The organism is Salinisphaera sp. Q1T1-3 (genome assembly GCF_003602005.1).
Classification (GTDB): domain Bacteria; phylum Pseudomonadota; class Gammaproteobacteria; order Nevskiales; family Salinisphaeraceae; genus Salinisphaera.
This window is the reverse complement of the sequence record NZ_QZWD01000019.1, coordinates 1-57,551: the sequence shown is the minus strand read 5'-3', so window position 1 is coordinate 57,551 and position 57,551 is coordinate 1. Positions and strand designations below refer to the sequence as shown.

At 65.2% G+C, this 57,551-nt stretch carries 52 protein-coding genes (1 of these 52 running past the window's edge); 27 read left to right on the top strand and 25 right to left on the bottom strand.

Annotation, left to right across the window (positions count from 1 at the left end):
- The 4 genes from D3260_RS15040 to D3260_RS15025 all read left to right on the top strand — a co-directional run.
- On the top strand, positions 1-410 hold the 3' portion of the coding sequence (locus D3260_RS15040) for a hypothetical protein (RefSeq protein WP_120099425.1). 229 nt of this gene lie to the left of the window's left edge; the window shows 410 of its 639 coding nt (coding positions 230-639); its start codon lies off the left edge, out of view; the stop codon is at positions 408-410.
- Positions 411-413: 3 nt separating this feature from the next.
- Positions 414-797, top strand: a complete 384-nt coding sequence (locus D3260_RS15035) for a GFA family protein (RefSeq protein WP_120099424.1) — start codon at positions 414-416, stop codon at positions 795-797.
- Positions 798-1,096: 299 nt separating this feature from the next.
- Positions 1,097-1,738 carry a LysE family translocator gene (locus D3260_RS15030; RefSeq protein ID WP_120099423.1) on the top strand — a complete coding sequence of 214 codons (642 nt, stop codon included), beginning with the start codon at positions 1,097-1,099 and terminating at the stop codon, positions 1,736-1,738.
- A 41-nt stretch (positions 1,739-1,779) separates the two neighbouring features.
- Positions 1,780-2,154, top strand: coding sequence for a GFA family protein (locus D3260_RS15025; protein ID WP_158583565.1), 375 nt, complete (start codon positions 1,780-1,782; stop codon positions 2,152-2,154).
- 298 nt (positions 2,155-2,452) lie between these two features.
- Here the strand turns inward: D3260_RS15025 and D3260_RS15015 are convergent, their stop codons facing one another.
- Positions 2,453-4,165: a thiamine pyrophosphate-dependent enzyme gene (locus D3260_RS15015; RefSeq protein WP_120099442.1), complete on the bottom strand. Its 1,713-nt coding sequence runs from the start codon at positions 4,163-4,165 to the stop codon at positions 2,453-2,455.
- A 133-nt stretch (positions 4,166-4,298) separates the two neighbouring features.
- On the opposite strand from D3260_RS15015, the gene D3260_RS15010 reads away from it, so the two are divergent.
- Positions 4,299-4,523 carry a DUF3072 domain-containing protein gene (locus D3260_RS15010; protein ID WP_120099420.1) on the top strand — a complete coding sequence of 75 codons (225 nt, stop codon included), beginning with the start codon at positions 4,299-4,301 and terminating at the stop codon, positions 4,521-4,523.
- Between the two features lie 45 nt (positions 4,524-4,568).
- Here D3260_RS15010 and pepD read toward each other — a convergent pair whose 3' ends face one another.
- Together pepD and D3260_RS15000 are read right to left on the bottom strand one after the other, a co-directional pair.
- Positions 4,569-6,032 (bottom strand): beta-Ala-His dipeptidase, encoded by a 1,464-nt coding sequence (pepD, locus tag D3260_RS15005; RefSeq protein WP_120099419.1) that lies wholly within the window; start codon positions 6,030-6,032, stop codon positions 4,569-4,571.
- A gap of 353 nt (positions 6,033-6,385) precedes the next feature.
- Positions 6,386-7,306: a LysR family transcriptional regulator gene (locus D3260_RS15000; RefSeq protein WP_120099418.1), complete on the bottom strand. Its 921-nt coding sequence runs from the start codon at positions 7,304-7,306 to the stop codon at positions 6,386-6,388.
- Between the two features lie 121 nt (positions 7,307-7,427).
- Between D3260_RS15000 and D3260_RS14995 the strand changes: the two genes are divergently transcribed.
- Positions 7,428-8,405, top strand: a complete 978-nt coding sequence (locus D3260_RS14995) for a DMT family transporter (RefSeq protein WP_233544101.1) — start codon at positions 7,428-7,430, stop codon at positions 8,403-8,405.
- A 70-nt stretch (positions 8,406-8,475) separates the two neighbouring features.
- A complete protein-coding gene (locus D3260_RS14990) occupies positions 8,476-9,318 on the top strand; it encodes an inositol monophosphatase (protein WP_120099416.1) in 843 nt (280 codons plus the stop codon).
- A gap of 284 nt (positions 9,319-9,602) precedes the next feature.
- Here D3260_RS14990 and D3260_RS14985 read toward each other — a convergent pair whose 3' ends face one another.
- From D3260_RS14985 to D3260_RS14955, 7 genes are all read right to left on the bottom strand, one after another.
- A complete protein-coding gene (locus D3260_RS14985; protein WP_120099415.1) occupies positions 9,603-9,782 on the bottom strand; it encodes a CsbD family protein in 180 nt (59 codons plus the stop codon).
- Between the two features lie 178 nt (positions 9,783-9,960).
- On the bottom strand, positions 9,961-11,064 hold the full coding sequence (locus D3260_RS14980; protein ID WP_120099414.1) for an aromatic ring-hydroxylating dioxygenase subunit alpha: 1,104 nt from the start codon (positions 11,062-11,064) through the stop codon (positions 9,961-9,963).
- Between the two features lie 841 nt (positions 11,065-11,905).
- Complete coding sequence (gene lnt, locus D3260_RS14975) at positions 11,906-13,414, bottom strand: apolipoprotein N-acyltransferase (RefSeq protein WP_120099413.1); 1,509 nt, start codon at positions 13,412-13,414, stop codon at positions 11,906-11,908.
- A gap of 19 nt (positions 13,415-13,433) precedes the next feature.
- Complete coding sequence (gene dsbG, locus D3260_RS14970; RefSeq protein ID WP_120099412.1) at positions 13,434-14,261, bottom strand: thiol:disulfide interchange protein DsbG; 828 nt, start codon at positions 14,259-14,261, stop codon at positions 13,434-13,436.
- Between the two features lie 122 nt (positions 14,262-14,383).
- Positions 14,384-15,859 (bottom strand): efflux transporter outer membrane subunit, encoded by a 1,476-nt coding sequence (locus D3260_RS14965; protein ID WP_199671536.1) that lies wholly within the window; start codon positions 15,857-15,859, stop codon positions 14,384-14,386.
- The gene (locus tag D3260_RS14960) at positions 15,856-18,957 is read right to left on the bottom strand and encodes an efflux RND transporter permease subunit (RefSeq protein ID WP_120099411.1); all 3,102 of its coding nucleotides are present in this window, start codon (positions 18,955-18,957) and stop codon (positions 15,856-15,858) included. Before D3260_RS14960 ends, D3260_RS14965 begins: the two co-directional genes overlap by 4 nt.
- A 2-nt stretch (positions 18,958-18,959) precedes the next feature.
- Entirely contained in the window at positions 18,960-20,180 is a 1,221-nt protein-coding gene (locus D3260_RS14955; protein ID WP_120099410.1) for an efflux RND transporter periplasmic adaptor subunit, read from the bottom strand.
- 243 nt (positions 20,181-20,423) lie between these two features.
- Here D3260_RS14955 and ubiE point away from each other — a divergent pair, with 243 nt between their 5' ends.
- The 4 genes from ubiE (at position 20,424) to D3260_RS14935 (ending at position 23,933) form a co-directional block, all read left to right on the top strand.
- Positions 20,424-21,206: a bifunctional demethylmenaquinone methyltransferase/2-methoxy-6-polyprenyl-1,4-benzoquinol methylase UbiE gene (gene ubiE / locus D3260_RS14950; protein ID WP_120099440.1), complete on the top strand. Its 783-nt coding sequence runs from the start codon at positions 20,424-20,426 to the stop codon at positions 21,204-21,206.
- Positions 21,203-21,829, top strand: coding sequence for an SCP2 domain-containing protein (locus D3260_RS14945; RefSeq protein WP_120099409.1), 627 nt, complete (start codon positions 21,203-21,205; stop codon positions 21,827-21,829). The genes ubiE and D3260_RS14945 overlap by 4 nt, the downstream gene beginning before the upstream one ends.
- Positions 21,826-23,448: a ubiquinone biosynthesis regulatory protein kinase UbiB gene (gene ubiB, locus D3260_RS14940; protein ID WP_233544100.1), complete on the top strand. Its 1,623-nt coding sequence runs from the start codon at positions 21,826-21,828 to the stop codon at positions 23,446-23,448. Before D3260_RS14945 ends, ubiB begins: the two co-directional genes overlap by 4 nt.
- A 113-nt stretch (positions 23,449-23,561) precedes the next feature.
- Positions 23,562-23,933, top strand: coding sequence for a GNAT family N-acetyltransferase (locus D3260_RS14935; RefSeq protein ID WP_158583563.1), 372 nt, complete (start codon positions 23,562-23,564; stop codon positions 23,931-23,933).
- A 520-nt stretch (positions 23,934-24,453) separates the two neighbouring features.
- On the opposite strand, the gene D3260_RS14930 is transcribed toward D3260_RS14935, so the two are convergent.
- From D3260_RS14930 to D3260_RS14895, 8 genes are all read right to left on the bottom strand, one after another.
- On the bottom strand, positions 24,454-24,690 hold the full coding sequence (locus tag D3260_RS14930) for a hypothetical protein (protein WP_120099407.1): 237 nt from the start codon (positions 24,688-24,690) through the stop codon (positions 24,454-24,456).
- A complete protein-coding gene (locus D3260_RS14925) occupies positions 24,691-26,976 on the bottom strand; it encodes a chemotaxis protein CheA (RefSeq protein WP_120099406.1) in 2,286 nt (761 codons plus the stop codon).
- A 112-nt stretch (positions 26,977-27,088) separates the two neighbouring features.
- The gene (locus tag D3260_RS14920; RefSeq protein ID WP_199671535.1) at positions 27,089-27,988 is read right to left on the bottom strand and encodes a protein-glutamate O-methyltransferase CheR; all 900 of its coding nucleotides are present in this window, start codon (positions 27,986-27,988) and stop codon (positions 27,089-27,091) included.
- A gap of 79 nt (positions 27,989-28,067) precedes the next feature.
- Complete coding sequence (cheB, locus tag D3260_RS14915) at positions 28,068-29,156, bottom strand: chemotaxis-specific protein-glutamate methyltransferase CheB (protein ID WP_120099405.1); 1,089 nt, start codon at positions 29,154-29,156, stop codon at positions 28,068-28,070.
- 91 nt (positions 29,157-29,247) lie between these two features.
- Positions 29,248-30,807: a chemotaxis protein CheW gene (locus tag D3260_RS14910; protein ID WP_120099404.1), complete on the bottom strand. Its 1,560-nt coding sequence runs from the start codon at positions 30,805-30,807 to the stop codon at positions 29,248-29,250.
- Between the two features lie 179 nt (positions 30,808-30,986).
- Positions 30,987-32,915, bottom strand: coding sequence for a methyl-accepting chemotaxis protein (locus D3260_RS14905; protein WP_120099403.1), 1,929 nt, complete (start codon positions 32,913-32,915; stop codon positions 30,987-30,989).
- 550 nt (positions 32,916-33,465) lie between these two features.
- Positions 33,466-35,124, bottom strand: a complete 1,659-nt coding sequence (locus D3260_RS14900; RefSeq protein ID WP_120099402.1) for a S41 family peptidase — start codon at positions 35,122-35,124, stop codon at positions 33,466-33,468.
- Positions 35,125-35,213: 89 nt separating this feature from the next.
- Entirely contained in the window at positions 35,214-36,377 is a 1,164-nt protein-coding gene (locus D3260_RS14895) for a murein hydrolase activator EnvC (RefSeq protein ID WP_120099401.1), read from the bottom strand.
- A 154-nt stretch (positions 36,378-36,531) separates the two neighbouring features.
- Between D3260_RS14895 and D3260_RS14890 the strand changes: the two genes are divergently transcribed.
- The 5 genes from D3260_RS14890 (at position 36,532) to D3260_RS14870 (ending at position 39,888) form a co-directional block, all read left to right on the top strand.
- On the top strand, positions 36,532-36,957 hold the full coding sequence (locus D3260_RS14890; RefSeq protein WP_120099400.1) for a rhodanese-like domain-containing protein: 426 nt from the start codon (positions 36,532-36,534) through the stop codon (positions 36,955-36,957).
- A gap of 20 nt (positions 36,958-36,977) precedes the next feature.
- Positions 36,978-37,457 (top strand): protein-export chaperone SecB, encoded by a 480-nt coding sequence (gene secB, locus D3260_RS14885; RefSeq protein ID WP_120099399.1) that lies wholly within the window; start codon positions 36,978-36,980, stop codon positions 37,455-37,457.
- A gap of 15 nt (positions 37,458-37,472) precedes the next feature.
- Positions 37,473-38,486, top strand: coding sequence for an NAD(P)H-dependent glycerol-3-phosphate dehydrogenase (locus D3260_RS14880; protein ID WP_120099398.1), 1,014 nt, complete (start codon positions 37,473-37,475; stop codon positions 38,484-38,486).
- Between the two features lie 129 nt (positions 38,487-38,615).
- Positions 38,616-39,224, top strand: a complete 609-nt coding sequence (locus D3260_RS14875; RefSeq protein WP_120099397.1) for a CDP-alcohol phosphatidyltransferase family protein — start codon at positions 38,616-38,618, stop codon at positions 39,222-39,224.
- A complete protein-coding gene (locus D3260_RS14870; RefSeq protein WP_120099396.1) occupies positions 39,217-39,888 on the top strand; it encodes an HAD family phosphatase in 672 nt (223 codons plus the stop codon). Before D3260_RS14875 ends, D3260_RS14870 begins: the two co-directional genes overlap by 8 nt.
- A gap of 31 nt (positions 39,889-39,919) precedes the next feature.
- On the opposite strand, the gene D3260_RS14865 is transcribed toward D3260_RS14870, so the two are convergent.
- Entirely contained in the window at positions 39,920-40,366 is a 447-nt protein-coding gene (locus tag D3260_RS14865; protein ID WP_120099395.1) for a tRNA (cytidine(34)-2'-O)-methyltransferase, read from the bottom strand.
- Positions 40,367-40,455: 89 nt separating this feature from the next.
- On the bottom strand, positions 40,456-40,773 hold the full coding sequence (locus tag D3260_RS14860) for a DUF2007 domain-containing protein (RefSeq protein WP_120099394.1): 318 nt from the start codon (positions 40,771-40,773) through the stop codon (positions 40,456-40,458).
- 78 nt (positions 40,774-40,851) lie between these two features.
- On the opposite strand from D3260_RS14860, the gene D3260_RS14855 reads away from it, so the two are divergent.
- The 5 genes from D3260_RS14855 (at position 40,852) to D3260_RS14840 (ending at position 45,664) form a co-directional block, all read left to right on the top strand.
- On the top strand, positions 40,852-41,211 hold the full coding sequence (locus D3260_RS14855) for a multidrug transporter (RefSeq protein ID WP_147418223.1): 360 nt from the start codon (positions 40,852-40,854) through the stop codon (positions 41,209-41,211).
- 130 nt (positions 41,212-41,341) lie between these two features.
- Positions 41,342-43,267, top strand: a complete 1,926-nt coding sequence (locus D3260_RS14850; RefSeq protein ID WP_120099392.1) for a DUF4105 domain-containing protein — start codon at positions 41,342-41,344, stop codon at positions 43,265-43,267.
- 69 nt (positions 43,268-43,336) lie between these two features.
- Positions 43,337-43,906: a 1,6-anhydro-N-acetylmuramyl-L-alanine amidase AmpD gene (ampD, locus tag D3260_RS14845; protein ID WP_120099391.1), complete on the top strand. Its 570-nt coding sequence runs from the start codon at positions 43,337-43,339 to the stop codon at positions 43,904-43,906.
- Positions 43,897-44,787, top strand: coding sequence for a regulatory signaling modulator protein AmpE (gene ampE / locus D3260_RS17890; RefSeq protein WP_158583562.1), 891 nt, complete (start codon positions 43,897-43,899; stop codon positions 44,785-44,787). Before ampD ends, ampE begins: the two co-directional genes overlap by 10 nt.
- A 70-nt stretch (positions 44,788-44,857) precedes the next feature.
- On the top strand, positions 44,858-45,664 hold the full coding sequence (locus tag D3260_RS14840; protein WP_233544099.1) for an inositol monophosphatase family protein: 807 nt from the start codon (positions 44,858-44,860) through the stop codon (positions 45,662-45,664).
- Between the two features lie 53 nt (positions 45,665-45,717).
- On the opposite strand, the gene D3260_RS14835 is transcribed toward D3260_RS14840, so the two are convergent.
- On the bottom strand, positions 45,718-46,401 hold the full coding sequence (locus D3260_RS14835; RefSeq protein ID WP_370456323.1) for an HAD family hydrolase: 684 nt from the start codon (positions 46,399-46,401) through the stop codon (positions 45,718-45,720).
- A gap of 253 nt (positions 46,402-46,654) precedes the next feature.
- Between D3260_RS14835 and D3260_RS14830 the strand changes: the two genes are divergently transcribed.
- From D3260_RS14830 to bfr, 3 genes are all read left to right on the top strand, one after another.
- Entirely contained in the window at positions 46,655-47,137 is a 483-nt protein-coding gene (locus D3260_RS14830) for an RNA pyrophosphohydrolase (protein ID WP_120099389.1), read from the top strand.
- 538 nt (positions 47,138-47,675) lie between these two features.
- Entirely contained in the window at positions 47,676-47,936 is a 261-nt protein-coding gene (locus tag D3260_RS18190; protein WP_120099388.1) for a (2Fe-2S)-binding protein, read from the top strand.
- A gap of 84 nt (positions 47,937-48,020) precedes the next feature.
- Positions 48,021-48,524, top strand: coding sequence for a bacterioferritin (gene bfr, locus D3260_RS14820; RefSeq protein ID WP_120099387.1), 504 nt, complete (start codon positions 48,021-48,023; stop codon positions 48,522-48,524).
- Between the two features lie 215 nt (positions 48,525-48,739).
- Here the strand turns inward: bfr and D3260_RS14815 are convergent, their stop codons facing one another.
- The gene (locus D3260_RS14815; protein ID WP_120099386.1) at positions 48,740-49,165 is read right to left on the bottom strand and encodes a CopD family protein; all 426 of its coding nucleotides are present in this window, start codon (positions 49,163-49,165) and stop codon (positions 48,740-48,742) included.
- A gap of 78 nt (positions 49,166-49,243) precedes the next feature.
- The gene (locus D3260_RS14810) at positions 49,244-51,028 is read right to left on the bottom strand and encodes a chloride channel protein (RefSeq protein ID WP_120099385.1); all 1,785 of its coding nucleotides are present in this window, start codon (positions 51,026-51,028) and stop codon (positions 49,244-49,246) included.
- A 236-nt stretch (positions 51,029-51,264) separates the two neighbouring features.
- On the opposite strand from D3260_RS14810, the gene argC reads away from it, so the two are divergent.
- Together argC and erpA are read left to right on the top strand one after the other, a co-directional pair.
- A complete protein-coding gene (gene argC, locus D3260_RS14805; RefSeq protein WP_120099384.1) occupies positions 51,265-52,308 on the top strand; it encodes an N-acetyl-gamma-glutamyl-phosphate reductase in 1,044 nt (347 codons plus the stop codon).
- A 97-nt stretch (positions 52,309-52,405) separates the two neighbouring features.
- A complete protein-coding gene (gene erpA, locus D3260_RS14800; protein ID WP_120099383.1) occupies positions 52,406-52,783 on the top strand; it encodes an iron-sulfur cluster insertion protein ErpA in 378 nt (125 codons plus the stop codon).
- Between the two features lie 473 nt (positions 52,784-53,256).
- Here erpA and D3260_RS14790 read toward each other — a convergent pair whose 3' ends face one another.
- Together D3260_RS14790 and D3260_RS14785 are read right to left on the bottom strand one after the other, a co-directional pair.
- Positions 53,257-54,420, bottom strand: a complete 1,164-nt coding sequence (locus D3260_RS14790; protein ID WP_120099382.1) for an anhydro-N-acetylmuramic acid kinase — start codon at positions 54,418-54,420, stop codon at positions 53,257-53,259.
- 4 nt (positions 54,421-54,424) lie between these two features.
- On the bottom strand, positions 54,425-55,945 hold the full coding sequence (locus D3260_RS14785) for a peptidoglycan DD-metalloendopeptidase family protein (protein WP_120099381.1): 1,521 nt from the start codon (positions 55,943-55,945) through the stop codon (positions 54,425-54,427).
- A 222-nt stretch (positions 55,946-56,167) separates the two neighbouring features.
- On the opposite strand from D3260_RS14785, the gene tyrS reads away from it, so the two are divergent.
- A complete protein-coding gene (tyrS, locus tag D3260_RS14780) occupies positions 56,168-57,379 on the top strand; it encodes a tyrosine--tRNA ligase (protein ID WP_120099380.1) in 1,212 nt (403 codons plus the stop codon).
- Positions 57,380-57,551: the final 172 nt, after the last annotated feature.

Sequence of the window (57,551 nt, the reverse complement as noted above, 5' to 3'; positions counted from 1 at the left end):
AGGCGCGCGTCGATGTATTCGACGCCGCCGGCTACTCACGGGTCGATGAGAAGACCGCGACCGAGATGGTAGCCTTCAACGATTATCTGATGGATGCCTACGACGGCGATCTGCGCCGGCTCCGCGTCGAGGCCGACGGCGATACTGCTGTCGCGCTTCGGGCGCTGAAACGCTTCAAGGGTATCGGCGATACAGGGGCGGCAATTTTCTTGCGCGAGGTCCAGGCGGTCTGGCCCGAGTGCTATCCCTTTGCGGACCGGGCCAGCCTGTCGATGGCCGAGACATTGGGGCTGCCCACTGATGCCGCCAGGCTCGCCCGGCTGGTCGGCCGAGCCGATTTCCCGCGTCTGATCGCCGCGCTCGTCAGGGTTAAGCTGTCCGGTGCGACATCCCGGTACCGGGTGAATTGACGCATGGGGGATCGGCATCCCGAGACGGTTCATCGTGCCGGTCATGCCGGAGGCTGCTGCGCCTGCGGCGGCGTGCGTTTCATCGCGCACGGGCCGCTGGAGGCGGTCGGTGTCTGTCATTGCCTGACCTGTCGGCGCTGGTCCGGTTATGTCTGGGGCGCGGTGCGGCACGCCCGTGACGATATCGAGTGGCTAGCCGACGAGACGCTGTCGTGGTGGCGTTCTCCGGCGCGGGCGTGTCGAGGTTTCTGTCAGGTCTGCGGGGCGAGTCTGTTCTTCGATGCCGATCACGACGCCGGGCTGGAAATCAGGGCCGGCGCCTTCGACGGGCCGCTCGGCCGGGCCACGGCCCGACATATCTTCTGTGCCGAGGCCGGGGCTTATTAACCCGGCCTAAAAATAGATGATTTTTCGGGTTGATAACGCGCGTGTGCGACGGCACGCGCGCCACGGCCAACGGCCGTGAAGCCATTGAAAATAAAGAGACGGACAGGTGCCGGCATTTATTTTTCGATGGCGTTGAAAACAGCTGACGTCGTCAGCTGTTTTGGTGCCGGATTAATATTATCGGATGCCCGTGGACGTCGAGACCCTTGACGGCGACGCGCCGCACGGGCCGGCCGGCTGAAGCGCCGCGCCGCCCGTGCGATCATCTTGCGGATCGCCAGCGTTTCGGAGCGCCTTCGATGTTCGATTATTCGCTTGCCCACTGGCTGGGCTTCTTCGCGGCCGGTATCGCGCTCGAACTGGCACCGGGGCCGGACTATCTGTTCATCGCAACCCAGACCGCGCGTCACGGTCGGGGTCATGGGTTTGCCGCGATGTTCGGCATCTGGACCGGGGCGCTCGTGCATATCGCGGCGACTGCGTTGGGGCTGGCGGCAATCCTGGCGCGCTCGGCCACGGCCTTCGCGCTCATCAAGTGGGTCGGGGCAGCCTATCTGGTCTGGCTGGGCATCCAGGCGTTACGTCATGCCGGGCACGCCCCCGACCAGGCGACGCCGCTGGCGGCCGCGGCGCCGAGCCGGTGGATGGCCTATCGCCAGGGGATTCTCATCGACCTGCTCAACCCCAAGGTCGCGCTGTTCTTTCTGGCCTTCATTCCGCAGTTCGTGGTGCCCGGCGCGGGGCCGGTGGCTGCTCAACTCGCCTTGCACGGTGTGTTGCTGATCGGGATCGCGGCCCTGTTCGAGCCGTTGCTGATCGTGGTCGGTGCGCGGCTGGCCGGGGCATTTCGGCGACGACGGGGGCTTTCGGCCTGGGCCGAGCGTGGCGTGGGCGCGGTGTTCATCGGCCTCGGCGCGAAGCTGGCGCTGGCCCAGCGATGAGTGCTTCATGCAGGCGTGTCGGTAGCTGTGCCTGCGGCGCCGTGCGATTCACGCTGTCGGACGCGCCGGTTGACGTGATCGCCTGCCACTGCGAGACCTGCCGGCGCTGGTCCGGGTATCTCTGGGGCGCATTGCGCGTGCCGCGGCATGACATATCCATCACTGGCGATACATTGCGCTGGTGGCATGCGTCGGCGGCTGCAAGCCGCGGTTTCTGTACGGACTGCGGATCGAGCCTGTTCTTCGACAAACAGGAGGCGTCATATATCGGCGTTGCCCCCGGAGCACTCGACGATTCGACCGGGCTGATGACGACGGCCCATATCTGTATCGCCGAGGCCGGCGACTACGAGGCAATCGCCGCCGACGTCCCACAGGCGGCCGGGCCGGATACGCCCCGGGGGAACAAGCGATAGCCTCGTAGTGGCCCGCTATCGGGGGCGATACCGCACCATGTCCACGATGTCGTCGTTCGGTTTGTGCCCGCGCCGTATTTCGCATTCGAGTGGCTTGCATCCCGGGCGGCGATAAGCCCGGATGGCGGATGTATTGTCGCGATAGATGCCGAGTTCGACATCAAGCGGGTCGAAGCGGCATTCGTCGGCCGTGCACAGGACGGCCACGAGGTGATCGATGAGGCGTTGTCCGCGTTGCGCCGGCGAGACGATCAGCCGCGCGTCATCATCGAGCCTCGGCGTGCGCGACGATACGGTCCTATCGCGACCCGAAATTGTTCCGCACGAGATCCACGACTTCATTCATCCGGCCGGACAGGACCGCTTTCGTGGAATACAGCGCGGTCGAGGCAATCTGGTTGAGTTCCACGTTCGGCGGTATCACCAGCTCCATCCGATTGACCTTGACGTCCAGAATACCCGGGCCGTCGTGCGCCAGCAGTTCCCGAACGCCGGCTTCCAGGTCGTGCTTGGCCTCGACCTTGCGGCCCCACAGACCGATCGCCTGCGCCAGCACGCCGAAGTCCGGGTTCTTGAGCTCGGTATAGGCATCCAGCAGACCCTCGACCTTCTGCTCGAGTTCGACAAAACCGAGTGAGCTGTTGTTGAACACCACGATCTTGATATCGATGTCGTACTGGGCGAGCGTGAGCAGATCGCCGAGCAGCATCGACAGACCGCCGTCGCCGCACATCGCGATCACCTGACGGCCGGGAAAGGCATGGGCGATGCCGATCGCCTGAGGGTAGGCATTGGCCATGGTGCCGTGCAGCAGGCTCGTCAGGGTACGCCGCCGGCCGTTGGCCTTGATATGTCGCAGACACCACACCATTGGCGAGCCGCCGTCGGCGGTGAACACGGCATCCTCGTCGGCGAGCCGGTCGAGCGCGAGCGTGAGCTCCTGCGGATGGATCAGATCATCCGTTGCCGATGACACGGCCGCCTGGTCCCGGGCCTCGATATAACTCTGGCGACAGGATTGCACCCAATCGCGATCGGTATGGGCGCTGACGTGTTCGAGCAACGCCGCACAGGTATCGCGCACCGTGCCCACGACGCCGATATCCACCGGATGGCGCAGGCCGATCTGTCCGGCATCGATATCGACCTGGATGATCGTGGCGTCTTCGGGATAGAACTGGCGCCAGGCGAAGCTGCAGCCGAGCAGGAGCAGCGTGTCGCACTCGGCCACGGCCCGGTAGCCGCCGGCGAGACCGAAGACGCCGGTCATGCCAACTTCCAGATCGTTGCCGTATTCGATGAAGTCCTTGGCCCGGGAGGTCCAGGCGACCGGCGCGGCCAGCCGGTCGGCGAGCGCCAGGACCTCGTCGTGGGCCTCGGCGCAACCGTGGCCCGCATAGATCGATATCTTGCGCCCGGCGGCCAGCGCATCGGCGACGGCCGTGAGTTCCGTCTCGCTCGGGCGAATGACCGGTGCGAAACGACGGGCCTGCCAGATCGCGCTCTTCTGGGGCTTCATCGTAAATAGATCGCCAGGCACGATGAGAACCGCGACACCGCCTTCATTGCGTGCCTTCTGGGCCGCGAGGGCCGTCAGCCGGCCGGCGTTCTCGGCGTTGAGCAGATATTCACAGAACACACTGTTCTGGGCATAGAGCGGGCGTTGGTCGACATCCTGTGGGAAGCCAACGCCCATCTGGGCCGTGTCGACCTGAGAGGCGATGAACACGACCGGGGCGCCGTTGCGATGCGACTCGATCAGGCCATTGATGAAATGTGTGCTGCCCGGCCCGCAGGTACCGGCACAGCAGGCCAGTTCCCCGGTCAGATAGGCCTCGCCGCCGGCTGCGAACCCTCCCACTTCCTCGTGTCGGACATGGACCCAGTCCAGCGACGAGCGCCGGATCGCATCGGTGAAATGATTGATGGTGTCGCCCACCACGCCGTAACAGCGTTGCGCGCCTGCGGCATGCAGTGTCTCGACGATGATCTCAGCGACGTTGTGACTCACGAAAGACTCCGACAGCACAGTGTCGTCTCTGTATAGCACGCGCTTCGTGCCGCGCGCAGATCGCCAGTGTCTTGCATCCGGTCTGATGGCTGTGTACGTATGTACAGTCACCCATAACCCATCGGATCACGCCATGGCGGACGACCCCATCAAGAACAACGCCGACGACGACAACAGCAACCTGGAAAAAGCGCCCTCGAACTGGACCACCGGCGATGAGGCCATGACCGGTGCCCAGGCCTCCTATCTTCAGACGCTGTGCGAGGAGGCCGGTGAGACATTCGACGAAAACCTGTCCAAGGCCGAGGCCTCGCGTCGGATCGACGAGCTGCAGGACAAGACCGGCCGCGGAGAATGACTGACGAATCGGGCCGGTGACTGGACCGGCCCGGTCTTCACGTGCTCAGTGCGCGCTCGCGCCGGCCAGATCCGCGATCGTGGCCTTGAGCAGATCGTAGAACGTGGCCACTGCGGCAATATCTACCCGCTCGGTCGGGGAATGCGCGCCACGGATGGTCGGTCCAAAGGAAATCATGTCCATGGCCGGATACTTGGCGCCGATCAGGCCGCACTCCAACCCGGCGTGGATCACCTTGATGTCCGGCGACGCCCCGGTGACCCGCTCGTGAAGGCTCACGAAACGGGCCAGCAGGTCCGATTGCGGATTCGGTGCCCAGCCCGGGTAGCCGTGACCGCGCTCGGCCGGAAAACCGGCGAGTTCGAACATCGTGGCGATGCGCTCGACGTGGGCATCGCGTGCCGAATCGATGAGTGAGCGCACCATGATCTGGGCGCTGAAGACACCGTTCTGGAGTTGGATCACGCCGAGATTGTTCGATGTTTCGACCACGCCGGGTGCGGCCAGACTCATGCGTTCGACGCCGTAGGGCAGGGCATAGAGCAGGTCGACCAGGCGCTTCGTGTCGGTCGCGGACAGCGCGACGTCGGCCGCGGCGCGTTCCTGGCCGATCGTGACCTGTTCGTCCACATGTGCCAGTTCGGAGCGGAACGTCGCCTCCAGTTCCACGAGGGTGGCGGTGACTTCGTCGAAGGCGCTGTCCGGCAGGGCAACGCGGGCCCAGGCCGTCCGCGTGATGGCGTTGTCCATGCGGCCGCCGTCGTAGTCGACGAGCCGCGGTTCGTGCGGCCCCAGGGCATGGAGTACCCGGGCCAGGAGGCGATTGGCGTTGGCGCGTCCCGTGGCGATGTCCATGCCCGAATGGCCGCCGGTCAATCCGTGGACGCCAATGGCCAGCACCGTCTCGTCGGCGGCAATCGGCGTCTGCGACAATACGGTTTCGGTCGTGACGTTGGCGCCGCCCGCGCAGCCGATGCAGACTTCGCCGTCTTCTTCGGTATCCAGGTTCAGCAACAGGCGCCCGTCCAGCCAGTTCGGCGCCAACTCGCGCGCGCCGACGAGCGAAACCTCCTCGGCGACGGTCAGCAGTACCTCGAGCGGGCCGTGCACGAGCTGCTCTTCGTCCAGAATCGCCAGCGCCGCCGCTGCGCCGATGCCGTTGTCGGCGCCCAGCGTGGTGCCGCGGGCCTTCAGCCAGCCGTTTTCGACGAACGTATCGATCGGGTCCTGCGTGAAGTCGTGCGAGACCGCCGCGTCGGCTTCGGCAACCATGTCCACATGGCCCTGGAGCACGATGCCGGGCGCGCTCTCGTGCCCCGCGCTGGCCGGTTTGACGATGCGTAGATTGCCGGCGGCATCCCGAGTGTGCGTCAGACCCCTGTCATCGGCCCAGGCCTCGATCCGGGCCAGAATGGCGTCTTCATGCCAGGAGGGCCGCGGCGTATTGCAGAACGTCCGGAAATGCTGCCACAGCAATGGCGGGGCGAGATCGTCTAGATGTTCGTTCAAGGTCGTTCTCCATCCGGGATAGATGGGCGAGGATAGGCAAAACCGGTACCAGCTTGCCAGGGCCTGCCGATGTGGCGTGCGGGGGCTCTCGTCGAGAGGCCGTCGTATACCCGGCGAGGTACGGGACGCCGATCGTGGCGTGCCGCGATCCCGGCTCGCCATGCCACAGCGTCTTTATAGTCCATGTTTTTCATGAGTCGGCCCCGTTCGGGACAGACGCTCCAACGCAGGACACCACGGCAATTCAGCGTGCCGACGCCGAATGACGCGTGCGGCCCACAGTCCATTTCAGGGCGCGCTTGGCGCGGCTACGCGAGCAGCGGCGACTACTGGCTCGAGCGGCCACGACGTGTTCAGGCGAGCTCGCCGCGCAGCCAGTCGCAGACGATTCGACGCCGGACGTCGTCGCCGTCCGGATCGGCCGCGAAGACAGACAGGCCGCGCGGCAGCGTGAGTGACTCGGCGACCGGGCGAACGAGCTGACCGCTGCCCAGCAGCTGTTCCAGTCCGCGTGCCCAGCCGAGGCCGATGCCCTGACCCATCAGCACCGACTGCAGCATCACGGGGTAGTTGTCGAACGAGGGGCCGGACGTTGGCCCGGCGCCCGATTCGACCCGCGCACCGGTCTGTTCGGCGATGGCCGAGAACCAGTCGGTCCAGCCGAGCCAGCCGTCGTGATCGTCGTTGCGGCAATGCAGGATCGGGTACCGGTGGAGGTCGGCGAGCGCGAGACCGTGCGCCTCGGCCAGCGCCGGGCTGCAGACCGGAAAGACGGCATCGGGTACGGAAAACAGAGGACGCCGTGTGCCGCTCGGCCGTGTGCTGCATTGTAGTGCCAGATCGAAGTGGTCCTCGGCCTGAGTCAACGGCTGGGTCGAGGCGTTGACCCGGAGTCGCAGCGCGGGATGGGCGGCATGAAAGGCCGGCAGGCGCGGGATCAGCCAGTACATGGCGACATAGAGCTCGGCGCGCAGCACGATATCGTTGGTATCGCCGTGTCGGCGCAGGCGCTCGACCGCCGCGGCAATCGTCTCCAGCCCGCCGCGCATGGCGACGGCGAGCTCGGTACCGGCCGGCGTGAGGGCGACACAGCGATGATGACGCAGGAAAAGCGCGGTTCCGAGATCGGTCTCGAGCGCGCGGATCTGGCGGCTGATCGCGGCCTGCGTGAGCGACAACTCGGCCGCGGCACGGGTAAAGCTTTCCAGGCGGGCCGCGGCCTCGAAGGGCAGAAGCGTGGCCAGTGGGGGCAGGCTGCGACGCAGGCGACTCATGGGCTCACATTACCCTGAGTCATGTCACCCGATCAAATCATCGTGTGACGCCGGCCGGCCGGCGCGACAGGCTGCATCCACGTTGTTCTGTGGGGAGATCAGTTTGTTCGGCCTGTCTCGAATGGAACGGGGGGCCGTCGGTGGCCTCGGCTGGATCGTGTTGTCGGCGGTCCTGCTGGCGCTGGCCGATGCGCTCGTCAAATGGCTCAGCGATACGCTCAGCGTATGGCAGTTGGTCACCCTGCGTGCGCTCGTTGCCCTGCCGCTGCTGGGCGGTGTCATGTGTCTGACCGGCATCCGCCGGCGGGACGGGTGCCGGCCGGTCTGGGTGGGCGTGCGCAGTCTGTTGCTGGTGGCCATGTGGCTTCTGGTCTATCTCGCCCTGACCGGTCTGCCCCTACCGGCTGTCTCGGCCGCACTTTACAGCGCGCCGCTATGGATCACGTTGTTGTACGGGCTCCGGCGAAAGCGTCGCTTGCACGGCTTCGAGGTCGGTGCGGTCGTGATTGGCTTCTGCGGTGTGCTGATCCTCCTGCGGCCCGGTACAAGCGCGTTCTCCGCGATGTTCTGGCTGCCGCTGGCCGGCGCTGTGCTGTACGCCCTGGCTGCCATGCTCACGGCCACGTATTGTCACGACGAGTCGCCGCTGGTGCTCGCGCTCGGCCTGCAGCTGGGGTTTCTCGGCGTGGGGCTCGCCGGTCTCGTCGGGTTGTCGGCCTGGCCGTTGCCGCCGGCCTGGCAGCAGGCCGCCCCCTTCATCGCAACCGGCTGGCATCCGCTGACGAGCCCCGGCCTTGTCGAAACAGCGGCCTTGATCGCCGGGCTCGCCGTGATTGCCGTAGTGGCCAGTGCCGCGATGGCGCGGGCCTATCAGGTCGCCCCCGCGCCGCTGGTGGCCGCGGGCGATTACAGTTATCTGGCGTTTTCCGCCCTGTGGAGTCTGTGGCTGTTCGGCCAGACGCCGGATGGCTGGGGGGCACTCGGCATCGGCCTGATCGTCTGTGCCGGGTTATGCGCTGTCCGCGGCCGTGGTGACTGTGCTGCGAAAACCCGCGTGCCAGTCCGGCGGGCGCGATTGGGGCCGGGGGCGAGGTCATGAAGCCGATCGCGTCCGGCTTTGTATCGTGCGGCTGCTATTCTGGCCGTCAATTCATACCAGTAAGTCAGTCATGACCGCGACTCCAACGTTCGACAGCATCGCCCGGCATCGACTTATCGATATCGTTCGGGATGCCGCCCGAGCCGAGATCCTGCCGCGCTTTCGGCGTCTGTCGGATAACGAGATCCGCGCCAAGAGTGCGCCCGACGATCTGGTCACCGATGCCGATCAGGCGGCCGAGGCCCGCATGACGCAGGCGATCGCCGCAGCGTGGCCGGACGCCGTGATCATCGGTGAAGAGGCTGTGGCAGCCGGGCATTCCGATGTGGCCGACATCGCGACGGCCGAAACAGCGATCATCATCGATCCGATCGACGGCACCTGGAATTATGCGCGCGGCCTGAACCAGTTCGGCGTCATCATCGCGGTGACCTGCTTCGGCGAGACTGTCTTCGGTCTACTCTACGATCCGCTGGCCGACGACTGGATCACGGCCACACGCGGCGAAGGCGCCTGGTTCGGCGCGCCCGACGGCACAGAGAAACGCCTCGATGTCGCCACGCGATCGGCACCGGCGCAGATGATCGGTTCGACGTCGCTGCATCTGTTCGCCGAAGCCGAGCAACGCCGGCTTGCTGCGCTCTACCCGGACTTTGCGCGTGTGATGTCGTTTCATTGTGCCTGTCATGAGTACCGAACCATGGCCTTCGGTCACGTCGATTTCATGCTCACGTCCAAGCTCATGCCCTGGGATCATGCCGCCGGCGTGCTGGTGATCGAGGAAGCCGGCGGGCATGCCGCCACGCTCGATGGCCAGCGCTATGCACCGACGCGCCATCAGGGGCGCATGCTCGTGGCCACCTCGCGCGAGAACTGGACGCTTCTGCAGGATCGGCTCAGCTTCCTCGCGTAAGCGCCGGCGCACCGGTCGTGTCTGTGCCGCTGGCGCCGTATCGGCGAGGCGCCCGTGCTGATCCAGGAATCGTTCACGCTTGGCTGATCAGCTCTTTTGCGACGATCGATTCGCGCCGGGTCGACGGAATAGCCGCGGGAGATATTCGTCCGCATCACATGGCGTGGCCACGCGATATACGATGAATCGAGTGTCGTGATCGATCACAAAAAAAGACCGGGATCGATGACCCCGGCCCGATATGTCGATGCCCGTGAGCAGGCATCGGTCGCGACATGCGGCGATCAGAGCTTGTCGCGTACCTTGTCCTTGGCCTCGCCGACCTTGTTCTGGACCTTGCCCTTGTTTTTCTGGGCGTTGCCCTCGGCTTGCTTTTCCTCGTCGCCGGTCAGCTTGCCGACCTGCTCCTTGACCGTGCCCTTGATCTTGTCAGCGGTGCCTGCCTTGCGATCTTCGTCAACCATGGGAATCCTCCGGATTCATTGGCGGCCCACGTACTGGGCGCCTGGCGTCTACCGGTCCTGTCCGGCAAACGCATCAATTGACGGCCGGTACGGCCGACAGGTCATCCGACCTGCACCTCGAACTTAGGCTTTGGTCTGATAAGTTGCTATCAGGAAGAATACGTAGCGTCTGGATGTTTTATAGCGGCACGCCCTGCTCGACGAGCAGGTGCCTGAGTTTCTGGATGATCGGGAAGATTTCGTTGTTTTCATCCCGGCCCTGAGCGTCGAAGGCACGCTGTTCGGCTTCCACGATCGCTTCGTCCTGGCCGAAGATACCGTTGGTAAACGCGACGATGAATGGCCAGAGCAGGTGGATCGTGCCGGGCACGCCGGGTTTTCGCACCGACATCAGGCCGAACGTATGGTTGTGGCGTTGGGCGGCATCGGTCGGCACGTAGGCATTCCACAGATCCAGCGCCGGCTCGCTGGCGCCGGCAGTCCAGAACTGCAGCGTCTGGTAGGGATAACCCGTGCGGATGGTCATGATGTCCTTGTCTTCCCGGGCTTCGGCCTTGGCATCAGGGGTCTTCGTGCGCCGCCCGAGCATGAATTTCTCCCCGATCGGCTGTTTGCCCGCCGCGCGATGGAAGGTGTAGTCGACTTCCACCCAGCCGTCGCCTTCGCGGATATCCAGTGCCTTGGGGTTGATGCTGCCCATGAGGCTGCGATGCAGATACTGATGGTTCATGTCCATCAGATTCTCGTGCATGAACGAGTAGTGGCAGGCGATCCGCCGATCGAGGTAGCGCGTGCGATAGGCCGGATTGCCCTGGGTGGTGATCTGTGGAAACGTCAGAATGCCGGGCGCATGGACATTGCCGGGGTAGACAAAGATCAAGCCATAAGCCTCGACACAGGGATAACTCTTCACGCCGTTCGGCAGGCCCTTGCCTTGATCGAGATACGGCACGTTGATGCAGGCGCCCGTGTGGTTATAGGCCCAGCAGTGATAGGTACAAAGCAGGCGTTCGCCCTTGACTTCGCCAAGCGACAGCGGGACCTGACGATGTGCGCAGCGATCCTCGAGGGCGAAAACCCTCCCCGTGGCGGTCCGGGCCAGCACGATCGGCTCGCCGGCGAAGGAGACGCCGAGCGTGCTCGCACGACGCAGGTCGCGTGCCCGGGCCAGCGGATACCAGTGATCGGGGGCGATCCCGGTCTTGCGGATATCCCGCGCCAGCGGACGGCCCAGGCCCCGGTCGGCGCGGCGATCGATGGAAACAGACGAAGCAGTCGGCATGGGCAATCCTGTGTCGGCATGAACGAGGCGGTAGGTCAGTTGTAGCAGACTGGCCGCCTCCGGTACCGGACGATGTCGGCTGCTGGCTCGACGGCGTACCTTCGTTTTAGGGCCTGTGATTAATCCGGCACCAAAACAGCTGACGACGTCAGCTGTTTTCAACGCCATCGAAAAATAAAGGCCGGCACTTGTCCGTCTTTTTATTTTCAATGGCTTCATGGCCGTTGGCCGTGGCGCGCGTGCTTTCGCGCACGCGCGTCATCAACCCGAAAAATCATCTATTTTGATGCCGGGTCAATAACACGTCCCGCGTGCGCCGCGTCGGCGCTCATTTTTTTTGCAAGACAAGGCATCGGGCACGTACGGCCGTCATTCTGGCGTCGCGAACGACAACGCCGGCTTGCGCAAAGAATGACCGCCGTCCTGTCGGGTTGCGCTCAAGAAGCGGCCATGCGGCGTTGCACGGCTTGACCTTGGCATGACCAGAGCCGGTGCTGCGCGCCTTGCCTGGCCGGTTTTGGGCGGCAACGCGGTCATGCGCGAAGTGTTATTAATCCGGCACCCAAACAGCTGACGACGTCAGCTGTTTTCAACGCCATCGAAAAATAAAAGCCGGCACTTGTCCGTCTTTTTATTTTCAATGGCTTCACGGCCTTTGGCCGTGGCGCGCGTGCTTTCGCACACGCGCGTTATCAACCCGAAAAATCATCTATTTTTATGCCGGGTTAATAACAGGCCCTAGGTGGAAATAATTGTATGCGAGGCCTTTGACCAGGCGTTGGCACAGGCTGTCGAACACCGGGCCGACGACCTGCGGCCCGGGTTGTGCCCGCGCGACAAATCAGCGCGGGCGTCGCCGTCGGGCGGCCAGAAGCCCGCCAACCGCGGTGATCAGCAGGCCAAGCAGCACGACCGTATTGCCCCATCGGGCATACGGCGTGAGGCCGCTGTACGGACGAGCCTGGCCACTGACCACAGCCTGCTCGAAGTCCGGGGCCCGCTTGTCGACCGTGCCGTCCGGCGCCACGATGCCGGTTACCGCGCTGTTGTCGGCACGCAGCAGATAGCGTCCGACTTCGACGGCGCGCATCCGTGCGATCTCGAAGTGCTGGTCGGGCCCGATCGAGCGGCCGAACCAGGCATCGTCGGAGACATTGACCAGTATTGCCGCGGGCGGTACGTCACGGGCCAAAAGAGCGCCGAAGATATCTTCGTAACAGATCGATATGGCCAGCGGAATGCCGGCGGCCGTGATCGGCGGCTGTTCGCTCGCGCCCGCGGTGAAGTCGGCATAGGGCATGCCCGAGGCTGCCATCCAGCGGCGCACCACGGCCGGCACCGGGAAGTATTCGCCGAACGGCACGAGATGACGCTTGGCATAGAAGCCGTGACCGGCGCCGACGGCCACGACACTGTTATAGATCGCGCCGTTGGTCGTATCGGCCCGCAGTAGCCCGGTGATCAGCGTGCTGTCATGCGCGGCCAGCCGATGCCCGAGCGCTGTCAGCGAGGACGCCACATCACGGTAATAGGCCGGGATGGCGGTTTCCGGCCAGATCACCAGGTCGGCCTGCCAGTGACCACGGGACAATCTGGAATAACGCGAGATCGCATCGTCGACGGCCGCGGCGGACCATTTCGCCTGCTGGGCCACATCCCCCTGGACGAGGGCGACACGGATCGCCGGGCCACTTGGCGCGGTCCAGCCGATATGGCGGGCCCCGTAACCGCAGGCCCAGATCGCGGCCACGCCGGCCAGCGCATAGCCGGTACGGCGCGGCCGGATGATGATCCATGCCAGCAGTCCGGCGGTCAGGGCCGTCGCCCAGCTGACGCCGAACACGCCGGCGATCGGCGCATAGCCGACCAGGGGCGAGTCGATCTGCGAATAGCCGATCGAGAACCACGGAAAGCCGGAGAAGATCCAGCTGCGCAGCCATTCGATCGCCGTCCAGACCAGCGGCAGCCACAGCAGGAGCCGGAGGCCGCTACCGGCCGGCGCAAGCCGGGCGGCCAGCGTGGTCGACAGCCCGATGAACAAGGCGAGCAGTACGACCAGCCCGACCAGCAGCGCCACAGCGAGCGGCAGCGGCGCGCCGCCCACGCCCGACAGGGCGATGAGGATCCAGTGGCTGCCGGCCCCGAACTGGCCGAGCCCGAACCCGAAGCCCACGAGGGCGGCCCGGCCGGGCCGCGCATGGGCGGTGAGCACGAACAGCCCGGCCAGGGTCAGCGGCAGCAGCCAGAAGTGGCCGAACGGTGCGAATGCACCGACCGAGACCACGCCCAGAAGTGCGGCCAGCCCGAAGGCCGCGCCGCCGGCCGTCAGGTCGATCGACCGAGGTATCATGACGCGCGGCACGCCGGCATCACGGCTTGTCGTTCACGACATGGGTCTTGAGCCAGTCGGTGCCGGGCGCGCCGATTTTGGACTGCCACTGGCCGTCTTCCTTGTAGATCAGCGTCGGCGTGCCCGAGCCGCCGGCTTCGGCCATGAGCTTGGCGTGTGCCTTGAGCTGTTGCTGCAGATCGTCGCTGATGTCGGTGGCCGGCTTGATGCCGCCCTGTTCGGTCGACTCATCGAAGCCGTTCTCGTTCTCGAGCAGGGCCTTGACCGGGTTCTTGGCGCTCAGGATGGCGGCTGCGCGTCCCGGGCTGGAATCCTTGAGGAAGCCGACCATCGCCCACTGGAGCTGGATCTTGCCGGCCTTGACCAGCGGCTCGGCCTGCTCGTAGAAGCGATGACAATAGATGCAGTTCGGATCGGCGAAGACATATACGACCGGGGCATCGTCCGGGCCCTGCTGCACGAGCCGGTCGCCGTCCTTGAGCTGGTCGACGATCTTGCCCAGATCCGGCTTGGGCACGTATTTCTGTTCGTACTGGTCGGACATGTTCGTGCCGTCCGGGCCGACGATGCGACCGACCACCAGATAGCCGTGGTTGCCATAGACCACCTGATGCTGGCCGGATTGTTCGAGTACATACCCGGTCAGGCCGGGTACATCGGTCGGAAAGGACTTGATCACATCGACCTGGCCGGACTTGACGGCTTTTTGCAGCACGCCGGGCAGCTTGTCGGTGGCCGGATTGTCCGTGGCGGACTGATCGGCGGCCAGTGCCGTGCCGCCAGTCGCGCCGAGCAGTGCCAGACCGGCGACGAGCGCGAGCGCGCCGCGCAGATGTGCCAACCCCATATATGTCTCCTGATGCAAAGGATCGCGCGGACGCGCGTCGAGCGTGTCTTGGTGTGAAAGCCCGGCCAATCTACCGTAAATGCCCGAGCGGTTGGGCAACGCGGTCGGCGCGGGTTGCTCGACTATGGGCCGGCGCTTTCGGCCAGACCGCCGCCGCCCAGCACCTTGTAGAGCGTGACCAGATTGGTCTGGCGCGCCAGTCGGCGATCGATCTCGTTCTGACGCGCGCTGTAGAGCGCGCGCTGCTCGACCAGCGTGTCCTGATAGCTGTCGGTGCCGGCCCGATAGCGTGCCAGTGACAGTCGATAGGCCCGGGCATTGGCGGTCACCAGACGCGTTTGGGCATCGATCTGATCATCGATGGTCGCGCGTATCGCCAGAGCATCGGCAACTTCGCGAAAAGCCGTCTGTAGCGTGGATTCGTAGTCGGCGAGATCGATATCCCGCTGTACATGGGCCAGATCGAGCTGGGCGGCACGCGAGCCGCCGTCGAATATCGGCACGTCCATGGCCGGAGTGACCGACCAGCTGCGATTGTCATCGGCGAACAGGCCACTCAGGCCGCTGGTGGCCCAGCCGGTCGCCGCGGTCAGGCTGATGCGGGGGAAGAATGCGGCGCGGGCGGCACCGATCGAGGCATAGTCGCCGCGCAGCGTGTATTCGGCAGCGATCACGTCCGGCCGGTTGACGAGCACCCGTGACGGAATGCCGGCCGGCAGTTTCTGGCGTACCGCGTCCTCGGGCAGTTCGGCGCCGGGCAGGGCCGAGGCCGGTACCACCGTGCCGGCGATACGGTTCAAGGCGTTGCGATCCTGGGCGATGGTGGTGGTCAGGCTTGCCACGTCCACCCGGGCCGACTCGACGGCCGATCGGGCGTTGGCCACATCGGAGCCGGAGGCCACGCCATAGTCGTGACGGGCCTGGACGAGTTTCAGGTTGTCGCGCTGGTTGGCCAGCGTCTGGCGGGCCAGGGCGAGCCGGGACTGGTCCGCAGCCAGCGTCAGCCAGCGGGTGGCCACTTCGCCGATCAGACTGATCTGCGTGGCGCGGCGGCTGGCAGCCGAGGACAGCAACGTATTCAGTGCCGCTTCGCGCTGATTGCGCAGGCGCCCGAAGAAATCGATCTCGTAGCTGGCGAACCCGAGTTCGGCCGACAGACTCCTGGAGACCGAACTCTGGTTGGCCAGATTGCCGCTGGCCGTATCGTCGCGTCCGCTGGTTCGACCGGCCCGGGAGAAGGTTGCACTGCCCGAGGCGTCCACGCTCGGAAACAGGTTCGACCGGGTATCGTGATACTGGGCGCGGGCGGCTTCGATATTCAGTGCGGCGACCCGCAGATCCCGGTTGTGGGCCAAGGCCAGCGCGACCGTGTGGCGCAGGCCCGCATCGACGAAGAAATCGCGCCAGCCGAGATCCGCGACATCCGTTGCGGTCACCGGCTCGGGCGCGCCGTAGGCCCCCACGCTCGGCCAGAGCTGCGGCGTTACCGGGGCCGGGCGCTCGTAGTCGGGGGCGAGATTCGCACAGCCGGTCAGCGCGACCAGTGACAACCCGGCCAGTGTCCGGCGCGAGATCCGGCCGATCATGGCGTGATTCATCGCGCGATGGCTCCGTCGTCGGTCAGGCGTCGCCAGCCGGCGCGCGACAGGACGAAGAACACCGGCACGAAGACGATCGCCAGCAGCGTGGCCGCGATCATGCCGCCGAACACGCCGGTGCCCACGGAATTGCGGGCCCCGGCCCCGGCGCCGGTGGAAATGACCAATGGAAAAACCCCCATCCCGAAGGCCAGCGAGGTCATCACGATCGGGCGCAGGCGCAGCCGGACGGCATGCAGGGCGGCCTGAACGAGCGTTTCGCCGTGTCGCTCCAGCTGGTGGGCGTATTCCACGATCAGGATCGCGTTCTTGGCCGACAGCCCGATCGTGGTCAACAACCCGACCTGGAAATACACATCGACTGGCATGCCGCGCGTCAAAATCGCCAGCAGCGCGCCGAGCACGCCGAGCGGGACGACCAGCATCACCGCGACCGGGATCGACCAGCTCTCGTAGAGTGCGGCCAGACACAGGAACACGAAACCGATCGAGACGGCATACAAAAGCGGTGCCTGGCTGCCGGCCTGTTGCTGTTGCAACGAGATGCCGGACCACTCGAAGCCGATGCCCTCGGGCAGATCGGCGACCAGGCGCTTGACCTCGGCCATGGCCGCCGAGGTCGAGACTCCCGGCGCCGGCTGCCCGGAGACGGCGTAGGCCGGCACGCCGTTATAGCGTTCGAGTTCCGGCAGCCCGCTCGTCCAGTGCGTGGTCGCAAAGCTGGAAAACGGCACCATGTCGCCATCCGCGTTGCGGACATACCAGTCGTTCAGGTCATCCGGCTGCATACGAAACGGGGTATCGCCTTCCATGTAAACGCGTTTGACGCGCCCCTCGTAGATGAAGTCGTCGACATACGAACCGCCGAAGGCGGTCGACAGGGTGTTGTTGATATCGGCGATCGAAAGCCCGAGCGCACGGGCCTTGGCATCGTCGATATCGATGGCGAACTGGGCGTTGGGGTCGGTCACGTCCGAGCGCATCTGAGCCAGCAGCGGGCTGTTGCGGGCCGCGGCCAGAAACTGTTTGCGGGCCGCGGTGAGGGCCGGGCGGCCGAGCCCGCCCAGGTCCTCGAGTTGCAGCTCGAAGCCGGACGAGTCGCCCAGATTGCGCAATACCGGTGGGTTGAGCACATAGATGCGGGCATCGCGGATCGCGGACAGCGCCGCCGTGGCCGCGGCCGCGATCGCCTGGGCCGAGCGATTGTCACCGGTGCGCTCGGACCAGTCCGTCAGATGCACGAAGGCTCGCCCGGTGTTCTGGCCGGTACTGCCGGCGATTGCGAAGATCGACTGCACGTTGGGCTGCTGGCGGAAATAGGTATCCACCTGGTTCATGACCTCGACCGTGCGCTGGGATGTCGCTCCCGGTGGCAGCTGGATCGAGACCATCAACACGCCCTGGTCCTCGTCCGGCAGGAAGCTGCCCGGCAGATGCGTGAACAGCCAGGCCACGGCAAGCACGATCAGGGCGAAGGCCAGCATCACCAGGGCGCGCCCGCGAATCGCTCGAGAGACGAGGCGGGCGGCCCCGGTCGCACTGGCGGCCACCCCGCGATTGAACGCCGCGAACACCCGATTGGGCGCCCGGCGCTCGGTATTCGGCTTGAGTAGTGCGGCACACAGCGCCGGCGTGAGAATGAGTGCCACGCCGACCGATAACACCATGGCCGAGGCGATGGTGACCGAGAACTGGCGATAGATGACGCCAGTGGCCCCGGGAAAGAAGGCCATCGGCAGAAAGACCGCCGAGAGCACGAGCGCGATGCCGATCAGTGCGCCCTGGATCTCGCGCATGGACGTGATCGTCGCCTCGCGCGGAGACAGCCCCTGTTCGGCCATGACGCGTTCGACGTTCTCGACCACGACGATCGCATCGTCGACCAACAGGCCGATCGCCAGTACCAGCGCGAACATGGTCAGCGTGTTGATCGAATAGCCGAACGCGGCCAGCACGCCGAAGGTGCCGAGGATGACCACCGGTACCGCGAGCGCCGGAATCAGTGTGGCCCGCCAGTTCTGCAGAAACAGGAACATGATGGCCACGACCAGCACCACGGCCTCGATCAGTGTCTTGACCACCTCCTTGATCGAGGCGCGTACGAACGGGGTGGTGTCGAAGGCCACATGGGCCTTGAGGCCGGCCGGGAAGAAAGCGGCCAGATCGTCCAGGCGTTGTTCGACCGCGGTGGCAGTGCCCATGGCGTTGGCACCGGCAGCCAGCTCCATGCCGAGACCGGCAGCTCGATGGCCGTTGTAGCGAGCGATTTCGGAATACTCGTCGGAGCCGATCTCCACGCGCGCGACATCGGAAAGCCGGACCAGGGAGCCGTCGGGATTGGCCTTGACGATGATATCGGCGAACTGGTCCGGCGAGGTCAACCGACTGCGCGTACGAATGGTGGCGTTGAGCTGCTGGCCGGGCGCTGCGGGCAGGCCGCCCAGCTCGCCGGCCGAGACATCCGCGTTCTGGGCTTCGAGCGCCGCGCGGATGTCGCCGGGCACCAGATCGTACTGATTGAGCTTGTTCGGGTTGAGCCAGATACGCAGCGCGTATTCGGCGCCGAAATTGCGTGCCTGGCTGATGCCGGGAACCCGGGCGAGCGGATCGGTCAGGGTCGAGGCGATATAGTCGCCGATATCGGCCTCGTCCATCGCGCCGTTGGTCGAGGACAGGGCGAAGACCAGGAAATAGTTGCCGCCGGACTGGTAGGTGCGCACGCCCTGCTGCTGGACCGAGGCCGGCAGGCGGGCCAGGGCCGACTGCAGCTCGTTCTGGACCTGGACCTGGGCGATGTCCGGATCGGTGCCGGACTGGAAGGTCAGGCGCACGCGCGAGCTGCCCGAGGAATCCGAGCTGGATTCGATATAGAGCAGATTGTCGATGCCGGTCATCGACTGTTCGATGATCTGGGTCACCGAGTTCTGTGTTGTCTGGGCGTTGGCGCCGGTATAGGTCGCCGCGATCGAAATCGTGGGCGGCGCGATTTCCGGGTACTGCTCCAACGGCAGCGTGAAGATCGACAGCAGCCCCGCCAGGCTGACCACGATCGCGATGACCGTGGCGAAGATCGGCCGGTCGATGAAGAATCGCGACATGATCAGCCGGCGTCCGGCGGTGTCGTGTCGGGGCCGTTGCTCGTCGTGTTCGTCGCCGGTGCCGGCTGCAGGTTGCCATCGCGCACAACCAGCGGTGTGGTCGTGACTCGATCGCCGACCTGAATCTGACCGGCCCCCTGGACGACCACCCGATCACCGGCCGTGAGACCGTCGGTGACGCGCCAGCGATGATCGTCAGTGGCCCCGGCGATGGTCAGGGCTTTCTTCTCGACCGTGTCGTCGGCGTCGATCACGAACGCGCTGGGCTCGCCCTTGCCATTGCGCGAGACCGCCTGCTGCGGCACCAGCAGTGCCCTCACATCGATGCCCTGGGTCAACGTGGCGCGAACGTACATGCCGGGCAACAGATCGTGAGCCGGATTGGGCACGATCGCGCGCAGCATCACCGCGCCGGTATCCGAGTCCACGGTCACGCCGGAAAAGGCCAGCTTGCCGTCGAGCTGCAGATCGCTGCCCTCGGGCGTGACGCGCACCGGGGCGGCATCGTTGTCGTCGGTGGCCAGCCGTCCCGAGTCGATCGCCTGCTTGAGCGCAAGATACTGGGTCGCCGACTGCTGGATATCGACATAGATCGGATCGAGCTGGGTGATCGTGGTCAGTGCCTCGCTCTGGTTGGTCGTCACCAGCGCGCCGGCGGTCACCGTGGACGCGCCGATGCGTCCGGCGATCGGTGCCTTGATGCGGGTGTAGCCAAGATTGATGCGCGCGGTCTTCAGGCTGGCCTTCGCGCTCGCCACGTCGGCCTTGTCCTGGGCCAGCGTGGCCACCGCGTTGTCGCGATCCTGCTTGGAGATGGCATCGATCTTGGCGAGTTCGGTATAGCGTTTGGCCAGCGGCGCGTCCGACTGCAGGCGCGCCCGAGCCTGGGCCAGCTGGGCCTCGGCCTCGTCGACGGCCGCGCTGTAGCGGGCCGGGTCGATCCGGTAGAGCACGTCCCCGGCCGCGACGTCGGCGCCCTCCGTGAACAGGCGTTTTTCGATGATGCCCTCGACCTGCGGTCGGACCTCGGATTGCTGGGTGGCGCGCGTGCGGCCGGGCAATGTTTCGCGCACGGTATAGCGCTGCGGGGTGACGACATAGACACCGACATCGCGGACATCGGCCTGGCGGGCCGGTGCGTCGGTCTGCGAGCAGCCGGCCACGACAGCCGCGCCGATCAGAAGCGCCAGGCCGGCGATGTGCCGAAAACGCAATACGAGCAAGACGGTGGACCCCCAACAGCAGATATGGATACGGCCGCCAACGCCCGCGGTCGGCCGGCAGCGGACATTGCGTGCTCGCCCCCGAGCACGCGCGCCGATGCGCGACCGAGTCTATCTCACCCGGGGCAGCGATCGGCCATCCCGATTACGGGGCGATCGCCGGTGCCGATGCGCATCGCGCACAACAGCATGCACGACGTGTGCGGTAAGCTTGGCGTCACGCTTTTTCGGTTTGTATCCGCCATGGCCGATTCCCGCCAGCCGCCCGGCGCCCCGGGCGCCGATTCCGAGACCGTCGATTTCGGCTACGAGCGCGTCGCGCGCCCCGACAAACAGCGTCGGGTCGGCGCCGTGTTCGATTCGGTGGCCGACAACTACGACCTGATGAACGACCTGATGTCGATGGGGATTCATCGTGCCTGGAAACGGTTCACGATCTCGCTGGCCGCGGTGCGCCCGGGCGAATCGATTCTGGATCTGGCCAGCGGCACCGGGGATCTTGCCGCCGGGTTCGCCAAGAAGGTCGGCGCCGATGGACGCGTGCTGATGTCCGACATCAACCACGCCATGCTGGCCAACGGGCGCGATCGGATGATCGACCGCGGGCTGGTCTCCAACGTGGATTACTGCCTGGCCAACGCCGAGAAGCTGCCGTTCGCCGACGATGCCTTCGACTGCGTGACCATCGCCTTCGGCCTGCGCAACGTCACCGACAAACAGGCCGCGTTGAACGAAATGGCGCGCGTGACCCGACCCGGTGGCCGGACCATCGTGCTGGAGTTCTCCAAGCCGGCGCTGCCGGGGCTGGGGCTGATCTACGATCGCTATTCGTTCTCGGTACTGCCGTGGCTCGGCAAGAACGTCGCACGCGACGAGGACAGCTATCGCTATCTGGCCGAGTCCATCCGCATGCACCCCGATCAGGAAACGCTCAAGGGCATGATGGTCGAGGCCGGTTTCGTGCGCTGCGGTTATCACAACCTCACCGGCGGCATCGTGGCCGTGCATCGCGGGTATGCGGCATGACGGACACGCGTTTCAACAGCTTGCCGTCGCCGGCGCTGGGCGCGGCCGAGATCGCGCTCAATCGGTATCTCGGGGCCGATGAAGCCGCGCTCGAGCGCGCCCGCGCGCTGGCCGGGCGTTCGCTGGCGCTGTACCTGTCCGATCTCGGGCTCGCGGTGACGTTCATCGCCGAGGCCAACGGCGTCCAGGTGACAGGGCCCGGCGAAGAGGCTCCCGATGTGCGTCTGACGGGCCGCTCGACTGCGTTCGCCCGCGTATTCTTCTCCGGCGGCTCGAACGGCATCATCGGGGCCGGGCTGCGTATCGAAGGCGATATCGGCGTGGCCCAGCAGTTCGCCGATCTGTTCGCCAAGGTGGACTTCGATCTGGGGGATCTGCTCGATGCGCGTTTCGGCCCGGTGGCCGGCGGTCTGCTCGAGCGTGGGTTCCGTCAGGCGGGGGCGTTGTTCGATCGGGCACGTCGCGAGTTCCCCGCGCAGGCGGCGGAATACCTGCGCGAGGAGACCCGTGACGTGGTCGGTGCCTGGGAGCACGAGCGTTTCGCCGGTGAGGTCGAGACCTTCCGTGACGACGTGGAACGTACGGCCGCCCGCATCAAGCGACTTGAGCGGGCGCGCTCATGATGATGGGCAAGAGTCGTCGTCTGTTCGAAATCCTGTCCACCGTTCGTCGCTACGGGCTCGGCGAACTCGTCGGGGACGCCGCGCCGCGCTGGCTGGTCGGCGCCCCGCGTGATTTCGACGAGCCGGTGGCCGTGCGCCTTCGGCTGGCGCTGGAATCGCTCGGCCCCGTGTTCATCAAGTTCGGGCAGATGCTCTCGACTCGGCGCGATCTGCTGCCCGACGGCATGGCCGCGGAACTGGCGCGCCTGCAGGACGATGTCCCACCGTTCGAGGGCGCCCGTGCGCGCGAGCTGATCGAGGCGGCCTACGGCCACTCGCTGGACGATGTCTTCGCCGCGTTCGAGGAATCGCCCATGGCTGCGGCCTCGATCGCCCAGGTTCATGCCGCTCGCCTGCATCCGCGCGAGGGCGAGACGACCGGCGCCGAGGTCGTGGTCAAGGTGTTGCGGCCGGACGTGCACGCGCGCGTGGATCGCGATATCGCGGTGATGTTCTGGCTGGCACGCCTGGCGGCCCGGCTGCACCCGGAAGCCGCTCGGCTGCGCCCGGTCGAGATCGTGGCCGAATACGAGCGCATCATCAACGACGAGCTCAACCTGATGCGCGAGGGCGGCAACGCCAGCCAGCTCGGTCGCAACTGGGCGGGCTCGGATCTGATCGTCCATCCCACGATCTATTTCGATCACAGCACGGAAAACGTGCTCGTCATGGAGCACATGCACGGCGTGCCCATCGACGATGTCGATACGCTCGTCGCCGCTGGCGTGGATTTCAAGGCGCTGGCCGAGCGCGGGGTGGAAATCTTCTTCAAGCAGGTCTTTCGCGACAATTTCTTCCACGCCGACATGCATCCGGGCAACATCCAGGTGCAGACCACGCACCCGGACCGGCCGCGCTACGTCGGTCTGGATTTCGGCATCGTCGGCTCGCTGTCGCCGGACGACCAGCGTTATCTGGCCGAGAACTTCCTGGCCTTCTTCAACCAGGATTATCGCCGTATCGCCGAGCTTCACGTCGAATCCGGCTGGATGCCCGCCGATACATCGATCGAGGATTTCGAGGGCGCGATCCGGACCGTGTCCGAGCCGATCATGAACAAACCGCTGGCCGAGATCTCCTTCGGCCTGTTCCTGTTGCGGCTGTTCAAGATCGCGCGGCGTTATCGCTACCAGGTCCAGCCACAGCTCGTGTTGTTGCAAAAGACCGTGCTCAACGTCGAAGGCCTGGGCCGGGATCTGTATCCGGAGCTGGATCTCTGGGCCACGGCCAAGCCGATTCTCGAGGACTGGATGCGCAAGCGCGCCGACCCGAAACGGGCGGCCGAGCGCCTGCGCACTCAGCTACCGGAGATCATGGACAGCCTGCCGGTGCTCGCGCCGAGACTCGTGGCCTACGCGCGTGACGGCGAGACACCGGGCTCACGGCGTCTGTCGGCCACGTTGACCGACATCAAGCACGAGCTGACCTCGGCGCGTCGGGCCATGCGCTGGACGCTGGTGGGCACGGGGCTCGTGGTGGCCTCGGCGCTGGTCTATGTCTATCCGCCCATGCCGGCATGGGTGTCGATCGTCGGCGGTCTCGCCGGCCTGGCCGCCTGGGTGCGCGCCTGGCGCGGGTAGTCATACCACAGCCGGTCGCGGCGCTGGCGGCCGGGCCGATCGACGCGGAGCTTCGGCTGGTGGCCGTGGCGCCGAGTGAGTCTGAGCGGCTGTATGTCTGGCATCGAGAGGCCATGAAGCCCGCGATCGCTGCACTCGAAGGCTGGGACGAGGCGCTGCGTTTTGCCGATTTCGAGCAGCTGTCTCGACGCGTACCGAGCTATGTCATTCAGGCGGACGGCCGTGACTGCGGTTATCTACAGGTCCTGCCGCGTGCGGATGTTCTGCATGTGGTCAACGTCGCGTTCGGCCCCGCGTCTCGCGGCGCCGGGCACGGGGCGCGGCTGTTCGACTGGCTGCGCGGGGCCGCACGCCGACGGCGTTGCGGGCTGCATCTCAAGACCTATCGCAGCAATCCGCGCGCACTGGCGTTTTATCAACGGGAAGGTTTCGTCATCCGCTGCATCGATGCCCGACACTGGTGGCTGGATTGGTCTCGTCAATAAGGCGTGTCGACGCGGAATCGAGACATGTTCTCTGGGGGCATTCGAACCAGCGCGCACAAGTAAACGGCTGATATCGGAACGCGAGGCAGCTGATGTGCCAGAACGCGTCGGCATAACAGCCCAACACTCCGAACAGCGCTGTGTCTGGGGCTCGACGCCGCGTTCGTTTGCTGTTTTCGCCAAGCCGAGCCGGACCGACTCTGGTCGATATCAGCCCCGGATCGCCGATACAGAGAAAGGCAGCGATTCCTCGCAGAACAGTTCGCCGCTCGGCGCCTCGCGAAACGACCCGCCGTGCCCGGAAACCGGATATTCGATTCGGGATATTAATCCGGCACCCAAACAGCTGACGACGTCAGCTGTCTTCAACGCCATCGAAAGAAACGCCGGCCCTTGTCCGTCTTTTTATTTTCAATGGCTTCACGGCCGTTGGCCGTGGCGCGCGTGCTTTCGCACACGCGCGTTATCAACCCGAAGAATCATCTATTTTTATGCCGGGTCAATAACGAATCGACGAACGTCATGTCGTGTCAGCGAGACCGAGCGCCATGCGCAGCGTCGGTTCGGCAGGGGGCTTCGATATCTTGATTCGGCCGGCCAGGATCATTTGCAGGATCGCGGCATGAAAATGGTCACAGGCGCCGAGATTCAGCGATGCCCTGGGATGGTCGATCAGCCACTCGAGGAGTTCGTCGGCTTCGTCGACGGTACAGGTCCCGGTCAGTACGGCACTGCGTTTGCGATATTCGATGGACACTCAAGCCTCCTGTATCACGCGGGGAGTGGATTCGCAGACGGCGGGCAGAGTCTCGGCCGCCTGGCTCGCACGGCGCAGCATCGTGGGCAGGTTGAGCACCAGCAACACCTGACCGTCGCCCGTCAGGGCGCTGCCAGCATAGATATCGTATTGCGCCATCACGCCGGCCATCGGCTTTTGCACGATATCCACGCTTTGCAGGAATTCGTCGACGACGACGCCAACGGTCTGGTTGTCGATCTCCAGGATCAGTACGGCCTGTTCGGAGGCGTTTGGGGCGGCGTCGTCGAGGCCGAGCAGCGCGCGCCCGCGATGGATCGAGATCAACTGGTCGCGCAACAGGATGACTTCGTTATGCTTGACCCGATCGAACTTGTCCCGGTGAAGTCGTACGGTCTCGCGAATGAGGGACATCGGCACGCCGTAACGCTGGCCGTCGATGTCGACCAGCAGAACACGGGCCACGGCCATCGACATCGGCAACAGGATCCGCATCGTGGTACCAACGCCGATTTCGCTTTCGATGAGCAGATGGCCACCGACGTTGTTCACCGCACTCTTGACGGCATCCATGCCCACACCGCGCCCGGATAGATCGGAGACGTTGTCCGCAGTGGAAAAACCCGCTAGCAGAACCAGTTGCAGGGCGTCCTGATCGCTGATGCTGTCACGGGTCTGGGCATCGATCAGATCTTTGTCGAAGGCTTTCTGCTTGATTCGGGCCGGGTCGATACCGCCGCCGTCGTCGCCGACTTCGATCAACACCTGGTCGTCGAGGGCCTTGGCCCGCAGTACGATGCGCCCGGTGCCGGGCTTGCCGGCGGCGCGGCGCTCGGCCGGCGTTTCCAGGCCGTGATCCAGGCTGTTACGCACGAGATGGATCAGGGGATCGGCCAGGCCGGCGATGATGTTCTTGTCGGCTTCGGTGTTTTCGCCTTCCATGACCAGTTCCACGTCTTTTTCGAGCTTGCGCGAAATATCGCGCACCAGCCGTGGAAAACGCTGGAAGATGGATGAGACCGGCACCATGCGCGCCGACATGACGGCACTCTGGATACGGTCGGCGATACGGTCGAGGTCGGCCTGATTGGCCTTGAGTTCGCGTACCAGTTCGTCGCGATCGTCACCGTCGCCGATCCGCTTGGCGAGAAACGGCAAGGCGTTCTTGGCCACGATCAATTCGCCGGCCAGGGTCATGAGTTCGTCGATCCGGTGCTGTTCGACACGCAGTGGTTTGTTGTCGGCCTGTGGTTTGGCGTCTTCGCCGGGCGGCGTTTGCGGCCTACGCTCGGGTTCCGGCGCGCCGGCCGGGCGCTCGGTCGGTAGCTCATCGGCTTCGGGCGCGTCGGCCTGATTCGGCGAGGCCGGTGGTGCCGGCTCGCTCTGCGGATCGTTGTCGGCGAAGTCGGCCGATAGCGCATCGAAGAGGGCTTCGAGCGCGTCTTCGTCGTCGCCGGCCTGTTCGGGGGGAACCAAGGCCTCGGGGGCAATTTCGTTGACTTCGCACTGGGCGGTGATTTCGGCCAATGCTGTCTTGACGACATCGCGTTCGGCGCTCGTCAGGATGTCGAATACGAGGTTGCAGTCGTAGGGCGCCATGGCCTCGAGACCGGCCCAGGGCTGGCGGGCATCGACCTGGTAGCCGATCAGGCCGGGCAAGGCGCGAACCGTGGCGAGCGGATCGGCGCCGCACATGAAGCTATCCGCGGCCGGCGTGTAGCGGATCGCGAAGATGCGGGTTTCCGGCGTGGTCTGGCTGTCTTGCTCGGCCCGGGTTCGCCATGCTTCGGGCAGGTTTTCTATCCAGTCGGGTAATGCGGATGGGGCCGTGATCGAGCCCCGGTCGGGCGCGGTCTCGGCAGCTCGCGCGCTAACGGTGTCGGTCTCTATGGCATCGCCGGCCGGCTTGTGGGCGATCAGGCGATCGATGAGGCCCTGGCTGTCGGGGGCGGCCGACGCCGGTAGCACGCCGTGAGTGTCGAGATGGTCGAGCCAGGCATTGAGCTGGTCGAGTACCGCAAACAACAGGTCGGTGTATTCGCTGGTGATCGAGAAGGCACCGCTACGCAGCTGGTCGAGGCCGTCTTCGGTGGTATGGGCCAGCCGATGGAAGGCTTCCATGTTTTCGAACATCCCGGCGGTGCCCTTGACCGTATGGATGCTGCGAAACAGATCGCCCAGCTTGTCGCTGTCGTGCGGGTCGTGTTCCAGCGCGAGAATCGTCTCGCTGGCATGCTCCAGACTCTCTCGAGCTTCGATGACAAAGGATTCGAGCATAGATGTCATGCGCGGGCTCCAGTCGGTAGGACGCCAAGCCGTATGACGGCCGGCCGAGATGGTTGGGTCGCGAGGCGGTGAAGACGCGCCCGACACGTGGTGAATGGTTCACGCCGGCGATTCATGGCTGCACAGTGGCCGCCGACTGCCCGGGGCCTGGGCGCAGCGGTTTCTGATAGGCCATCGCCTTCGGGAACTTGCGAATCTGGAACGCCGTCGACATACGGCTCATGGATTCGGAATGGCCGAGAAAGATGAAGCCGCCGGGGCGCAGGGCCTCGTGCAACACGCCGGCGGCCTGCCGCCGCGAAGCTTCGTCGAAATAAATGAGCAGATTGCGACAGAACACGATATCGAAATCGCGATAACGCTCGGTCTGCGCCGGGTCGGCGAGATTGACATGGGTGAAACTGATGGCATCGCGGATGGTGTCCGCGACCTGCCAGCGGTCGGGACCTACCGACTGGAAGTAGCGTTGCTTGGCCCCATCGCTCAGGTATTGCAACGAGCGTTTCTTGTAGATGCCGCGGCGCGCAACCTCGAGGGCGGCGGTATCGATATCGGAAGCAATGATTTCGACATCGACGTGATCGATGTGCGGCCAGCGATCGAGCAGGGTCAGCGCCATTGAATACGCTTCTTCGCCGGTACTCGACGGAATGGACCAGATCCGCAATGGTCCCTGCCGGTTGCGATCGGCCATGCACTCGTCCAGCACGTTTTCGACGAGACAGTCGAACTGGTAGGCCTCCCGCATGAAATAGGTTTCGTTGACCGTCATGACATTGACGAGTTTCTGAAATTCCTGCTCGCCTGCCTGGAACCGCATCATCGCGAAGTAGTTGCGGAAATCGTTGAACCCGCATGCCTTGATGCGCTCGATCAGGCGTTTGTCGACGAAGTAACGCTTGGATTCGTCGAAGTAGATACCGGTGCGGCCATAGAAATAGTCGCGAAAGCGCACGAAGTCGCTGTCGGTCAGGCGTGTCAGTGCATCGCCAATGCGTAACGTGTCGGTCATCGGCTGGTTGGCCCTGTGAAGTCGATCGATATCGATACAATGTTGAACAGATGACATGAGCCGGCGCCGGTGGTGTGTCTTAGCTGAGCCAGTGGATCAACTGATCGGCGACCTGGTGTTTATCGCACTGCACCGTTGCGCCGCCCTGTTCGACCAGGGCGCGCGGCATGCCATAAACCACGGCACTGTGTTCGGTTTCGGCGATCGTCAAGGCCCCGTCCCGGTAGGCCCGGGCCATTTCCTCGGCGCCATCGTGGCCCATGCCGGTCAGTTGCACGCCGATCAGGCCGGTTGCCGATACCGCCTCGCAGGCCGAGGCGACAAGACGCGACACGCTGGGATGCCAGAAATAGTCGTCGCTGCTCGGGACGCTTTTGGCAGTCAAGGTGCCACGTCGCTGGCTGATGCGAATATCGGCATCGCCGCGCGCCAGATAAGCCACTCCAGGGGTCAGGGCGATCGGCGCACCGATTTCCCGGACCTCGAGTGCACAACTGTCGTTTAGGCGCTGAGCAAAGACCGAAGTGAATCGCGCCGGCATGTGCTGGGCGATGACGATCGGCACCGGAAAGTCGCCAGGCAGTGCCTTGAGGATGATTTCCATCGTCCCCGGGCCGCCGGTCGAGACGCCGAAAACCACGAGCTTGCGCGACGGCGGCTTTGCGAACCCGTGCGTACGCGCTGCGGTCGTGTCGGTCGGGCGGCCCGGGCTTGCCGGAGCGGCGACGTGCGCGGGCGGCTCGTGCGAGACCGGAATGGCCGTCACGGCGGCCCGTATCTTGTCGATCAAGGTATCGCCGAGCGTTTCCATGTTGCTCGAGACAGTGCCTTCGGGTTTCGTGACGTAGTCGAAGGCGCCCAGTTCGAGTGCCTCGAAGGTTGCCAGCGCGCCCTTGTCGGTCAGCGAGGAAACCATGATCACCGGTATCGACATCTCGGCCAGCAGATGCGACAGGCAGGTCAGTCCGTCCATGACCGGCATATTGATATCGAGAGTGACGACATCCGGGGCTTCGCTGCGACACTGGTCCAGCGCATGCTGGCCGTCTCGCGCGAGACAGACCTCGAAGCCGGCGCGTCGTTCGATCAGGCGGCTGAGTTGTCGACGCATGAGTGCTGAATCGTCGACGACCAGGACCTTGATCTTTCTCGCGTGTCCGTAGGGCATGCTGTGGGGCGCTCTTAAATGGGAGTACTGCGGCGCGGTCCGGCCGTTCGCCGCCTGCCGCCGGATATGGCGATACCGTCAACGGCCGCCATCAAGCCGGGGTGGCCCGGTCGGCGTCATCGTTTTCGCTGCCGTCGTGCAACTGTGCCCGGGTATCGGCATCGAATAGCGCGTTGAGACAAAGTGACTGAATGATGCGGTCGCTGTCGGGGATCTTGACCAGGCCATCGACCAGCATCTGACGCCCAAGAAAGATCTGGCCGGATTGCTGAATCCATTCCGGGTCGATCGAGACCACATCATCGACGGTATCCACGGCCAGGCCGGTCTTCATGCCATCGTGATCGACGACGACGATCCGTTGCCGGGCCGCCGTATCCTCGCCCCCGGCGGCCAGGCCCAGCCGGCGTGAAACATCCAGAATCGGCAAGGCTTGACCGCGAAGATTCATCATGCCGTCGAGATAATCCGGCGTGGCCGGTACCTCGCGCGATGCCGCCGGGCGTTGCGCGATTTCCTGGACGACTTCAATCGGCAGGCCGTAGTGCTGGCCGCCGAGTGTGAGATCGAGCAGCTTGCGGCTGGTTTCGCCTGCGGGCCCCCCCGCGCCCTGCCGGCCACTCTTGCGAGCGGCTTGGTGTCGGTCGCGGCCTCGGGTCTGGTACTGTTCGGCCAGCCCCCGAAAGACATGATCGTTCAAGACTGTAATCATCGGTCGGTCGTCGGTCGGTCGACAGATGCCTTCGATGGTCTCGTCTAGACCGCCGGCGGTCATCGCCGGCACGACATCCAGTTCGTCCGGCATGACCCGATGCACTTCGTGTACATCGTCGACCAACAGGCCGATGCGATAGGCATCGAACTGCAGCACGACGATCGGGGCGTTTTCGCGATAGCCCTCGGTGAGAGAGAAATAAGCGCCCAGAGCCATCAGCGGCAGGGTCTCGCCCCGTAGCGTCATCAAGCCGATCAGATAATCGGGAGCATTCGGGACCACGCTGATGGTCTGCGGCATACGCAGAATCTGATGCACCTGGAGCAGCCGGAACGCGAAGCGTTGTTCGGCGACATCGAAACTGACCAGCGAGATCGTTTCATCGACGTGTTCTTCGGTGGCGCCGGTCTGGCCCAACTCGAACGCGTTGTGCCGCGGCGTGGGAGGTGTGTCCGGACGGCTGTCGGCGAGCAGCCGTCCGCGCGTCAGATGGCCGACGTCCAGCCACTGGACCACACGGCCTTCGTCGTCGTGATGGTAGCCCCAGATGCCCTCGTCATCGGTTTCGGTGGCCTCGTACTGTGCGCTGTCGCGATCCAGGGAAACGACGTTCTCTACATCATCGACGCGAACGCCGAGTGTATTGTCCAGTTCCATGACCACGACACGCCCCTGCCGGGTTTCATCGGCGACCTGTTCCATGCCCAGCAGCCGGTCCAGTGCCACGATTGGCACGACATTGGCGCGGAGGCTGGCCAACCCGAGCAAGGCCGGTGGCGTCATCGGCATCTGGCGTATTTCCGGGACACGCAAGACCTCGGCGACATCGCGCATCGGCAGCGCAAAGCGTTGATCGCTCAGCCGGCAGATCACCAGTGACAGCAGGGCCTCGGAAGTCGAGATGTCGTCGGTCTCAATATCTGTTGCTTGTTGCATCACCTGTTCCTATCCGACGAGGGCCGGCAAGGCCCGTGTTCGCTCCGGGCACCGGGCCGTGCTGGCGCTGGTGTTCTGGCGAACCGGTCCCACCGGACCGGCTCGAGCGCAGGCCGTTGCGCAAGATGCCGGCGGACCGGCGCCAGCGACGTGATGACGCGCGCCGTGCCAGCCGGGGGTTAGCTGTACTGGATTTCATCGGCGATCGAGGCGATTTCCTCGACTGCGGCTGACAGCTCCTTGGCACCCTGAGCCTGTTCCTGGGCCGACGCGGTGGCCTGGCGGACATTGCCGCTGGCCTGTTCGGCGGCTTCGGCGACCTGTTGCATGGCCGTGCGGCCTTCGGAAATCGAGGACGAGACCTCGCTGATATTCGCGCGTACCCGCTCGTTGCCGCCGACTAGCGAATCGCGCTGGTTTTCCAGCTTGTTGATCTCTTCCAGCGACTCCTGAGCACGCTTGACATCGAACTCAGCTGCCTTGACCGACTCGATCAGCTCGTGATGAATGCCGTCGATCTGGTTCTGAATGCTGCTTACCATCTCCTGGATTTCTTCGACGTTATTGCTGGAATCGTCGGCCAGCGTCTGGATATCGCCCGAGACCACCGCGAACCCGCTGCCATGTTCGCCGGCCCGTGCGGCCTCGACCGCGCCGTTGACGGCCAACATGCTGGTCTTGATCGCGATATTTGAAATCGTGTTGGCGATCTTGTCGGTCTGTCGATTGAGTTTTTGAATCGACTCGACCTGTTTCAGATTCTCCCGTGAGTCGGCCAGCATCTTTTCCAGGCCCTTGACGATTTCCTCGACTGCGTCGCGGTTTTCGCTCAAGACCTCGGTGACGCGCTTGGTCCGGTCCAGGCCGTCTTCGGCCTTGCTGTCGGCGTTCTTGACGTTCTCCTCAAGCTGCTTGATCGCCGAAAGCGACTCTTCAGATGCCGCCGCGTTCTGTTCGGCGCCTTTCAGAATTTCACGCAGTGCCGTTTCGACTTCACTCGATCCGCGCTGCAATTCCTCGACCGAGGCGGCCAGTTCCTCGGCCACGGCTGTGACTTTTTCCGCGCTTTTGGCGGTTTCCGTGCTCTGGCGCAGCTCGTCGGAAATATCTTCCAGTTCGCGCGAGCGCTTGTCGGCATCGCTTAATGCGGTCCGCTGTTCGGCCAGCGAGTTGACGACTTCTTCGGACGCCGAGGCCTGCTGATCGGCAGCCGAAGCCACGCTTTCGGCGCCTTGTTGCAATTCCAGCATGGCGGTTTCGATTTCATCGACTGAACTGTCGATCTCCTCGGCCAGGCTAGTGATCCCGCGCATGTCTTCGACGATCTGGCGGAAATGCTCGTTCACGCCTTCGGCGGAAGTGGCCTGTTCCTCGGAGGCTTGCGCTGCTGTCTTGACCGACTCGGTCGCCGTTTTCGTCCTGGACTGTATCTGGTCGGCGAGGTCGGTGATCTCCGTCGCGCTACGCCCGGCTGCCTCGGCGAGGCCACGCACGGTATCGGCCACCACCGCGAACCCCTTGCCATGGCTGCCGGCGCGTCCGGCCTCGATAGCCGCGTTCAAGGCCAGCAGATTGGTCTGGTCGGCAATCCGCATCACATGGCTTGCCGCTTCGTTGATCGAGCCGGCCTGCTCCTGCAGGCTTTGTATCAGCGAGCGCGACCGTTTCTGCCGCTCGGCGGTCTCGTTGAGATTGTTTACCAGCAACAGCACGCGCTCGGCGGCGGTGCTGGAATCGCGATTGGCACGGCTGGCTTCTTCGCGAGTGGTCTTGACATGCTGGTTCAACGCGCGGACTTGCTCGTTGATGCTGCGTACCCCAGCCAGGCTCTCCTGGCTGGCCGAGGCCGATTCCTCCGCGCCGGAGGCGATCTCCTGCAAGGCCTCCTGCAACTGGCCACGGGCCTGGCCGGATTCGTTGATGCTGGCCGCGACCTGCTGCGATGCACTGGCGATACGCTCGGCCGATTGCTGCTGCTTGGCGAGCGTCCGCGCACGGCGTCGTTTCTGGTCGACGTTTTGTGGCGTGTTCTCCGAGGCGTTGACGGACTCTGTCGCGCCGACCTCCGGAGCGTTATCGAACGCGTTTGTGCTTTTCCTTAGCGCCATGGTGAATCCGGCTCCCTTTTTCGTTTAAACGTGCCTCGCTTGAGGTCATATCGACTGCACGCACGAATTCTTGAGCTGACGTTCGTCCGGGGCTGTGCCATAAGCTCTCTGACAATCCATGACGGGCCGAGAGAAAAGACGTATCGCTAGGGCGTGTTGAGGTTTCGTGCGAGCACCCTGATCGCCTTGCGCGTCTTGATCAGGCACACAACCGTTTGGTGATTCGTGCTTTGCCGAACACGATTGACCCAGATCAAGGCGAGGTCCGGATGAAACCGCAACAGGCTCTCGCATGGCTCATCGCGGTTCTTCGCTCGCTCCGGGAGTCGATTCGGGCCACGGGCCTTGAGATAACGAGTGGTCTGTGGCGCATCGCCCCGGGGCACGCACGGTGGCGGCATGCGCGGTCTATTGCGCAAGGCAGGCCTTGCCGGTGTTCTCTGTGGCGCCCGTTCGTGCTTTGCCGTGCACTGTCGGTGGGCAGGGGGCGGCCGGTGTTGACGATATATGTCGAAGAACAGCCGAGACCGGTGATTCAGTCCCGCGAAGGTCAGCCGGACACGGCAGGCGCTTTATCGTTGGTTTGCGACGAGTGGTTGCTTTCACTGGCCGGCGGCTTCTGATCACCGGCCTTCTCGCCAATATCGTCGTTGGCTGCCGACGTGCTGGCCGGGCTCGGGGCCGCGTCGCCACGGGCGTGCGGGCCGAGGCTGTACAGGCCGCGGAGCAGGTTGAGGGCTTCGTAGACGCCGTAATCCTTCTCGGCGAGTTGGCCTGCCTCAGTATCGGCCCCGCCCGATGTCGTACCCGGCGATGGACCATCGGCCGGGGCGGCGCCGGTGTCGGGAGTGTCGCTAGACTCGGACTCGGACTCGGCGTCTGGCTGGTCGGTGGTGTTGCCATCGCCATTACCATCATCGGTACGGTCGCCGGCCGCACCGGTGTTCTTGAGCGCGCCGATCAGATCGGCCTCGCTGTAGCCGTAGCCGCCACGACGTTGGGTTGGTGTGATCTTCACGGGGGCGAGCGGGATGTCCGGGGTGATGCCCTCGGCCTGGATCGAGCGTCCGCTGGGGGTGTAGTAGCGGGCCGTGGTCAGCTTGAGCGCTGAACCGTCGCCGAGCGGCAGCACGGTCTGCACGGAGCCCTTGCCAAAGGTGTCGGTCCCCATGATGACGGCCCGATGATCGTCCTGGAGCGCGCCGGAGACGATCTCGGCGGCCGAGGCCGTGCCTTCGTTGACCAGCACCACGATCGGCGCCCGATCGAGCATGTCGCCGTCGGTGGCCTTGAAGACGTGATGGGCATCGGCCGCGCGGCCGCGGATCGAGACGATCGGTCCTTTGTTCAGAAAGTCATCCGAGACATCCACCGCGGCGGTGAGCACGCCGCCGGGGTTGTTGCGCAGATCCAGCACCAGGCCCCGCAGCGGGCCATCGGCCTGGTCGCTCAGTTTCTTGAGCGCATCACGCACGCCTTTGCCGGTTTCCCCGGTGAACTGGGAGATGCGCACATAGCCGTAGTGTGAACCCAGCAGGCGCGAGCGGACACTGGCAACCTGAATATCGGCCCGTTCGAGCTTGAGTTCCAGCGGCTTGTTCTGGCCGTCGCGGACGATGGTCAGGGTGATTGGTGTGCCGGGCTTGCCGCGCATGGCCTTGACGGCTTCGGTCATCGACATGCCTTTGACCGGCCGATCGTCGATGCGGATGATCATGTCGCCCGGCTTGATGCCGGCCTTCGAGGCCGGGGTGTCGTCGATGGGGGAGACGACGCGCAGATAGCCGTTTTCCAGCTGCACCTTCACGCCGAGGCCGCCGAACTGGCCGGACGTCGAGACCTGGAGTGCCTTGTACTCGTCCGGGTCGAGATAGGCCGAATGCGGATCGAGGCCTTCGACCATGCCGTGAATCGCGTTGTCGATCAGGGTCTTGTCGGAGACGTCTTCCACGTAGCCGGTCTTGACCTGATTCAGGATCGCGCTGAACTTGCGCAGCGCTTCCAACGGCACCTGCTGTTTGTCGTGGCCCTGGGCCGACGACGCGTCATCGCCTGCGGTCTCATCCGGCGCGTCGGCCTGGCTCGGCGCCGGGCGGGGCGCATCGCCGGCCGGGGCGCCGTCGGCCATCCGCGCTTCGCCCAGCGTGAGCGCTGTCCCCACGATCACGCCCAGCCCGATCAGCAGGGCGCCGCGCAGTCTCGTTTCCATGATTCGTTCGTCCCGTTGGTCTGGCGTTGCGCCGGCCGCTGGCGACGCGGCCCGACGATAGCACAGCGCCTTGGCGATGATGCGGCGTCTCAGCCGGCGAGCCAGCGGCGCGGGTTGACCGGCGTCTGGCCGTGCCGGATTTCGAAATAGATGCCGTTGGTGTCGTGGCCGCCGCTGTGGCCGGCGGTCGCGATCGGTTGGCCGGCCTGCACGGCATCGCCGACATCGACATAGCTGGCTGCGGCATGGCCATAGAGCGAGTAGTAGCCCTGGCCGTGATCGACGATGACGATCAGCCCGTAGCCTTTCATGTAACCGACGTAGACCACGCGGCCGCCGGCCACGACATGCACTGGCGTCCCCTCGCTGGCAGCGAACCATTCACCCTGCCAGCGCAGCGGCCCGCCGCTCTTGGTCTGACCGAAGGCGGCCAGGACGCGGCCGGAAACCGGCGGGTGCATGCGGCCCTTGAGTGTCGCGAACGAGGCGCCCTTGGGAATCGGCGGCAGGTCGGAGAGTTGCGTCTGGACCGATCCGAGCAGTTTCTTGAGCTGGGCGGCCTGGTCCCGCATGTCCGACAGCGAGCTGCGCTTCGACGAGAGCTCGCGATCGAGTGCGGCCAGCGTCTGTTTCTGCTGTTTTTCGCTTGTCTGGAGACGTTCCAGGGTGGCGGCACGGGTCTTGCGCCGCGAGGCGAGCTGGCTGCGTTCGGCCTCCAGCGATTGTTGCTTGGCGACCAGTTTGGCAAGCACGGTCTTGAGCTCGCCGATCTGGGCGCTCTGGGCATCGGAGAAATAACGATAATAGTTGAGCATCCGGCCCATGCGCTCCGGCGACTCGCCTGACAGCAGGAGACGCATCCGGCTGACCTGGCCGGTTTCGTAGGCCGATGTCACCTGGGCCTCCAGCGCATCGAGCTGATCGGACAGATGTGCCCGTTCGGTATCGCGCTGGGCGACGAGCTTGGTGATGCGCTGCTTGTGCTCGGCGATGTCCTCATCCAGATCGTCCAAGCGCTTGCGCGTGGCGCTGATCTGGCGCTGTGCCTTGTTGAGTGCGTCCGACAGATCGCTGCGCTTGTCGCTGTCGGCCGCGATCTTGTGGCGCAACGAATCGATCCGATCGCGCAGCGCCGACAGCTCGGCGCGTGCCTTGTCGGACTGGGTATCGGCCAGGCCGGGCATGGGCCAGGCCACGCCGGCGGCGAGGACGAGCGCAAGAGCCGGACAGACACAGGAAGAGAAAACGCGCATGGCGCCGATTGTATGACACCCAGCCCGGCTTGCCCGAGCGCGTTCGGACAAGCTGGAGCCGTCGTCGACTGCGCGGGCCTGCGGATATGCAATAATCGCGGGCCACACAGCGGGCTGCGGCCGCTCCAATCAGCCGACTCGGGCACATCAGCTTATGGATCAGTTGGTCGAATTCGTCGTGCACCACCCGTTCCTCTGGGGTGCGCTCGGCTTGATCGTCATCGCTTTCCTCGTCAACGAAGCCTGGCGCAATGCCTCCGGCGCGGCGCCGATTCCGCCGTCGCAGGCGATTCGTCTGATCAACGGCGAGGACGCGGTCGTCGTCGACACGCGATCCAAGGCGGATTACAAGAAGAATCACATCATCAATGCCCGCCACGTGCCGCTGGCCGGCATCGATTCGCGCACGCAGGAGATCTCGCGTGACACGGCGCATCCGGTCATCGTCTACGATGCCGCGGGTACCAGCGCCGGCCAGGCCGTGACCAAGCTCAAGGCCAAGGGCTTCACGCGTGTGCACGCGCTCAAGGGCGGATTCAACGGCTGGCAGGCCGATGGCCTGCCGGTCACGCGCAAGTAAACGTTTTCAAGGAGGGAAAGATGGCCGAAGACGAGCAGCAGGAGCAGGGTCAGCGAACGGTCGGTCTGCAGAAGATCTACGTCCGGGATGCTTCGATCGAGGTGCCCGACGGCCCACGGGTGTTCACGCTCGACTACAACCCCGAGGTCAACGTCGATCTGAACACCCAGATCCAGAACCTGTCGGATGAGACCCATCAGGTCTGTCTGACGGTGACCGTCACCGCCAAGCAGGAAGACCGCACGGCCTATATCGTCGAAGTCCAGCAGGCCGGCGTGTTCCAGATCGAAGGCTTCGACGAACAGGAACGCGATCATGTGCTGGGCGCGTACTGCCCGTCGGTGCTGTTCCCCTATGTGCGCGAGGCCGTTGGCGACATGGTCCAGCGCGCCGGTTTCCCGCACTTTTTGCTGCAGCCGGTCAATTTCGACCTGCTCTATGCCCAGCATCGGGCCGGCCAGGGCGAGGGCACCACGGACGCCAGTCAGGCCACGCACTAGCCGGGCGGCGGCGATATGGATCGGGGGCAGACACGACGGTTCGCCGTGCTGGGCGCCGGTTCCTGGGGCACCGCGCTGGCTGTCCAGCTGGCCCGCCGTGGTCACGGCGTGGCGCTCTGGGGACGAGACGGCGCCGCCATCGAGGCGCTGGCCCGGACGCGAGAGAACGCGCGATACCTGCCCGCGGTGACCCTGCCGGCCACACTCTCGCCGGTCACGAGCGTGGCCGAGGCCATCGACGGGGCCGATGACGTGCTGGTGGTGGTGCCCAGTCATGCCCTGCGCGCCTGTCTGTCGGCCCTGGCGCCGCAGCTGGCACCGGGTCAACGGGTGCTCTGGGCGACCAAGGGCCTGGAACCGGACACCGCATTGCTGCCGCACGAAGTCGCGGCCGAGACACTCGGCACGACGCGCAGCGTCGGTGTGTTGTCCGGGCCGAGCTTCGCCGGTGAGGTGGGGCGAGCGCTGCCGACCGCGGTCACGATCGCATCGCACGACCCGGCGTTCGCCGACGACATGGCCCGAGCCTTTCATGACGGCATGTTCCGGGTCTATACCGCCCACGACGTGGTCGGCGTCGGCGTCGGCGGCGCGGTCAAGAACGTGCTCGCCATCGCGGTCGGCATTTCGGACGGGCTCGGCTATGGCGCCAACGCTCGCGCGCTTCTGATCACGCGCGGGCTCACGGAAATGATGCGCCTCGGTGCAGCGCTCGGCGGCGCACGCGAAACGCTGACCGGCATGGCCGGGCTCGGGGATCTGTTGCTGACCTGCACGGACGATCAATCGCGCAATCGGCGCATGGGGCTGGCCCTGGCGCGTGGTGCCTCGGTGACCGAGGCCGAAGCCGAGATCGGGCAGGTGGTCGAGGGCGTTCGCGTGGCGCGCGAAGTGCGCCGCATGGCCGGCGAGCAGGGCATCGACATGCCGATCGCTGCGCAGGCCTTTTCGGTCCTGCACGAGGGCGTGGCACCGCGCGAAGCCGTGCGACGGCTGACGGATCGACCGTTTCGTGCCGAAGCGGAATAGCGCGCTCGGGGGTTTCACCTTCGTGTAAACTTCGACGCTGGCGTACCGGACGAGCGTGTCCGGCCTATGGCTCACGCGGGGCGGGGCGCGTGGCGATGATCGCCGCCCGTGCCGGAAAAGTGAACGGATATGGCGAACTGGGTCACTTTCGGACGTTTTGTCCTGTTGTTCGGGCTGCTGGCGATCATCTATTCCGGCGATCCCTGGCTGCAGCTGGTCAACGCGCCGCTCACGGTGTTCATCATCGCGCTCGACGGCGTCGATGGCTGGGTCGCGCGCCGCTTCAATCAGGAAACCCTGTTCGGGGCGACCTTCGATATCGCCATCGACCGCATCGTGGAGACGGTGCTCTGGGTGGTGCTGGCGCATCTGGGCTTCATCGGTGTCTGGATCCCGCTGCTGTTCATCATCCGCGGCAATCTGGTCGATGCCATCCGCAGCAAGGGCGCGGCTGCCGGCACCGCGGCCTTCGACATGATGCAGTCACCGGTCGGCCGGTTTCTGGTGGCCGGGCGCTTCATGCGCGGTTTCTATGCCGTGCTCAAGGCGGTAACGTTCGCCTGGATCCTGCTCTGGCAGCCGTTCCCGGACATCGCGCCCGCATTCTGGGCCGCACACGGGTTCTGGCTGGCCGCCATCGGCCACGGCCTGGCCTGGGCCTCGGCAGCGATCTGCGTGGCGCGCGGCCTGCCGGTCATCGTGGAGTTCTGTGTCAACGCGCGTAAGAGCCATGTCTGACAAGCGACTCATCATCTTCGATATCGACGGCACGCTGGTCGCCGGGGCTTCCTCGGAGGCCCGCTTCGCGCGTTTTCTCTGGCAGCAGGGCGCGCTCGGCGTGCGGCAACTGCTGGCTTTTGCAGTCTTCACGCTGCGTTATCTGCCGCGTTTCGGCCGACACGTCATGCAGAAGAACAAGGCCTATCTGGCCGGGCACACGCATGGCCATATCAGCGCACTGGCCGAGCGGTTCGTTGCCGAGGTGTTGCGCGAGGCCCTCTCGGCACCGGTGCTCGAACGCCTGCGTGCCCACCAGGCGGCCGGCGATACGGTGGTATTGTTGTCGGGCACGCCGCAGTTCATCGCCGATGCCCTGTGCGAGGCACTGGGCGCGGACGATGCGATCGGCGCGGTCTGCCACACGCGCAACGGTGTCTTCACGAGCGCGCCGCCGCGGCGCCATCCCTACGGGCCCACCAAGATCGATGCGGCCGAGATACTGGCCGCGCGCGTCGGGCTGGGTCTGGCGAGCGCCGTGGCTTTCGGCGATTCGATCAACGACGCCTATCTGTTTCGGGCCGTCGGCGAGCCGATCGCGGTCGAGCCGGACAAGCGTTTGAGTGCGGCGGCGGCCGGTGCCGGCTGGGAAGTCATCTCGGTCCGGGCCTCGCAGCGCGTCTGAACCACGGGTCGCGGGCCCGCGCGAGGCCAGGTCAGACGAAGCCGCGCTGGCGCCAGGCTTCGTAGGCCACCACGGCGACGCTGTTCGACAGATTCAGGCTGCGATTGCCGGGGCGCATGGGCAGATGGATGGCGGCATCGGCCGCACGTACCCGGGCGGCCGGCAGCCCGCGCGTCTCGCAGCCGAAAAGCAGGGCGTCGTCGGCCTGGTAGGCCACCGTGTCGTAGCGCACATCGCCATGCTTGGTGGCGGCGAAGACCCGGTTGTCGGGGTGGGCGGCGCGCCAGCTGTCGTAATCGGCCCATTCGCGGATCACCGCGATTTCGCGATAGTCCAGGCCGGCCCGGCGCAGCCGGCGATCGTCGATCGAAAAGCCCAGCGGATGAATGAGATGCAACGTGGCGCCGATATTGGCGGCCAGCCGTATGGCATTGCCGGTATTGGGCGGGATCTCGGGTTCGTGGAGAACGATATGCATGAGGCGCGCAGCCGGCCGGCGAGGATGCGGCGCAGTCTACGGGCTCGGTGGGCCCGGCACGAGTGCGGCCGCGCCCATTGGACGAGCCTTCAATCGGTCGGGCGGGGATGCTGACAGCGCCAGCAGGCCTGAAAGGTGCCCTCGATGCGTTCGCGACAGCCCGGACATGTCCAGTCCGGTCCGGCGTCCATCGGCCCGGCCTCGAACTGCACGACGAGCGTGCGGGCCCGTTCGTAGTCGGCCGCATCGACCCAGACGCCCGGATAGAGATTGGCCGGCAGCTCGCCCATGCCGCCCCACAGATGCTGGCGGCGTACGTGGGCGGCGATCCCCCGGTCGGCAAGCATGTCCTTGACGATTTCGGCGTTGACCGGATCGGCCGCCAGATAGACCTCGCGCGCACTCATGACAGACGATAGCGATGGATTGACTTGCCAAGGCGCTTTGCTACGCTCGCCTCACGCAGCCACCACAGGGTTTTCGGCATGACTGTTCTCCTCGTTCGATGCATGGCCGTTGGCCTGATGCTGGTCGGCGCGCTGGTGACGACACCCGCCTGGTCGGCCACGCCGGCCACCGGTCCGGCCCAGCCGCAGTATGATTATTCCGCGGACACGCCGGACCCGGCCGCGATGGTCTTTGATGCCGTGATCGTGCGGCCGTTGAGTTTTGCGACCACCATCGCCGGTGCCGGGCTGTTCGTGGTTTCCCTGCCGTTCTCGGCACTCGGCCACAACAGCGACGCGGCCGCCGGGGCCCTGGTCGGCGCTCCTGCACGGTATACATTCTCGCGGCCGCTCGGCAATTTCGACGCCGAGTCGGCCCCGCAGGGCACCCAGCCCTGATATCGCGGCCACAGCCGCACGAGACCGGTCTCGTGCGACGCGCCCGGTCGATTGCGGCGACGTTAACGCGTCTCTTCTAGTGGTGTTGTCCTGTCGGCAGCGACGACGGCTTGTCCGTTGCGGGCTTGTCTTGCTGGGTGTTTTCGGCGGACTCCTCGCCGCGACGCCGCCGGCGGTCGCCGATGCGTCGGCCACCGTGGCGCGGCTGCAGCGTGCCGCCGCCGCTGCAGGTCTGGCCGATCGCGATACCTGGCGTGCGCTGGTCCACTACGAGCCGAACTGGATGCATGGGGGCGTGCACAGCGAGGTCGGCTCCGACTGGTTTTTCCTGGCCGGGCCCGACGGACGACACGATCCGGCCGCGGAGCTCGATGCCACCATCGCCGGGCTGTTTTCCGATCGGCCGGTCGGGCCGCGCAAACTGGCGACCTACTGTCTGTTCGTCGCGCGGCGCAAATGGCTGGTCAGGCAGCTCGATATCGATGTTTCGCAGCTGCCTGTGCACGACTGCCCGAAATACCGGCGCTGGAAGGCGATGCTCAGCCCACGGCAGGCCAGCCTCATCTTCCCGGCGGCCTTTCCGAACAGTCCGTCATCGATGTTCGGCCATACGTTGCTGCGCATCGATTCCTCGAAACGCCGCCATGGCACCGAGCTGTTGTCCTATGCCGTGAACTTCGCCGCCGCGGCCCCGGACGGCCAGCGTGGGCTGGGTTTCGTCTGGAAGGGCCTGACCGGCGGCTATCCCGGCATCTTCGGGCTGTTTCCTTACTACAAGAAGGTCAAGCAGTACGCCTGGATCGAGAATCGGGACGTCTGGTCGTATTCGCTGCAGCTGTCGTCGGCCGAGCTCGATCGGATGGTCGATCATGTCTGGGCGATGGATCATGTCGAGTTCGCCTATTATTTTCTCAACAAGAACTGCTCCTACCAGCTGCTCTCGCTGATCGATGTCGCGCGTCCCGGGCTGCATCTGACGCGTCAGTACAGCTGGTATGCCATCCCCTCGGACACGATCCGGAGTCTGTCGGATGTGCCGGGGCTGCTCGGCCCGGCCCGGTTTCGTCCGTCCATGGAAGCGGTCCTGCGTTCCGAGACGCATCAGCTGTCGGCCGCGGAACAGTCGCTGGCGCGCCGCGTGTCGCGCCACCGCCTGAGCCCGGACGCCCCGGCCGTGAAGGCGTTGCCGCGTGCCCGCCAGGCCGCGGTGCTCGAGGTCGCCTACGACGCGCTGCATTATCAGCTGGCCAGTGACAACGTGGCAGCGCCGGTCAAGGGGGAGACCGGTGAGGTCTATGCCAATCGCATTCTGGCGGCGCGGGCCCGGCTGGGCGGCCGGTCGCCGTTCGCGCCCGTGACCGAGCCGGCCCGCTCGCCGGACGAGGGGCATCGCTCGCTGCGTTTCAAGGCCGCCACCGTGTATGCCGGCGACAAGACGTCGCTGGCCTTCCGGCTTCGGCCGGCGTATCACGATCTGCTCGACGATCCGGGGGGCTACACGCACGGTCAGGCCATCGATTTCGCCGATGTGGGCTTGGCGGTCGATCCGGAGAACGGGCATGTCGCGCTGGATGACTTCAAGCTCTTGTCGATCACCTCGCTGTCGCGGCGCGATGCCTGGTTCAAGCCGGTTTCGTTCACGCTGTCGACCGGGGCGCGTCGTCGGCCATCCACGCATCTGTTCACCGGCCGCGACAACGATCTCGGCTATTACCTGCAGGGCGGGCCGGGGCTGGCCTGGGGACGCGGCAATCTGACCGGTTATGTATTCGGTCAGGTCTCCTTCGACGCCAATCCGGGGCTCGCGCCGGCCTATGCGTTTGGTGCGGGCCCCAGCGCGGGCCTGCTCTATTATCCGCATCCGGGGGTCCAGATGCGGGCCGATGCCGGCTGGTTGCAGTATGCTGCCGGTGCCGACGGCCATTACGGCTGGGCGGGGCTCGGCGTGCAGGTTCCGTTGATACGCGAGCTCGCGCTACGATCGAACATCAAATACGAAAACCTGCGCCGTACGGATGGTCTGCGTATCGATCTGGGCGTCCAGGCGTATTTCTAGCGGCCGCCGCCCCACGACGGGTGGGGCACCGATCGACGCGGATGAGTCACCGAACAGGGTGGATTGCGCTTGAATCTTGTCATCGACGACGCTGGCTGGCTGGTCGGGGTATCTCACCGGCCCTCGCCGAATCAGGACATGCGGCCGGCACACGTCCCGATCGATGCACTCGTGGTGCATGGCATCACGCTGCCGCCGGGACGTTTCGGCCATGGTCTGGTCACGGAACTGTTCACCAATACGCTGGATGTGCACGCCGATCCGGCGCTGCGTGAGCTGGCCGATGTGCGGGTCTCGGCGCATGCGCTGATCGAGCGGACCGGTCGGATCACGCAGTACGCGAGCTTCGACGCACGGGCCTGGCATGCTGGTGTCTCGAGGCTCGGCGGCCGCTCGCAGGTCAACGATTTCGCGATCGGCGTCGAGCTCGAGGGCACCGATCACTGCCCCTACGCACGCGCGCAATACACCGCCCTGGCGCGGCTGGTCCGGACGCTCGCGGCGCGTTATCCGGCGCTGGTGCGCGAGCGCATCGTCGGCCACTCCGACATCGCGCCCGGCCGCAAGACCGATCCCGGCCCGGCATTCGACTGGACTGCCTTGGATCGCGTCCTGGCCCGGAGTGCGTCATGCATCTGATCGTCATCGTGGCCGCTCTGCTGCTGGAGCGCACCCTCGGCCAGATCGCACGCCTGCGCCGGCTCGATGCGTTTGCGGCCTATGTGGATCTGATCGCGACAACGCGTCTCGGGCGGGCCTGGCTGGCGCATCCGAGTGGAGCGCTGGTGATTCTGCCGCCGGTGGCGATCGTTGCGATCGCACAGTGGCAGATCGCCGTGCACGCCTGGCTTGGCGTCCAGCTGTTGTTCGGGCTGATCGGTCTGTTGATCAGCCTGGGGCCGCGTGATCTGTGGGAGGATGTCTACGCGCTGGCCAACGCGCGCAGCCAGGCGGCCCACGACGAAGTCGAGGCCCGTGCGATCGCGCTGGCGCGGCGGGCGACCGGGCGCGCCCCGGCCGATATCCATCCGAGCACACTGCTCGGCGCGGTGCTCGTTCAGGGGCACGAACGCGTGCTGGCAGTGCTGCTCTGGTTCTTCGTGGCCGGGCCGACCGGGGCGTTGTTCTATCGTCTGGCGCGCGAGTTGCCGGCGCTGGCGCAGCGTGCGCCGCAGCGGCGGGCCACTGCGCGTACTGCCGAATACGTGCACGGTCTGGCGGCCTTCATTCCGGCGCGCCTGGTCGCCGTGGTCTATGCGCTGACCGGGCAGAGCGGCTGCGCTTTCGGCGCCTGGCGGGGCGCGATACGCACCACCACGCGGCTCAGTGGCACCGGCAGCTGGTTGTTGCTGGCCCGGGTCGGACGCGGTGCGCTCGGCCTGCCAGCGGATGCCGCGGATCGCGCGGCGCCGGCCGATTTCAGCGCCATGCTGCTGGCCGCCCTGTCGCTCATCTCGCGTAGCGTGCTGGTTCTGCTGGCACTGCTCGCCGCAGCCACGCTGCTGGGCTTCGCCCGCTGAAATCGTCGCATCGGGCCGGGCGAGCCCCTATCATGCGAGCCCGATTCGATCATCTGATGAGGACGCGTTCGTGAGTGAGAACGTCAACCGCTATCTGGAAGTCGCGGTCGAGGCCGCTCGGGCCGCCGAGGCGGTCATCAATCAGTACTATCACGGCGAGTTCGAGGTTGAGCGCAAGGCTGATGCCTCGCCGGTGACCGTCGCCGATATCGAAAGCGAGCGTGTGATCAAGGCCACGCTCGCCGAAGCCTTTCCCGACCACGGCTTCTACGGCGAGGAGCTCGGGCGCGAATCGATCGATGCCGACTATGTCTGGCTGATCGACCCGATCGATGGCACCAAGAGTTTCGTGCGGGGCTATCCGTTCTTCTCGACTCAGATCGCGCTCATGTACCGCGGCGAGCTGATCGTCGGTGTATCCAACGCCCCGGCGTTCAACGGCGGGGAGCTGGCCTGTGCCGCCCGGGGCTGTGGCGCGACACTCAACGGCGCGCCGATTCAGGTCTCGGAAGTTGACACGATCGCCGAGACATCGCTGTCGATGGGCAACATCGGGGCACTGGGCGCCTCGGCAGCCTGGCCGGATATCGGCCGGCTGGTCGGCGATGTGCACCGCATTCGCGGTTATGGGGACTTCTATCACTATCACCTGCTGGCCAGCGGTCGCGTGGACGCGGTGATCGAGTCCGATCTCAATATTCTGGATATCGCGGCACTGGCCGTGATCCTGCGCGAGGCAGGCGGTGATGTGAGCGAGCTGGGCAGCGGCCCGCTCGACCTGGAAACACGCACGCTTTTGGCGACCAACGGCCGCCTGCGTGAGCAGGTCGTGACTTACCTGGGCGCCTGGGACGAAGGCCGGGACGCGCCGCGCTGAGACGAAGGCGCCGGCCGGGTCAGCGTGCCGGCCGGGCGCCTGTCACGGTGTCGTCAGGAAAGCGGCGGGGGTGTCTCGCCGCGAAACGAGACGATCGGCCAGCCGGCCGCGCTGGCCGCGGCTTCGAGTGTCGGGTCCGGATCCACGGCGACGGGCCGGTCCGCCCAGCGGAGCAGTGGCAGATCGTTGTGTGAATCCGAGTAGAACGTGGTCGGGCCAGCCTCGGGATAATATTCGGCCTTGAAAGCCAGGGCCCGCTCGATCTTGCCGTCCTGAAACGAGGGCGTTCCCGCGATTTCACCGGTATAGCGGCCGTCCACGATGCGGGGCTCCGTGGCGATCAGATGCGAGATGCCGAGATAGGCCGCGATCGGCTCGGTGACGAAGGCATTGGTCGCGGTGATGATGGCGATGGCATCGCCCCGATCGCGATGAAACGCCAGAACCCGCGGCGCATGGCGCGCGATGCTGGGCCCGATGCGCTCGGCCACGAAACGTTCGCGGAGCGCGGCCATGGCCTCGTGCCCGTGGGCGACCAGGGGCGCCAACGCGAAACGCTGATAGGCATGGATATCCAGCTCGCCGGCAGCATATTGCGCGGCGAAACGGTCGTTGGCGTCGGTGTAGGCCGCGCTATCCACCACGCCCTCATCCACGAGAAAACGATTCCATTCGTAGTCGCTGTCGGATGCCAGTAGCGTCTGGTCGAGGTCGAAGAAGGTCAGGTGCACGAGCATTCGATGTGAGAAGCCGGCCCGCATCATCGCGCGAATCGCCCGTCGTTGAAAGATCGAATGCGCCTGAGCAAGGCAGGTTGCGCCCCAAACAATTGACTATTATCAGATTATGGCGTGCGCCGGAGCGCGGGGCTTGGCGGTTTATGTTGTGGGCGAGCGATTTACGACCTGCCGAACGTCTATCGCGTCGTTTTTGTTATTTGTTGCCATTTTATGAAAGAATCGATTCAGTACTTATACCGAGGGTATCAGCGTGATCGACGCACAAGGATACCGTGCAAACGTCGGCATCATTCTGAGCAACCAGGCCGGTCAGGTCTTCTGGGCCAAGCGCATCGGTCAGCAGTCCTGGCAATTTCCACAGGGCGGCATTCGGCACGGGGAAGACCCGCGGGCAGCGCTTTATCGTGAACTCGAGGAAGAGGTCGGGTTGCGCCCGGAACATGTCGAGATTATCGGCAGCACGCGGCGCTGGCTGCGCTACCGGCTACCCAAGCGTTATATCCGGCGCCATAGCCAGCCTCTGTGCATCGGTCAGAAACAGAAGTGGTTCATGCTGCAGCTCGTCGCCGACGAATCCTGTGTCCGCTTCGATGCCACCGAGAAGCCGGAGTTCGACGGGTATCGATGGGTCGACTACTGGCGGCCGGTCGATGAAGTGGTCTTCTTCAAGCGACATGTCTACCGGCGCGCGCTCGACGAGCTGGCCGGCTGTCTGGACGAAGCCACGATCTGACCCCGGGCGGCCACGTGCCCGTATCGGCGATGCCCTGACGCGACAGGGCATTGCGTCCGCCGTTGAAACACGAAACACGGCGCCACCATGGCGGTCGCGCAATGGCGGCTCGTCTTATCGCGTGATGTCGCATACCCGGCGTTCAGCGTCCGTGCTCGTTCGTCTCGCAGGCAGAGCGAGCCATGCGCTGCCGCTCGAAAACAGTCCGATATCAACGGACCCAGTCCATGCGCCGGGCGATCTCGGAAAACACGCCCTAGACGCCTTGTCATGGCTCCTGAGTCCGCCGGGCGTATGCGTGATTGCTGCAAGCTCGATCTCCGTTAATCCGCACAGATCGCTTCGGCCAGATTCCTGAATCCTTTTTATGTGAGGTGGCCCGCGTCGGGCAGCTCCCGATTTGCGCAACACTGTTCGTTGCCAATCGAGTTGCGCGCAATATTTGACACTGATTGGCGATCGCGCAAGACTGCAACGAGTCCCAGTAGCAGTTGACACTGATTCTCATTTAGGGTGTACTGCAATTGGAGGTAATGCTATGTACGTATGCGTCTGCAACGCGGTGACCGACTGTCAGATCCGCGAAGCCTATTGCGACGGGGCCTGCAGTATGCGGCTACTCCGGCAAAAGCTGGGCGTGGCCGGATGTTGTGGACGCTGCGCGCCCTGTGCGCGTGATGTGTTGCTTCAATGTCGGCAAGAGTCGGAGCGACTCGAATCGCCTGCTCCGGTAACTGCGGTTTCCGTCGATGCGGCAGAGGAAGCACCGGCGCTCGAACCGGTGGCCGTCGCCGGCTAGAGACGATCACGAGGCAGCCGGTTTGTCGCCGATGCCGGCCTCCGATAATCTGTGGGTTGGATTCTGGTCAGCACAGGACGACCCATGAAAGGCGATCCCAACGTCATCAAGCATCTTCAAGACGCGCTCAAGCTCGAGTTGACCGCGATCAACCAATACTTCCTGCATGCCCGGATGTATGAAGACATGGGTTATTTCGAGCTGGGCAAGCACGAGTACAACGAGTCGATCGAGGAAATGGAGCACGCGGATCGGTTCATCCAGCGGATCCTGTTTCTCAACGCGCTGCCGAACCTCCAGGATCTGGGCCGCCTGCGTATCGGCGAGAATCCCAAGGAAATGCTGGAGTGCGATCTGGCCGCCGAATATGAAGGCCATGCGCATTACAAGGCGGCCATCAAGGTCTGTGAAGAGGCCGGCGACTACGCCACGCGCGATCTGTTCGTGAACATTATTTCCGACGAGGAAGAACACATCGACTACATCGAGACCCAGCTGGATCTCATGAAGACGATGGGTGAGCAGAACTATCTGCAGTCGCAGACGGGCCCGGACATCAACCAGATTCCGAAGACCGGCGACGAATAATCCGTTCGCCAATCGAGTGGCCCGCCCCGTGCCGGTGGTGGGCCCGCTCGGGCTGAATCATGGCGTGTCGCCAGAAATAGACTGCCGCATTGTCCTGCAGGCGATCAGACGAGGCGCGAGTCGCCGACCATAGCGCGCCACGATTCAGACTGGCAACGCCGCCGGGCGTGATTTGCGGTCTCCAACGCGGCGCTCGAACGAAACCTCAACACGCCCTAGAACGGCTTGGCGATCGCCAGGATCACGATCAGGACCAGGAGCACCACGGGGATTTCGCGCATCGCGCGATAGAACCCGATCGAGGCCGCCGCACGGTCCTCGCGCAGTTTCTTCACCTGGGCCTGACACCAGCCGTGATAGCCCAGCACCAAGACCACGAGTCCCAGCTTGGCGTGCATCCAGCCGTTATTGGCAAGCCAGCCGCCGCCGAGCATCACCAGCATCCAGACGCCGAAAACCACGGTGGCCACGGCCGCGATCGACATGCCGATCGACAGGCGGCGCTCCATGCCGGCGAATCGGCGCCGGGCGGCCGGCTCGGTCGTCTCGGCGTGATAGACAAACAGCCGTGGTAGGTAGAGAAGGCCAGCAAACCACGCCACCATGGAAATCACGTGGAATGCCTGGATCCATAAATACATCGAGTCGCTCCCGAATTGGCTGAAGGGTCGTCCCTTCGAAACGCGGCCATTGTACCGACGCCGCTCGCGCCGACGCGCTTAGCGGCGATAAGTGGCTGATACGGCGGCCGGCGTGAGAATACCGTAGGGGGTTGCGCCGGCGTTGCCGACCCGGCTGGTGCGCTGGACGATCAGGGCCTCGGCCTCGGTGGACTCGAATTGATCATAGGCCTCCTGCAAGCTGGCCCGGACATCGATGGCAAAGGTATCGGCTCGATGGGCGGGGATGTTCATGAGGTCGATCTCGGCCTCTTCGTCGATCTCCGCATCGCCGGCCAGTGCCCGTTCAAGCTCGTCCGGCCGGATCAATTGTAGACGGCCTTCCTCGGGCCGGATCAGCAACCAGTCGATACGGGCATCCAGCGCCTTGCGCACCTCGGCGCGTGTGGTCTGTGCCGCCAGAACACGAAACTTGCGGTTCATGGTGGTCAGCACGCTCGCACGGCGCAGATATTGCGAGATCGGGTCATTGCGATAGTCGAGACCGCGTCGGCGCAGCAGCAGCCGGAAGATCGAGTCCGACACGGCCACCCGGCGGGAGACCACCAGGGCAGCGATGATCACCAGCATGCCTGGCAGCACCATGGCGGTCTGGCCGGACAGTTCCAGTATCGCGACCAGTGCCGACAACGGCGCCTGGAGGACCGCGGCCATCATCGCGCCGATGCCGAGTAGGGCATACAGGCCGGGGCCGCTGACTGGCAGGTTCAGCTCGGCGCCCACGAGACTGCCCCAGGCGCTGCCCAGGCCCGCCCCGGTGACGAACATCGGCAGGATGATGCCGCCCGGCATGCCCGCGGCCACGGCGAACAGCGTGGCCACGAGCTTGGCCGCGCCGATGCCAAGGGCCATGCCGATGAGGAACTCGCCGGCCAGTGCGTGATTCACGGTCTCGAACCCGAGGCCCATGATCTGCGGGAAGACGATGGCGAGCAGGCCGGTCACCAGGCCGGCGAGCGCCAGACGCAGGCTGATCCGGACGTTCGCGAGCTTTGGCGCGAAAGCCCCGGCAACCCGGGTGAAACCGCCGCCGATCACGCCGAGCAACAGCCCCATCAGTGTCATCGCCGGCAGTTCCAGTGCATGGAAATGATCGGCCGCGCCGGTGAGCTGTGGGTGCAGGTTCGGCAGCTCGAGCGTGACCAGCGAACCGGTCACGGCCGCCAGGATGATCGGGGCGAAGCCGGCGATGGTGTATTCCATCATCACGACTTCCATCGCGAAGATCACGCCGGCCAGCGGTGTATTGAACGAGGCGGCAATACCCGCGGCCACACCGCAGCCGACCAGCGTGCGCACGCTGTTGTTCGGCAGCGCCAGACGCCGCGCCAGCCAGCTGCCGGTGAACGCCCCGGTATGCACGGCCGTGCCTTCGCGACCGACCGACTGCCCGGTCGCGATGGCGATGGCGGTCGCGGCGAGGTCGACGAGCGCGGCTCTCAGCGGCAACAGGCCCTGGTAGTACATCAGCCGCTCGATGACGTGCACGATGCCGTTCTCAAGCGACTTGAACCACCACTCGACCAGCAGCCCGAGAATCAGGGCGCCGATGACCGGCACGGCGATACGAAAGGCCAGATCCGCGCTGACGAACGTATCGCCGTGATTGTCGAAGACCGCGAACAGCGGTAGGCGGATCGCCTGGATCGCGCCGTAGAGCAACAGGATCACGCCGCCGGCCAGCGCCCCGGTCGTCGCGCCCAGCACGCACAGCAGCCCGAGGCCGGGCGTGTTTTCGACATCGGCGAGCTGGCCGCGCCATCGCTCGAGCGCACGGCGCGCGTAGCCACGAGCCCGCGTACGCAGCGAGGCGTTCGCGGCCATGCTCAGCGATCCCCCGCGGTTTCGGTGGGCCGGGGCGCATGCCCTGTGCCATGCCGACCGGTCGCGCCACGGTACGGCGGCCAGTCCCGGGCCTTCGTCCGTGCACTCGCCGCGCCACGGAGTACACGATCAGGCAACAGGGCGTTCGGGCGCGAGCAGGACATCCGCGGGCTCTGGGGTTGTCGGATACGCGGGTGTAGTATGCGCATGCATCAGCCTAGGGAACAGCATTGGTCATGGCACGCACGCAACGAATCGGAATCGTCGGCGGGACCGGCTACGCCGGTGCCGAGCTGCTGCGCCTGCTCGGCGCGCACCCGCATGCCGACGTGTCGGTGGTGACCTCGCGCGGGGCGGCGGGCACACCCGTGGCCGATGCTTATCCACAGCTGGCCGGCCTCGGCGATCGCGTATTCGCGACGCCGAGCTACGAGAACCTGGCCGGCTGCGATGTCGTGTTCTTCGCCACGCCTCACGCCGCGGCCATGTACGACGTGCCTGATCTGCTGGCGGCCGGCGTGCGTGTCATCGACCTGTCGGCCGATTTCCGCCTGCGTGATCCCGGGCTCTGGGCCCAGTGGTATCACACCGATCATGCGGCCCCGGAGCTGATCGAGCGCGCCGTCTACGGGCTGCCCGAACTGACCGGGCGAGCGCCGATCGCCGAAGCCGAGCTGGTGGCCTGCCCGGGATGCTATCCCACGGCGGTGTTGCTGGGCTTCAAGCCGCTGGTCGCCGGCGGACACGTGGATCTCGCGCATCTGATCGCCGATGCCAAGACCGGTGTCTCCGGTGCGGGTAAGAGCCTCAAGCCCGGTTTCCTGTATGCCGAAATGGCCGATTCGTTCAAGGCCTACGGTGTGAGCGGGCATCGTCACCTGCCGGAGATCGAGCAGGTCTTGACCGATATGGCCGAAACAGCCGTCGGACTGACGTTCGTGCCGCATCTCGTGCCCATGATTCGCGGTATTCACGCCACGCTCTATGCACGGCTCAACGATCGGGGCATCGATTTGCAGTCGCTTTTCGAGGCGGCTTATGCGGACGAGCCGTTCATCGAGGTACTGGCCTCGGGGGGCACGCCGGAAACGCGTCACGTGAAGGCGACCAATCACTGTCGAATCGCCGTTCATCGCCCGGGCGACCGCGATCAGGCGGTCGTGTTGTCGACCATCGACAATCTCGTGAAAGGGGCTGCCGGTCAGGCCGTGCAATGTTTCAACCTGATGATCGGCGCGCCGGAGACCTGCGCGCTGACACAAACAGCGCCCATCCCGTGAGACAATGCACGGAAAGCGACACCGCGACGGCTTGAAAAGCGCGCCACAGCACTGATGTCGTAAGATGTGAATCGCGGGTTCGACAGGAACGACGCTTATGAGTACTGCCACTGAAATCAATGACGCCCCGGCTGATGCCGCACAACAGGATGTGCTGGTATTCACCGATTCGGCCGCGCTCAAGGTCAAGGAGCTGCTCCAGGACGAGGACAACGACGCGCTCAAGCTTCGTGTGTTCGTCTCCGGCGGCGGCTGTTCGGGCTTCCAGTACGGTTTCACCTTCGACGAGAACGTCGAGGATGGAGACACCCTCATCGAGAAACAGGGCGTGACGCTGCTCGTCGACCCGATGAGCGTGCTCTATCTCATGGGCGCCGAAATCGATTTCTCCGACGGGATCGAAGGCGCGCAGTTCGTGATTCGTAACCCCAACGCCACGACGACCTGCGGCTGCGGCAACTCGTTCGCGGTGTAAACCGGACCGGCGCGCCTTCGCCCCCTTGAGGGGCGATTCGCCGCAGGCGAATGGGGGTGATGGACAACCCCTCAGGCTTGCATAGCAAGCCACGCGCGGATGCGCGGCGCAGTTCGTGATTCGTAACCCCAACGCCACGACGACCTGCGGCTGCGGCAACTCGTTCGCGGTGTAAACCGGACCGGCGCGCCTTCGCCCCCTTGAGGGGCGATTCGCCGCAGGCGAATGGGGGTGATGGACAACCCCTCAGGCTTGCATGGCAAGCCACGCGCGGATGCGCGGCGCCGTTCGTGATCCGTCACCCCAGCGCCCACGACGACCGCCGACTTTGGCAATGCGTTCGCGGCACCAGAGAGATCTCGCTCTCCCTCACCAGTAGCCACTGGCCAAGAGACAGGCAGGCGGATCGATCGCGCTGAATCAAGGGCCGTGTCGAGATCAGTCCAAAGTCGGGCGCTGGGCCGCTGGCCTGCTCAGGCGTCGTTTTCGCGTGCTGGCGGCGGGAGATGCCAGCCGCCGAGAATCGCGGGGCCGCTGGCGCCCGTCACGCCCGGTGCATTACCGGTCAGGCCGGCCAGCCGTTGCCGAGCGAGCCAGGCGAACGCCAGGGCTTCCACCCAATCGCCGTCGACGCCCAGCTCGTTCGTCGTTGTCACGCGGATCGGGGCCAGGCAGGCCGCCAGCCGTGCGGCGAGTGTCCGGTTGTGCGCGCCGCCGCCGCATAGATGAATGCTTTCGATGTCTTGCGGCCCGAAATGCGTGACTGCATCGGTGATGCTCTGTGCGGTCAGCTCGCATAGTGTGGCCTGCACATCGGCAGGGGCGGGGGTGTGCGCCAGCCGGGCGAGATGCGTCTGCAGCCAGTTCAGGCCGAACCATTCGCGGCCGGTGCTTTTCGGGGGGCGCCGGGCGAAGTAATCATCGGCCCGCAGTTGGGCGAGCAACGCGGCATCGATTCGGCCCGAGGCCGCCCAGGCGCCGTCGGCGTCGTAGGATTGATCGCGGCAGGTCGCGATCCAGGCATCCATGAGCCCGTTGCCCGGGCCGGTATCGAATCCGGTCACCTGCATGATGTCCCGGTCGGCGCCGGCCGGCAGCAGGGTCACATTCGCGATGCCGCCGATGTTGACCACGGCACGGGCGCGAGCCGGGCCGGCGAACAGCGCGGCGTGCAGCCCGCAGACGAGAGGGGCGCCCTGGCCGCCGCAGGCCAGGTCGGCGCTGCGGAAATCGGAAACCACGGCACAGCCGGTGCGGGCGGCGATCCGGGCGGCCGAGCCGATCTGCAGGCTGAACGGGCGGTCATCATCCGGCGCGTGCCAGACAGTCTGGCCATGGCTGCCAATGGCCGCGATATCGCGATGTGCGAGATCGGCCCGCGCTCGGACGGCGTTCGCAGCGTCGCTGAACCAGTCCGCGACCTGCTGATCGAGCCGGCCGTAGTCGGCCAGTGTGAGTGTGGTTCCAGCATCGCTCAGCGCCAGCAAGGCCTCGCGCAGCGCTGGCGGCGGCGGTTCGTTGTGGGTGGCCACGATTTCGGGCCGGCCCGTGTCGTCGAACCGGGCGACCAGCGCATCGACAGCATCGACGCTGGTGCCCGACATCAGGCCGATGAAATGAAGATCAGGGCTCGCCATCGCGTCAGCGCGACTCCGTGGCCGAGGCATCGGCCAGCTGCACGGGGCGGTGTCCTGCGTCGTCGAGCTGGGCCACGAGCGGTGCGCTGGCCTGCTTGAAGCGTGCGAGCGCCCGGCCGGACAGCGGGGCAGCGCCGGGCAGCGTCACCGTCTGCGGATTGTAGGGTTTGCCGTTGATCCGGAATTCGTAATGCACATGTGGACCCGTGGCTAGCCCGGTCATGCCCACATATCCGATCACATCGCCTTCAGCGACCGTATCGCCGACCGACAGGCCGCGTGCGAAACGCGCCATGTGGGCGAACCGCATCGTCACTCGGGCGTCGTGCCGAATGATCACCACGTTGCCGTAACCGCCGCGGCGACCGCGGAAGACGATCTTGCCAGCGCCGGTGGCGTGAATCGGGGCGCCCTCGGGGGCCGCATAGTCCGTACCTTCGTGCCGACGGATGCGATGCAGGATCGGATGGCGACGGCTCATGTTGAACGGCGAGCTGATACGCGTATAGGCGACCGGTGCTCGGACGAAGGCCGGACGCAGTGGGCGGCCGTCCGGGCGATAATAATCCGTGTGGCCGGCGCTGTCCGTATACCGTACGGCCTGCACTGCATGGTTGCCGCTGGTCAGCGAGGCACCCAGAATCGGGCCGGTGCCGACGCGGCGGCCGTCGCGATAGAGCTCATCGTAGGCGACGACGAAACGATCGCCCCGTTTCAGGTCATGGCCGAAATCCACGTCATGCGCGAGCGCTTTCTGGACCTGGGCAATCTGTGGCGCGCTCAGCCCGGCGGCGCGAGCGTCCTTGTAGAAGGAGTGACGTATGACGCCGCTGGCGTAACTGCGTCGATGGTCCAGGGCCTGTTCGGCCAGATCCGCAGTGAACCCGTCGCCTTGACGGGTCAGGGTGATGGTCCGGCCGGCATCCACGACATAATGCACTTCGGCCACGCGGCCGTTGCGATCGGCCTTGACGCGCAACAGGCGGCCCGGCTTGAGGCCGCTGGTGAAGAAATGGCCGAGCTTCGGCAGATGCGCGATCCGCAGCGAGTCCATGTAGGACAGCCCGTAGCGCTGGAAAGCCAGTGACAACGTGTCGCCGCGGCGGATCGTCAGCGTGCGCCATCCGGGCTTATCGTCGGTGGCCAGCGAGGCGGCCGGGGCCATGGCCAGGGCGTCGGCCAGTGCGTTGTCCTCGATCCGTTGCCGGCCCGGCGCAACGACCGAATCCCAGCGATCGAATCGGCTGACCGGCGTCAGGCGCATGCCGGCGAGCGTATCCGGGCGGGCGACAGCCGGTATCAGATGGCCCTGCATGGCCGGCGGCAGGCGCGACGGCATGGGCGGCGTCGCCGCGAGCGCGTCATCCGGTGTGTGCATGTCGGGGTTGGTATAAAAGGCATACCAGACGCCCACTGCCGCAACGGGCACGAGCCCGAAGGGCAGCCAACGGCGCCAGGCCGGTGCCGGCCGGACGGCCGGGGATTCACGTAGCCACAGATAATCCTGGTCGACCAGTCTGCCCATAGACACCGTCGCGGTTTGGGAAAAGGCATTCAGGCGGAGGCCCCCTTTGCTTGCCTTCCGTGTTCTTATGGGGCCATAAATGACCACAAACACGCGGACTTAGCAACTTGTCCCGCGATTTGGCCCGCGCGATGCCCGGCAACGGGGCCGTCGCGGCCTCGCGCGAAGCAGCAACTCTACTTAGACTACGCACCGCATTTGGTAAAGACGACGGAGCAAGCCTTGACCGACGATCCATGGGCCGAGATCAAGCGCGGCACCGATGAAATCATCCCGGAAGCCGAATTTCGCGAGCGTTTTGAAAACGCCACCGCCGAAAAACGCCCGCTCGTGATCAAGGCCGGTTTTGATCCGACCGCCCCCGATCTGCATCTGGGGCATACCGTTCTGCTCAACAAGATGCGCTGGCTGCAGGACATGGGGCACGACATCGTGTTCCTGATCGGCGACTTCACCGGGCGTATCGGTGATCCCACGGGAAAGAACGTCACGCGCAAGCCGCTAACCGAAGAACAGGTCCAGGCCAATGCGAAGACGTACGAGGCGCAGATCTATCGCGTGCTCGATCCGGCCCGAACCCGGGTTGTGCTCAACTCGGACTGGCTCAACGACTTCTCCGCGGCTGACCTGATTCGTCTGGCGTCGTCGCACACCGTGGCGCGAATGCTTGAGCGCGACGACTTCCACAAGCGTTATCAGTCCAATCAGCCGATTGCCATTCACGAGTTCCTGTACCCGTTGCTGCAGGGATACGACTCGGTTGCGCTGGACGCCGATCTGGAGCTCGGTGGGACCGATCAGAAGTTCAACCTGCTCATGGGCCGGCATCTCCAGCAGGTTCACGGCCAGGTGCCGCAGGCCATATTGACCATGCCGTTGCTCGAGGGGCTGGACGGCGTCAACAAGATGTCGAAGTCCCTGGACAACTACGTTGGTATCGACGAGGCACCGGACCAGCAGTACGGCAAGCTCATGTCGATCTCCGACGATCTCATGTGGCGGTATTACGAACTCCTGTCCTTTGAGCCCATCGACACCGTGCGCCGCTACCGGGCCGAGGTCGACGCCGGCGAGAACCCGATGGCCTACAAACACGGGCTCGCGCGCGAGATCGTGGCGCGCTTCCATGGTGAGGAGGCGGCCGAGGCCGCCTATCAGGGATTCGTTTCGCGGTTCTCGAAAGGCGTTGTGCCCCAGGACTTGGAACTCACGCCCGTGACGGTGCCGAGTGATGGTATCCAGGTGGCAGCGTTGCTCACCGCAGCCGGGCTGACCAAGAGCAATGGCGAGGGCATGCGACTGGTCAAGCAGGGGGCGGTGCGTATCGATGAAGCCCCGGTGACCGACAAGGCCGCGGTGTTTTTGCCGGGCAGCGAACTATTGATCCAGGTGGGCAAGCGCCGCATCGCGCGCGTCTCGCTCGAGGCAGGCTGAAGCAGCAAACCCGTAACGCCCGTGTGGCGGGCGTTGCAGGCCCTCCTGCAACGCGGCTGTAAAAAACCCGTTGACGGCAGATGTGTGATGTATATGATGCGCATCTCTCGCAACGGGGCGAGCACAACGAGCCAAGCGGTTTGTGGTGTTTTTGCTTTGTTTCGGGGTGGGT

Excerpts from the sequence above, each read along its gene's own strand:
- D3260_RS14855 (WP_147418223.1), top strand. The coding sequence starts at position 40,852 with ATGACTGTTCTCCTCGTTCGATGCATGGCCGTTGGCCTGATGCTGGTC.
- D3260_RS14790 (WP_120099382.1), bottom strand. The coding sequence starts at position 54,420 with ATGGCGAGCCCTGATCTTCATTTCATCGGCCTGATGTCGGGCACCAGC.
- D3260_RS14990 (WP_120099416.1), top strand. The coding sequence starts at position 8,476 with ATGACCGCGACTCCAACGTTCGACAGCATCGCCCGGCATCGACTTATC.
- D3260_RS14870 (WP_120099396.1), top strand. The coding sequence starts at position 39,217 with ATGTCTGACAAGCGACTCATCATCTTCGATATCGACGGCACGCTGGTC.
- bfr (WP_120099387.1), top strand. The coding sequence starts at position 48,021 with ATGAAAGGCGATCCCAACGTCATCAAGCATCTTCAAGACGCGCTCAAG.
- D3260_RS14865 (WP_120099395.1), bottom strand. The coding sequence starts at position 40,366 with ATGCATATCGTTCTCCACGAACCCGAGATCCCGCCCAATACCGGCAAT.
- ampE (WP_158583562.1), top strand. The coding sequence starts at position 43,897 with ATGCATCTGATCGTCATCGTGGCCGCTCTGCTGCTGGAGCGCACCCTC.
- D3260_RS14815 (WP_120099386.1), bottom strand. The coding sequence starts at position 49,165 with ATGTATTTATGGATCCAGGCATTCCACGTGATTTCCATGGTGGCGTGG.
- dsbG (WP_120099412.1), bottom strand. The coding sequence starts at position 14,261 with ATGGGGTTGGCACATCTGCGCGGCGCGCTCGCGCTCGTCGCCGGTCTG.
- erpA (WP_120099383.1), top strand. The coding sequence starts at position 52,406 with ATGAGTACTGCCACTGAAATCAATGACGCCCCGGCTGATGCCGCACAA.
- argC (WP_120099384.1), top strand. The coding sequence starts at position 51,265 with ATGGCACGCACGCAACGAATCGGAATCGTCGGCGGGACCGGCTACGCC.
- D3260_RS14905 (WP_120099403.1), bottom strand. The coding sequence starts at position 32,915 with ATGGCGCTAAGGAAAAGCACAAACGCGTTCGATAACGCTCCGGAGGTC.
- D3260_RS15030 (WP_120099423.1), top strand. The coding sequence starts at position 1,097 with ATGTTCGATTATTCGCTTGCCCACTGGCTGGGCTTCTTCGCGGCCGGT.
- D3260_RS14920 (WP_199671535.1), bottom strand. The coding sequence starts at position 27,988 with ATGACCGACACGTTACGCATTGGCGATGCACTGACACGCCTGACCGAC.
- lnt (WP_120099413.1), bottom strand. The coding sequence starts at position 13,414 with ATGATACCTCGGTCGATCGACCTGACGGCCGGCGGCGCGGCCTTCGGG.
- D3260_RS14860 (WP_120099394.1), bottom strand. The coding sequence starts at position 40,773 with ATGAGTGCGCGCGAGGTCTATCTGGCGGCCGATCCGGTCAACGCCGAA.
- D3260_RS14980 (WP_120099414.1), bottom strand. The coding sequence starts at position 11,064 with ATGCCGACTGCTTCGTCTGTTTCCATCGATCGCCGCGCCGACCGGGGC.
- D3260_RS14945 (WP_120099409.1), top strand. The coding sequence starts at position 21,203 with ATGACGGACACGCGTTTCAACAGCTTGCCGTCGCCGGCGCTGGGCGCG.
- D3260_RS15035 (WP_120099424.1), top strand. The coding sequence starts at position 414 with ATGGGGGATCGGCATCCCGAGACGGTTCATCGTGCCGGTCATGCCGGA.
- D3260_RS14935 (WP_158583563.1), top strand. The coding sequence starts at position 23,562 with ATGAAGCCCGCGATCGCTGCACTCGAAGGCTGGGACGAGGCGCTGCGT.
- D3260_RS14880 (WP_120099398.1), top strand. The coding sequence starts at position 37,473 with ATGGATCGGGGGCAGACACGACGGTTCGCCGTGCTGGGCGCCGGTTCC.
- D3260_RS14785 (WP_120099381.1), bottom strand. The coding sequence starts at position 55,945 with ATGGGCAGACTGGTCGACCAGGATTATCTGTGGCTACGTGAATCCCCG.
- D3260_RS14890 (WP_120099400.1), top strand. The coding sequence starts at position 36,532 with ATGGATCAGTTGGTCGAATTCGTCGTGCACCACCCGTTCCTCTGGGGT.
- D3260_RS14835 (WP_370456323.1), bottom strand. The coding sequence starts at position 46,401 with ATGCTCGTGCACCTGACCTTCTTCGACCTCGACCAGACGCTACTGGCA.
- D3260_RS14960 (WP_120099411.1), bottom strand. The coding sequence starts at position 18,957 with ATGTCGCGATTCTTCATCGACCGGCCGATCTTCGCCACGGTCATCGCG.
- ubiB (WP_233544100.1), top strand. The coding sequence starts at position 21,826 with ATGATGATGGGCAAGAGTCGTCGTCTGTTCGAAATCCTGTCCACCGTT.
- ubiE (WP_120099440.1), top strand. The coding sequence starts at position 20,424 with ATGGCCGATTCCCGCCAGCCGCCCGGCGCCCCGGGCGCCGATTCCGAG.
- D3260_RS14985 (WP_120099415.1), bottom strand. The coding sequence starts at position 9,782 with ATGGTTGACGAAGATCGCAAGGCAGGCACCGCTGACAAGATCAAGGGC.
- D3260_RS14875 (WP_120099397.1), top strand. The coding sequence starts at position 38,616 with ATGGCGAACTGGGTCACTTTCGGACGTTTTGTCCTGTTGTTCGGGCTG.
- D3260_RS14810 (WP_120099385.1), bottom strand. The coding sequence starts at position 51,028 with ATGGCCGCGAACGCCTCGCTGCGTACGCGGGCTCGTGGCTACGCGCGC.
- cheB (WP_120099405.1), bottom strand. The coding sequence starts at position 29,156 with ATGCCCTACGGACACGCGAGAAAGATCAAGGTCCTGGTCGTCGACGAT.
- secB (WP_120099399.1), top strand. The coding sequence starts at position 36,978 with ATGGCCGAAGACGAGCAGCAGGAGCAGGGTCAGCGAACGGTCGGTCTG.
- D3260_RS14965 (WP_199671536.1), bottom strand. The coding sequence starts at position 15,859 with ATGAATCACGCCATGATCGGCCGGATCTCGCGCCGGACACTGGCCGGG.
- D3260_RS14895 (WP_120099401.1), bottom strand. The coding sequence starts at position 36,377 with ATGCGCGTTTTCTCTTCCTGTGTCTGTCCGGCTCTTGCGCTCGTCCTC.
- D3260_RS14900 (WP_120099402.1), bottom strand. The coding sequence starts at position 35,124 with ATGGAAACGAGACTGCGCGGCGCCCTGCTGATCGGGCTGGGCGTGATC.
- D3260_RS14995 (WP_233544101.1), top strand. The coding sequence starts at position 7,428 with ATGGAACGGGGGGCCGTCGGTGGCCTCGGCTGGATCGTGTTGTCGGCG.
- D3260_RS18190 (WP_120099388.1), top strand. The coding sequence starts at position 47,676 with ATGTACGTATGCGTCTGCAACGCGGTGACCGACTGTCAGATCCGCGAA.
- D3260_RS15010 (WP_120099420.1), top strand. The coding sequence starts at position 4,299 with ATGGCGGACGACCCCATCAAGAACAACGCCGACGACGACAACAGCAAC.
- D3260_RS14925 (WP_120099406.1), bottom strand. The coding sequence starts at position 26,976 with ATGACATCTATGCTCGAATCCTTTGTCATCGAAGCTCGAGAGAGTCTG.
- D3260_RS15000 (WP_120099418.1), bottom strand. The coding sequence starts at position 7,306 with ATGAGTCGCCTGCGTCGCAGCCTGCCCCCACTGGCCACGCTTCTGCCC.
- D3260_RS14910 (WP_120099404.1), bottom strand. The coding sequence starts at position 30,807 with ATGCAACAAGCAACAGATATTGAGACCGACGACATCTCGACTTCCGAG.